The sequence below is a fragment of the Vulcanococcus limneticus LL genome (assembly GCF_943369875.1).
GTDB lineage: Bacteria > Cyanobacteriota > Cyanobacteriia > PCC-6307 > Cyanobiaceae > Vulcanococcus > Vulcanococcus limneticus_A.
The window spans coordinates 111,345-167,815 of the sequence record NZ_CALROT020000008.1; the positions used below are offsets into that span (position 1 = coordinate 111,345).

Sequence of the window (56,471 nt, forward strand, 5' to 3'; positions counted from 1 at the left end):
CGGCGTTGATGCGGGCGATCCAGAGGCGGCGGAAGTCGCGCTTGCGGCGGCGACGGTCGCGGTAGGCGTTGCAGAGGGCCTTCATGACCCGCTGGTTCGCGGTGCGGAACAGGGAGCCGTTGCCGCCCCGGAAGCCGCGCGCCAGGCGCAGGATCTTGTTACGGCGTTTACGGGCGACGTTGCCCCTCTTGACGCGGGCCATGGGTGGATCTCAGGTGTAGGTGGTCGGGCAGGTCAGCGCAGCGGTCAGCTGTAGGGGAGCATGGCGCGCACGTTGTCCGCATCGCGCTCGTCGACCACGGCCATCGTGCCGAGGTGGCGCTTGCGCTTCGGGCTCTTGTGGTCGAGCAGGTGATTGCGGAAGGCGTGCCGGCGCATGAACTTCCCGCTGCCGGTGGCCTTGAACCGCTTAGCGGCTGCTCTGCGGGTCTTGAGCTTCGGCATGTCTACGCGCTCTGGCACAAACAAGGAAGGTACGACGCGGAAGTGCCATCCGCCAACACCCCCTAGCGTCAGGGCCCCCATCGCCGGTCTTGATGTCGATGCGTTCCAGGCAGGCGAGCTCGGCCGGGCGGCTTTGCGGATCCCTGCGGCCGGGGTTGCCGGCAGCACTTGTCCTGGCCCTGGTGACCCTGGCTCCCGGGTGCCGGGCCGAGCAGGCCGTGAACCGGGAGCCGTTGCCCCAGGCGCCGCCGGCTCCGGATGTCCTGACCCACTGGCCGGTGCCGGAACCCCCCGCGGTCACGGCCGAGCGGCCGGTGCTGTGGGTGGCCCTGGCGGCCCATCTCGGTCCGAAGGCGGCCTCCAGTGCAGCCACCACACTACCCCTGGTGCTCACCGCTGCCACAGGCACCATCGATGTGGTGGATGCGGCGGGTCGGCGGGTCTCGGCGCCGCGCCTGGAGCTGCGCTGGCGGGCCGAACCCCTGCCCAGGCCCCTGCGCCTGCGTCGCACGGTGCTCGGCCCCTTCCCCAGCTTTGAGACCGCCGAGCAGGCCGCCCTCAGCTGGCGGCAGCAGGGGGTGGAGCCCCGCATCGCCCATCCGGCTGACTGGGAGGTGTGGGCGCCGGCGGACACCCCTGCGCCCCCCGGTCACACCGCCCGCGCCGAGAGCCAGCAGCTGACGGCGCGGATCGGGCTGGTGCTGGCCTCTCCCGGGGGCCCGAAACCCCTGCAGGGCCCCCTGGAGATCCGGGTGCCGGGGGGCCTGCGCTGGGGCGACGGGGTGTTCCGTGGGCCCTTCCGGCTCCAGAGCAACGCCTATGGCAGCTGGAGCCTGGTGGAGCAGGTGCCCCTGGAGCGCTACCTCCAGGGGGTGGTGCCCCATGAGATCGGCGCCGGTGCCCCGGCGGCGGCCCTGGCGGCCCAGGCCGTGCTGGCCCGCACCTGGGCCCTGCGCAACAGCCACCGCTTCGCGGTGGACGGTTACCACCTCTGCGCCGACACCCAGTGCCAGGTCTACGGCGATCCCCGCCAGGCCGGCCCGGCGGTGCGGGCCGCCATCACCACCACGGCGGGACGGGTGCTGAGCTGGCAGGGCCGGCCGATCCACGCCGTTTACCACGCCACCAATGGCGGGGTGGCGGCGGGTTTCGAGGAGGTGTGGCGCGGCGAGCCGCTGCCCTACCTGCAGGCCTTCGCCGATGGCCCGGCGCCGTTTGTGGCCGCCTATCCGCTGCCCCTGGATCCGGCGCGCGCGCTGCCGGCCCTGCTGCAGCGCGCCGCTCCGGCGGGGTACGGCGCCGACCACCCCCGCTACCGCTGGCAGCGCCGCCTGGATCGTCAGCAGATCCGCCAGGCCCTGGGCCCGGCCGCCAGGACCCTGGGGGAGGTGCGCCAGCTGGCGGTGCTGGAGCGGGGCCCCAGCGGCCGGGTGCTGGCCCTGGCGATCACCGGCAGCGCCGGTCGCCAGGTGCTGCGGCTCGATGGCATCCGCCGCAGCCTGCGGCAGCTGCCCAGCACGCTGTTCAGCGTCAGCCCGGAGGGGCCGGGGGTCTGGCGCTTCAGCGGCGGCGGCTTCGGCCATGGCGCCGGCCTCTCCCAGGCGGGGGCCATCGATCTGGCGGCCCGGGGCTGGAGCCTGGAGCGGATCCTGGCCCGCTACTACCCGGGCACCGCCCTGGTGCCCATCGGGGGCCTTGGGAACGGCCCTTAGAGTCCTGCCACCCTTGGAGGAGCCATGGCTGCCGGCGGCACCGCGACAGAAGCCCGCCGGCCCAAGGCGGCCCTGTTCCTGCTCTGCTGCCTGGCCGCGGGGATCCTGCCCCACCGGCTCGCGGGGCTGGCCAGCCTGGTGCCCTCGATCCTGCTCACCCTGGTGCTGGGCGGCTACGGCCTGCGCACCGTGTTCCTGGCGCCACGGCGGAACCCCGTGCCCGAGCCCGCCTCGGCTGCGGATGCCGCCCTGGCCCTGGGGCTGGCCTCAGCTCCAGGGGCCGATCCGCCGGCCCCGCCGGCGGTGGATCTGGTGGTGGCCGCCCGCGACGAGGAGGCGGTGATCGGCCGGCTGGTGGAGCGGCTGGCCCAGGTGCGCTATCCCGCCGGCCTGCTGCAGATCTGGGTGGTGGATGACGGCAGCGAGGACCGCACCCCCGAGCGCCTGGCCGACCTGCAGCTCCGCTACCCCCAGCTGCAGGTGCTGCGCCGCGGCCGCGAGGCGGGCGGCGGCAAGTCCGGTGCGCTCAATGCGGTGCTGCCCCGGCTGCAGGGCCGCTGGCTGATGGTGCTGGATGCCGATGCCGAGCTCCAGCCGGAGGCGCTCGAGCGGCTGGTGCCCTACGCCGAGGCCGGCGGCTGGGGGGCGGTGCAGCTGCGCAAGGCCGTGGTGAACGCCGAGCGCAACCTGCTCACCCGCGCCCAGGCCATGGAGATGGCCCTCGATGCCCTGATCCAGCAGGGCCGGCTGGCCGCCGGCGGTGTCGTGGAGCTGCGCGGCAACGGCCAGCTGCTGCGCCGCGACCTGGTGCTCGCCTGCGGCGGCTTCAACGAGGCCACCGTCACCGATGACCTTGACCTCAGCTTCCGGCTGCTGCTCGACGGCACCCCCGTCGGCATCGTCTGGGATCCGCCGGTGCAGGAGGAGGCCGTCACCTCCCTGGCGGCCCTGTGGCGCCAGCGCCAGCGCTGGGCTGAAGGCGGCCTGCAGCGCTTCTTCGACTACTGGCCCGGCCTCAGCGGCGATCGGCTCTCCGCCACCCGCAAGCTCGATCTGGCCTGCTTCTTCCTGCTCCAGTACACCCTGCCGATGCTGGCGGTGACCGACCTGATCGGCGCCGCCCTCACCGGCACCGCCCCGGCGATCTGGCCCCTCTCGATCGTGGCCTTCGCGCTCTCCGGTGGCGGCATCCTCCAGGGCTGCCGGCGGCCCAGCGAGGGGCCGGCGCTGCCGTCGATGGGGCCCGTCAATCTCGCCCTGGGCATCGTCTATCTGGGCCACTGGTTCGTGGTGATCCCCTGGACCACCCTGCGCATGGCGCTGCTGCCCAAGCGTCTGGTCTGGGCCAAGACCCTGCACGTGGGCGACCAGGACGCTGAGGGTCCAGCGGCCCCTGAGGCGGAGGAGGGGGATCTGCGTTCGCAGGCCTCCTGAAGCGCCCCGATCGGTGCACCGGGCTGCCCGGCCCGGTGTGATCGCCCCTACTCGGACGCGACGCGCTGACGCCCATCCGGCCCGAAGCTGTGCCACACCCACCAGCCCGGATGGCCCAGGCCGCGCTCGGGGCCGTCGCCGATGCGGATCGTCACGAGCTCCGGCTTGCCGGCATTGAGGCGTAGGCCCTGGCCGATGGGGAAGCGCCGTTCGCCGCTGAACAGCCCGACGTAGAGCGAGGCGCCGCGGAGGTTGCGCACGTCCAGCCAGGTTTCGCTGGAGCTGCGGATTTCCAGGGTCAGGCCCGGCTGGGTCTCCCCACCGGCGGTGGCGCGGCCGGCAGGGCCGGTGGCACGGCTGGCCGCAGCCCCAGCGCCGCTCGTGTGGACGCGCCACTGCTGCAGTCCCACTCCGCCCACCACGCCGATGCCGGCGGCCGCCAGCAGGGCCAGCAGCACCGGCCGCGGCGGCTGGCTCGGCTGGGGCCAGCGCAGGCTGGGCCAGCGCAACGGCGGCCTGCGCCAGGCTGCGCGTTCCGCCGCCTGGGTCGTGCTGGGCTGGTGGCGCCGCCGCCGCCGCCGCCGCTGCCGAGCCAGCCAGGCCGGCAACTGTCGGCAGAGGGCGGCCCGGTTCCGGGTCCCCTGACGCTGGGGCTGGCTGGGGGGTGGCGGGGCGAGTGCCTCGCTGGCTTGGGCGGCTGCGGCCGGCTCGGTGGGCGCCGGTGCCGGCGGGCTGGGCGTTGCGGCCGGGGGAGCTGGTGGAGCAGCGGTAGCCGCGGCGTCCGCCGCCGCCGGGCTGAGGGCGTGGCGCAGCTGCTCCCGCAGGACCTGGTTCCGCTCCGACAGCAGGCGCACGTCCTCCACCAGGGGCTGCAGTTTCTGGTCGAACTTGCGCTCGTAGATCGCCGGAACCTCGTTGATCAGCTCCTCCAGGTCGCTGATCTTGCGGCGGTTGGCGGCCAGTTCCTGCTGCACTCTCTGCAGCTCCAGGTAGTCGTCCGACGGGAGATGGTTCACGGCCGCGTCGTGCTCCTGGGTTGTGGATTATCGCCGAAGTTCCAGCCGCTGAGCGGCCATCCGCCGCGGCGGTTCAGGCGGCGGTCTCGTCGTCGTCCAGGGGCGGCCCATCCAGTTGGATCACCTCGCCGTTGAAGAAGTCCGCCAGCCGCCGGGCTTTCTCGTCCAGCAGGGTGGTGGCCATCGGCGCGGCCGCAGTCGCGGCGCCGGCTGGCGGCGCAGGACTGAACGGAGCCGAGTCTCGGGCTGGCGTTGCGGTGGTGGCCGGGGCCGGCGCGGCGGCTGACGTGGCGCCGGCCGTCGCGGCTGCGCTGCGGACCGGCTCAGGGCTCGGGGCCGGCCTGGGCTGGCTCGGTGGTCCGCCGCTTGGGACTGTCGGCGCCTGGGTTGCCGCCGCCGGGGGCTCCCCATGGGCACCCGCCTCCAGGGCCCTGTCTGTGCCGCCGCCAGCGGGGAGGGGCGGTTCCACCCTCGGCGGCGTGACCGCAGGCAGTGAGGGCGCCACCGCCCGTTCGGCGGGCGCGGTCAGCGGCCCGCCGCCGCCCTCCAGCACCACCTGCCGCGGGCTGCCGAGGGCCCGGGCCACCGCCTTCTCCAGCAGCGGCAGACGGCTCTGCACCATGGCCATCCAGTTGCCGGCCACCTGCACCACCGCCCGCTGCGGGTCCAGCCGGGCCAGCACCGCCTGCTGGGAGAGCAGCATCCGCGTGGAGGGCAGCTCCAGCCCCGCCAGGATCTGCTGCCAGAGCTCGGCCAGGTCGGCCGTGGCGGGGGCGGGGGGCGGCGAAGCGCCGGCGGCGGCCTGGTCGCTGGTCGCCCCGCCAACAGGGTGGGTCCCAGGGTCGGTGCTGCCCAGGCTGCCTTGGCCGTGCGGTCCGCCCCCCTGGATGCTCTGCTCTCCCCCTTGGCCGCCTTCATGCCCCAGGGGGGTGGCGTCGGCCCCAGCCAATGCTCGGCCCGCACTCCCCCTGACCGCGCCGGCTCCGGCCTCAGCTGGCCCGGGCCCACTGGCTGGAGCCCTGGTGCCTGCCGTCCCCGCGGCAGGTCGAGACACACCCGCCGCAGCCCCAGCGCCGGCCGCAAGCGCCGGTGCCGCCTCGGCCAGCAGCCCCAGCAGCAGCACCTCCAGCCACAGCCGCGGCTGGACGCTCTGACGCAGCTGCTGCTCGCTGCCCCGCAGCTGGGCCTGCCACTGCAGCAGCCGCGCCTTGCCGATGCGGCGCGCCAGCTCCGGCAGCTGGGGGCGGAACTGGGGAGAGAAGCCGGTCAGCTCCAGCCGATCGGGGGCGACCCCCGCCAGCACCAGATCCCGCAGCAGGCCCGCCAGGCCCTGTAGCACGGCACCGGGCTCCCGGCCCCGTTCCAGCAGCTCCCGGCTGGCGTCGATCACCCCCAGGGGCTCGGCAGCGGCCAGGCTCCCGGCCAGGGCCAGCAGCTCCTGCTCCGGCACCGCCCCCACCAGCTCCCACACCGCCATCGGTTCGATCGGGGCCGGCAGCAGGCTGAGCTGATCCAGCAGGCTCTCGGCGTCGCGCAGGCCGCCCTGGGCTCGCTGGGCCACCACGTGCAGGGCCTCGGGGGTGATGCCGATCGACTCCTGCTCGGCGATCCAGCGCAGGTGCCGCTCCAGGGCCTCCAGCGGGATGCGGCGGAAGTCGAAGCGCTGGCAGCGGCTGAGGATCGTGGGCAGCACCCGCTGGGGATCGGTGGTGGCCAGCACGAACACCACCCGCGGCGGCGGCTCCTCCAGGGTCTTGAGCAGGGCGTTGAAGGCGGCGGTGGAGAGCATGTGGCACTCGTCCACCACGTAGACCTTCCAGCGGGCCTGCACCGGCGCGAAGCGGGAGCGCTCGATCAGCTCGCGGATGTTGTCCACGCCGGTGTTGGAGGCGGCGTCGATCTCGATCACATCGAGGGCGTTGCCGGCCGCGATCGACACGCACAGCTCGCAGGTGCCGCAGGGTTCGGGCGTGGGCCCCTCGCTGGCGATGCAGTTGAGCGAGCGGGCCAGGATGCGGGCGCTGGAGGTCTTGCCGGTGCCGCGCGGGCCACTGAACAGGTAGGCCGGCGCGATCCGGTTCTGGCGCAGGGCGTTGCCCAGGGTGGCTGCGATCGCCTCCTGGCCCACCAGCTGGTCGAAGCGCTGGGGCCGGTACTTGTGGTGCAGCGGCTGGTAGCCCGAACGCATCGCGGTGCTCATGGCGGCTCTGGGGGCGCTGCCGGCGCGGGGCCGAAGACCCAGGCTACCGGGGGTCGCCGCCCGGATCCGGCCCCAGCAGTCGCTCCAGCCTGGCCTCCAGCTCCTCCACCTCCGAGAGCTGATCGGCCAGCTTCTGGGCCGCCAGCCGCAGGGTCGCGAACTGGTCGGAGCCCAGGCCGGCGCCCGCCCCCGCGCTGCCCTCGCCCCAGCGGGCCTCGGCCCGGGCCAGCTCCTCCTCCAGCTTCTGCTGCAGCTTCAGCCGCAGGCCGTCGAGCTGCTCCAGGCTGCGGGCCGCCAGGGCGCGGCCCTGCTCCAGCTGCTCGCCATCCAGCTTGAGGCCCTGGCGCAGCAGCACCCGCACGCCGGTGAGCAGCGCCGCCGGCACGAACTGGCCGAGGGCCAGGGCCCCCAGGCTGCCGGTGTGCAGCCAGCCCTCCACCTGGGCGCTGCGGTGGCGGCCGGTCTTGCACCAGTGGGCGAAGTGCTCGCAGTTGTTGAACAGCAGGTTGTAGTTCTGCTCCCCCAGTCGGCCCATGGCCCGCCGCAGGGTCACGCCCACCGGCGAGCAGGGCTCGGTGTAGGTCACCACGCTCACCGGCTCGCCGCGGCTGAACTCCTCCACGGGGCTGCGCAGGATCTGGCGGCCCTCCAGGTAGTGGGCCACGGTGCCGTCGCCCAGGTCGATGCCGTGGTGGTTGAACAGGCCGTGCTGCCGCGGCACCTGCAGATGGTCGGCGGCGGTCATCGGCGTGGCCTCAGGCCGATTCCTGCTGCTCGCGCTCCGTCAGGCTCGGATGGGGCAGCACCTTGCCCCGGGTGCGCTCCTCCACCAGGTCCCGGGTGATCGTGAAGGTCTTGACGCTCTGGTCGGAGGGCAGGTCGTACATCACGTCGAGCATCAGCTCCTCGACGATGCCGCGCAGGGCCCGGGCGCCGGTCTTGCGGCGGTGGGCCTCGATGGCGATGGCCTGCACGGCGCCGGGCTCGAAGTCGAGGCGCACGTCGTCCATGCTCAGCAGGGTCTGGAACTGCTTGACCAGGGCGTCGCGGGGCTCGGTGAGGATCGCCTCCAGGGCGTCGGTGTCCAGGGGCTCCAGCACGGCGCTCACCGGCAGGCGGCCGATGAACTCGGGGATCAGGCCGTACTTCACCAGGTCGTCAGGCTCCAGGTGGCGCAGGGCCTGGGCGGCCTGCTGGTCGCGCTGCTGGCGGTGGCGGCCGCGGCCGTCGGCCTGCACGAAGCCGATGGCGTTCCGGCCCATGCGCCGCTGCACCACGTCCTCCAGGCCCACAAAGGCGCCGCCGCAGATGAACAGGATCTGGCTGGTGTCGATCTGGATGCAGTCCTGGTAGGGATGCTTGCGGCCCCCCTGGGGCGGCACGTTGGCCACGGTGCCCTCCAGCATCTTCAGCAGCGCCTGCTGCACTCCCTCACCGGACACGTCGCGGGTGATCGAGGGGTTCTCGCTCTTGCGGGCGATCTTGTCGATCTCGTCGATGTAGATGATGCCGCGCTGGGCCTGCTCCACATCCAGATCCGCCTTCTGCAGCAGGCGCAGCAGGATGTTCTCCACGTCCTCACCCACGTAGCCCGCTTCGGTGAGGGTGGTGGCATCGGCCACGGCGAAGGGCACGTCCAGCAGCTCGGCCAGGGTCTGGGCCAGCAGGGTCTTGCCGCAGCCGGTGGGGCCGATCAGCAGGATGTTGCTCTTGTGCAGGCGCGTGGCGGTCTCCCGGGCCTCGCCCTCGCCGTCCCCCTGCCAGGCCAGGCGCTTGTAGTGGTTGTAGACCGCCACCGACAGCACCTTCTTGGCCTCCTCCTGGCCCACCACCTGGGCATCGAGGAAGGCCTTGATCTCCCGGGGCTTGGGGATCTCGGCCAGGGTGGGCGCGGGCTTCTGGCCCTTCTTGGGCTGGGCCTTGCCCTTCACCTCAGCGCCGGACCGGGCCCCACCGCTGCCCTGACCCTCTACCAGCTCCTCATCGAGGATCTCGTTGCAGAGGTCGATGCACTCATCGCAGATGTAGACCCCCGGCCCGGCGATCAGCTTGCGCACCTGGTCCTGCGACTTGCCGCAGAACGAGCACTTCAGGTGGGCGTCGAACTTGGCCATCGGGCGGAGGGGGCGGCGCGGAGCCGGTGCGGAGGTGGGCGGGGCCCTGAAGGTCAGGATCGGCCCGATCCCACGGTTCGTCAGCAGTCCTTAAGGCCCTCCTCAACAAGGCAGGCCCGGGGGACTGGTCAGGCCGGCGGAGATCCGGCGGCGCCGGCGTCGGTCACGACCCGATCGATCAGGCCGTATTCAACCGCCTCCGCCGGGGAAAGGAAGTAGTCGCGGTCGGTGTCCTCGGCGATCTTCTCCAGCGGCTGGCCGGTGTGCTCGGCCATCAGGCCGTTGAGGGTGTCCTTGAGGAACAGGATCTCCTTGGCCTGGATCTCGATGTCCACCGCCTGGCCCTGGGCGCCGCCGAGGGGCTGGTGGATCATGATCCGTGCGTTGGGCAGGGCCAGGCGCTTGCCCTTGGCGCCGCCCGAGAGCAGGAAGGCTCCCATCGATGCCGCCAGGCCGTAACAGATGGTCACCACGTCGGGGGCCACCTGCTGCATGGTGTCGTAGATCGCCAGGCCCGCCGTCACCGAGCCGCCCGGTGAGTTGATGTAGATCTGGATGTCCTTCTCGGGATCCTCGGCCTCGAGGAACAGCAGCTGGGCCACCAGGGCGTCGGCCACCTGGTCGTCGATGCCGCTGCCCAGAAAGATGATCCGCTCGCGCAGCAGGCGCGAATAGATGTCGAAGGCCCTGTCGCCCCGGCCCGACTGCTCCACCACCGTGGGCAGCACGCCGGGGGAGGCGCTGGGCCGTCCGCCGGCATCCGCCAGGGCGGTGGCGCCGGAGCGGCCCAGGGCGGTCGCGTCCGGTCGCGGGCCCTGCCAGCGGTTCTGGATCGGATGGAGACGGGAGGCGTCGATCACGCGGCCGGCGGGAACAGGGTGGGCGGTCGGCTCAATCTATGGGGATCGCCCGGGGATCGCCCCGGTGGGGAGAGAGGGACTCCCGCCCACCGGGGCCCAGGGGCCGGTGATCCGTCCGGGGCTGGGGCCCTCGGATCAGGCGTCGGTCGAGGCGTCTTCGCCCTCGCTCTTCTCGGTGATGGTGGCGTGCTCATCCAGCCAACCCAGCAGCTTCTCGCGCATCAGGTCCTCCTGCACGGCCTCGCGCAGGCGAGCCAGGTCGATGTTGGCGGTCTCGCTGAAGCCGCGCCGCAGCTCCTTCACCTTCGCCTCGATCTCCTCGGCGGCCAGCTCGATCGTCTCGGCGGTGGCCAGGGCCTTGAGGGCCAGGCTGCGCTTGAGCCGCTGCTCGGCCTCGGGGCGCGAGGTGTCGCGCAGGCTCTGGATCAGCTGGGGCGTGAACAGCTTCTTCACGTCCATGCCCTGCTGGGCCAGCTGACCGGCGGTCTGCTCCAGCAGCGACACGATCTCCTGCTGGATCAGGGTCTCGGGCAGCTCCACCTCCAGCTGCTCCACCAGCGCCTCCAGCAGGGCCTCGTGGCGGTTGGCGGTGTGACGGCGCTCGGCGTCCTCCTTGAGGCGGGCCTCCAGGTCTTCGCGCAGTTCGGCCAGGGTCTGCTTGTCGCTGGCCTCCTGGGCGAAGGCGTCATCCAGGGCGGGCAGTTCGCGGGTCTTCAGCTCGCTGAGGCTGATCACGAAGCTGGCCTTGCGGCCGGCGGCGTCCTGCTGGGGGTAGTCGTCGGGGAACTGGCAGTCCACCGTCTTGGAGTCACCCGGCTTCATGCCGAGGATTCCCTCCACGAAGCCAGGGATCATGCGGCCCTCCTCCAGCTCCACTTCCATCGCCTCGCCGCTGCCGCCGGCAATGGCTTCGCCGCTGTCGACGTAGGTGCCCTCGAAGCCGATCACGGCCACGTCACCCGTCTGGGCGGCCCGGCCCTCCACGGGCACCAGGGTGGCCAGCTGGCGGCGGGACTGCTCGATCAGCTCATCGACGCGGGCCGGATCGAAGCTGACGCTCACGGCCTCGGCCTTGAGGCCCTTGGTGGCCTTGAGGCTGGGGGTGGGCTCCACGTCCAGCTCCAGCACCAGGCTGAGGGCCTCGCCGGGGGCGAAGCGCTCCAGCAGGCCCTCGAAGCCCCCCTCCAGGGAGGGCTGGCCGATCGCGGCCACGTCCACCTGGCCCAGGGCATCGCGGAAGACGCTGTCCACCAGGTCCTCCAGGGCGGTGGCGCGGATGCGCAGCGGGCCGATCTGCTGCAGCAGCACGGCGCGGGGCACCTTGCCCTTGCGGAAGCCCGGCAGCTTGATGCTGCGGCTCAGCTTCTCCACGGCCGCCTCGTGGCTGGCCTGGGTGCGGTTGCCGGGTACCGCCACCTCCAGCGCCACGCGGCTGCCGGGGCGGGGGCTCGCGGTCACGGTCAGATCGGACTTGGCCGGGGCCGACTTGGCAGACGTCGCCGTCTTGGCCGTCTCGGTCTTGGCGGCTTGGCTCGCAGGGGCGGCAGGACTCATGGAGTTCAGGCGGGGGTGTCGACCGGACCGGATCGTCAGGGCAGCCCACGATCCTAGGAAGCGGTCCGCCCACCGCCGGTCGCCGGGTCGTCTCAGCCGGTGTCAACCGCCCATGCGGTCTGCTCCATTCGCGGCAGGGGCGCGTATTGTGGGCAACAACGCATCAGGGTTGCCGCTCGAGACGCCGTTCCTCGATCCGCTCCTGCCCGCCTCGTTTTCCTTCCACCACTTTCGTTTTTCCCCCGAGTTTCATCTGTTTCACGCGCTCGTTTCGCCGCGCCAACCCACGGCTTTTCTGACCGCCACTCGGCCGCCGCCACCCGGCGCCCGGTTCCTGGGTCCCGTCGCTGCCGAAGTCCTGAGGACCTGCAGCCCAGCTCTCCACCACGCCCTGCCGCGTTGGTGCTGACGAACGCAACCCCCCACGCCTTCCCCCGGGTTCCGCCCCTGCTGACCCTCCCCGTCCATTCCCGTCGCCGCCCTTGACCTCCACCCTTCAGGCCAGCTCCACCCCCGGCTCCCTGCCCCAGCGTCCCCTCAACGTCGCCGTGCTCGGCGCCACCGGCGCCGTGGGCCAGGAACTGCTGGCCCTGCTGGCCGAGCGCCAGTTCCCGGTGGCCGAGCTGGTGCTGCTGGCCTCGCCCCGCTCCGCCGGCCAGACCCTGGAATGGAACGGCCGCCAGCTCACGATCCAGCCGGTGAGCGCCGAGGCCTTTGACGGCATTGATCTGGTGCTGGCCTCTGCCGGCGGCTCGGTGTCGAAGCAGTGGGCGCCGGTGGCCGCGGCGGCCGGTGCCGTGGTGATCGACAACTCCAGCGCCTTCCGCCTGGATCCCGCCGTACCGCTGGTGGTGCCTGAGGTGAACCCCGAGGCGGCCTTCGCCCACCAGGGGATCATCGCCAACCCCAACTGCACCACGATCCTGATGACCCTGGCCCTGGCGCCCCTGGCGGCCCGGCGGCCCCTGCGCCGGATCGTGGTCAGCACCTACCAGTCCGCCAGCGGCGCCGGAGCCCGGGCGATGGACGAACTGCGGGATCTCAGCCGCACCGTGCTGGAGGGTGGCGAGCCCCGCAGCGAAGTACTGCCCCACTCCCTGGCCTTCAACCTGTTCCTGCACAACTCGCCGCTGCAGGAGAACGGCTACTGCGAGGAGGAGCTGAAGATGCTCCACGAGACCCGCAAGATCATGGGGCTGCCGGAGCTGCGGGTGTCGGCCACCTGCGTGCGGGTGCCGGTGCTGCGGGCCCACTCCGAGGCCCTCAACATCGAGTTCACGGAGCCCTTCCCCGTGGCGGAGGCCCGCGCCCTGCTGGCGGCGGCCCCCGGCGTGGAGCTGATCGAGGACTTCGGCGCCAACCGCTTCCCCATGCCCACCGATGTGACCGGCCGCGATCCGGTGGCGGTGGGCCGGATCCGCCAGGACCTCAGTGAGCCCAACGCCCTGGAGCTCTGGCTCTGCGGTGACCAGATCCGCAAGGGCGCCGCCCTGAATGCGATCCAGATCGCCGAGCTGCTGCTGGATCCGGCCCGTGCCGCCGGCACGACCGCTGATTCCGTCGCCACAGCCGCCGCCGCCGCGGCACCGATCGGAGCGGCTGCATGAGCACCGCCGCCCCCCTCCGCCCCGGCGCTGCCTCCCCCGCCCCCTTCGGCCGGGTGATCACCGCGATGGTCACCCCCTTCGCCGCCGATGGGTCGCTGGATCTGGAGCTGGCGGCGCGGCTGGCCGCTCACCTGGTGGACCACGGCTCCGACGGCCTGGTGCTCAGCGGCACCACCGGTGAATCCCCCACCCTCAGCTGGGAGGAGGAGCGTCGCCTGTTCGCCGCCGTCAAGGAGGCCGTGGGGGGCCGCGCCAGCCTGATCGCCGGCTGCGGCAGCAACAGCACCGCCGAGGCTGTGGCGGCCACCCGCGAGGCGGCGGCCCTCGGCGCCGATGCCGCCCTGGTGGTGGTGCCCTACTACAACAAGCCTCCCCAGGAGGGCCTTGAGGCCCATTTCCGGGCCGTGGCCGAGGCGGCGCCTGAGCTGCCGTTGATGCTCTACAACATCCCCGGCCGCACCGGCACCAGCCTCAGCGCCGACACCACGGCCCGGCTGATGGATCTGCCCAATGTGGTGAGCTTCAAGGCCGCCAGCGGCACCACCGAGGAGGTGAGCCAGCTGCGGGCCGCCTGCGGCGAGCGCCTGGCGATCTACAGCGGCGACGACGCCCTCACCCTGCCCATGCTCGCCGTCGGTGCGGTGGGCGTGGTGAGCGTGGCCAGTCACCTGGCCGGCGATCGGATCCAGCGCCTGGTGCAGGCCTTCCTGGCCGGCGACCACGCCACCGCCCTGGCCCTGCACGAGCAGCTGCTGCCCCTCTGCAAGGCCCTCTTCTGCACCACCAATCCCATCCCCGTCAAGGCCGCGCTGGAGCTCAGCGGCTGGGCGGTGGGTTCCCCAAGGCTTCCCCTTCTTCCCGCCAATGACGACGTGAGAACTCGACTGACTTCTGTGCTGGCCGCCCTGCGTCCCACCTGACGCCAAGGCCCACGGTCCGCGGCCACTGGCATCCACGCCTCAGGCGCCCCCAGCCCCGGACCTCCCGCTTCAGCGCACCACTTCCGTTCACAGCCTCCGTTCACAGCTTCAGCTCCCAACGTCTCCGGTCCACACCTCCCGTTCAACCCGTTCAGTTCATCCCCCTTCATCTGCTGTTTTGCCGGAGTGTTCCGGCACCCCTATCGGAATGACCTCCAGCAACATCCAGCGCCACGGTTCCCGCAACGGCTCCAACGGCTCCTCCTCCAACGGCCATGGCGCCAATCGCCAGCCCGCCCTGCGGGTGATCCCCCTCGGCGGCCTGCACGAGATCGGCAAGAACACCTGCGTGTTCGAGTACGGCGACGACATCATGCTGGTGGACGCCGGCCTGGCCTTCCCCAGTGACGGCATGCATGGCGTCAACGTGGTGATGCCGGACACGAGCTATCTGCGCGAGAACCAGAAGCGCATCCGCGGCATGGTCGTGACCCATGGCCACGAAGATCACATCGGTGGCATCGCCCACCACCTCAAGAACTTCAACATCCCGGTGATCTACGGGCCGCGCCTGGCCCTCTCGATGCTCACCGGCAAGATGGAGGAGGCCGGTGTGACCGACCGCACCATCCTGCAGACCGTCGCCCCGCGCGATGTGGTGAAGGTGGGTCAGCACTTCTCGGTTGAGTTCATCCGCAACACCCACTCGATGGCCGACAGCTTCACGCTGGCCATCACCACGCCGGTGGGCACGGTGATCTTCACCGGCGACTTCAAGTTCGACCACACCCCGGTGGATGGCGAACACTTCGACATGGCCCGTCTTGCCCACCACGGCGAGCAGGGGGTGCTGTGCCTGTTCAGCGATTCCACCAATGCCGAGGTGCCGGGCTTCTGCCCCCCCGAGCGCTCCGTGTTCCCCGTGCTGGATCGCCACATCGCCCAGTCCGAGGGACGGGTGATCATCACCACCTTCGCCAGCTCGATTCACCGGGTGGCGATGATTCTGGAGCTGGCGCTCAAGAACGGCCGCAAGGTGGGCCTGCTGGGCCGCTCCATGCTCAACGTGATCGCCAAGGCCCGCGAGCTCGGCTACATGCGCGCCCCCGATGAGCTGTTCGTGCCGATCAAGCAGATCCGCGATCTGCCCGACCGCGAGACCCTGCTGCTGATGACCGGCAGCCAGGGCGAACCGCTCGCCGCCCTCAGCCGCATCTCCCGCGGTGAGCACCCCCAGGTGCAGGTGAAGCCCACCGACAAGATCATCTTCTCGGCCAGTCCGATCCCCGGCAACACCATCTCGGTGGTCAACACGATCGACCGCCTGATGCAGCTCGGCGCCCAGGTGGTCTATGGCAAGGGTGAGGGCATCCACGTGTCCGGCCACGGCTTCCAGGAAGACCAGAAGTTGATGCTGGCCCTCACCAAGCCCAAGTACTTCGTGCCGGTGCACGGCGAGCACCGCATGCTCGTGGCCCACAGCAAGACCGGCCAGTCGATGGGCATTCCCGCCGACAACATGCTGATCATCGACAACGGTGACGTGGTGGAACTCACCCCGGATTCGATCCGCAAGGGTGAACCCGTCAAGGCCGGCATCGAGCTGCTGGATGCCTCCCGCAACGGCATCGTCGATGCCCGCGTGCTCAAGGAGCGTCAGCAGCTGGCCGAGGATGGCGTGATCACCCTGCTCGCGGTCATCAGCACCGACGGCGTGATGGCGGCGCCGCCCCGGGTCAACCTGCGCGGCGTGGTGACCACCGCCGATCCCCGCAAGATGAGCCTCTGGGCTGAGCGCGAGATCACCTGGGTGCTGGAGAACCGCTGGCAGCAGCTCTCGCGCAACAGCGGCGGCAAGGCCCCCGATGTGGACTGGATGGGCGTGCAGCGCGAGATCGAGCTGGGTCTGCAGCGCCGCCTGCGCCGCGAGCTGCAGGTGGAGCCGCTGATCATCTGCCTGGTGCAGCCGGCCCCCGGTGGCACCCCCGCCTACAAGGGCCGTGCCGACGCCGAGCCCGATAGCCGCCCGGCTCCCCGGGGCCGCCGCGACGGCTATCGCGACGGCAACCGCGATCGCGATCGGGACCGCGGTGACCGGGCTCCCCAGGCGGCTCCCGCCCCCCGCTCGGAAGTGGCCCCCGCAGCGGCCGCTCTGCCCCGGCGCGAACTGGCGGCCGTGGGAGCTGCCCCGGCGCCTGCCGCCGCCGCCGCCCCCCGCAGCGAAGAGCCGGAGATCGCCCCGAACCGCACCCGCCGCCGCCGCTCCACGGCCGCCGGCTGAGGGCTGGTCTGGCCTTGGGGCCCTGCTGCCCGAAGGCAGCGCGCCTCAGGCCAGCTTGACCAGCAGCAGCCCCTTCGCCAGCTCCGCCGCTTCTGCGGGGCTGAACGCGATGTGGGCCTGCTCAGATCCGCCCGCTGCGGGGCCGCTGCCGCCGTTGCTGTCCGCGGGGACGGTCTGCGGCTCGATCAGTTCGGGCTCGAGCAACTCCGCTTCGATAGGTTGCGCGTCGTCTGCTGCGGGAGCGTCAGGCTCGCCCGCGCTCGCTGCCGCGGCCCCGCCCTGGCCAGCGGGCGTTGTCGTGTCCACCACCGTCACCACGGCCTCCTCCGCTTCGGCCGCGGGTTCGTTTCGGGGCGCCAGGCTGAGGGCGGTCTGTGCCGCCGCCCCCTGGGCTTCCGCCGGGGCTGGTGCAGCGGCGGCAGGGACGCTGTCCAGCCCGAAGGGCGCCGCGCTGACGGCCGGGGCGCTGGTGGCGGCCCCCGGATCGGCCAGATCGGTCAGCCAGGGCATGGCAGCGGCGGTCGCCGCCGCGGCTCCTGCGGCCACCGGGGCTCCGCTGGCGAAGTCCGGAACCGTGCCCGGGAAGGGGGCCTCCAGGGCGGCGGGGACCGGTGGCGGCGCTGCGCTCGCCTCCGCGTCCACGTCGGCGCCGCCGCTGGACTCCGGTGCCGCCGCCGCCAGTTGGTTGCTCAGGGCGATGCCCTGCCGCGCCAGCTCGTGATACGTGGGATCGCTGCTCTGCTCCAGCACCTGCTGGTAGAGGGGCAGGGCCTGGCCGGGCTGCTGCAGCCCGTAGAGATGGATGTGGGCCGTGAGCATCCGCAGCCGCAGGGCCAGCTGATCCGGCGTGCCCTCCGGCAGCTGGCCAGCCAGCTGCTGCGCCCGCTCCAGGGCCACCGCAAACTGTCCCTGGCTGTAGGCGCGCTCGACGGCGATGTACGCCTCCTGCAGTTGGGGATCCATCGATTCGGGCTCGCGAAGGGGGACTGGCGGGGGATGGGTTAGGGGGTGCTGGGGCCGCTCGGGCCTGGCGGGGGCGCCTTGCTGAGCCGGATCGCCCCGGCACCCCAGACCAGGCGGCGCCCACGTCCTAGGTCATGGATCCCCGCTCCGCAATGGGGCTGCAGGCGCTGCACCAGCTGCTCCAGGCTGCCGGCCCCCAGCTCGATCTGGGCCCGCTCGGCCAGCCAGTGCCGCAGCAGCTGGCGCCGGCTGGCGGGCCGCAGGGCCGTCAGCCGTTTCAGGTCCAGCCCATCCGGGTCGTCCGGATGGCATAGCTGGGCCAGGGCCAGGGGCAGCAGCTCCTCCAGCGGCTCCTGCTCCTGCTGCAGCCTGGCCGCCAGGGCGCTGATGCGGCGGCTGGCGCCGGGGTGGAGCTGCTCCAGCACCGGCAGCACCTGGTGGCGCACCCGGTTGCGGCTCCACTGCAGTGTGTCGTTGCTGGGGTCGGGCCAGATCGGCAGGTCCCAGTGGGCGCAGAGGGCGGCGGTGTCGTCGCGGCAGAAGCCCAGCAGCGGCCGCACCAGCTCCCGCGGTGAACCCGGCTCCAGGGGGCGCCGCGGCCGCAGGCTGGTCAGCCCGCGGCGGTGGCTGCCGCGGGCCAGATGCAGCACCAGGGTCTCGGCCCGGTCCGAGGCGGTGTGGGCCGTCACCACCCGCGGGCAGTCCAGGCTTGCGGCCAGCCGCGCCAGGCGCCCGTAGCGCCACTGGCGGGCGGCGGCCTCCGTGGCGCCCGCGAGGGGCGCGGCTCCGCCGGTTGCGCCGGCCCGCTCCACCGTGATCGCCAGTCCCTGGGCCGCGGCCCAGGCGGCCAGCTCCTCGGCCTGCCGGCCCGATTCGGCCCGCCAGCCGTGGTCGCCGTGCCAGAGGTGCAGCCGCCAGTGGTGCAGGCGGCGCAGGTCCAGCAGCAGGCGCGTCAGGGCCATCGAGTCCTGTCCGCCGGACACCGCCACCAGCAGCGCGGCCCCCGGCGGCAGCAGGGCCGGATCGCGTCGGAGGTGCCGGTGCAGGCGTTCATGCAGCCCACTCCAGGGCGGCCGCGCCGGAGGCGCCGAGGCCTGGGGTGGGAGAATCGATTCCATCTCCGTGCGTCTGCGATGTCCCGCCTCGACCGCCTGCCCACTCAACTGCAGCAGGCGCTCGCCGCGCGCCGCCTGCTCAAGGTGATCGCCGGCCTCACCAACTTCGATGCCGCCTCCGTGCAGCGCATCAGCCGCGCCGCCGGGGCCGGTGGTGCCGACGTGATCGACGTGGCCTGCGATCCGGCCCTGGTGCAGCTGGCGGCTGAGGCCTCGGGTCTGCCGATCTGTGTGTCGGCCGTGGATCCCGAGCTGTTCCCCGCGGCCGTGGCCGCCGGCGCCGCCCTGGTGGAGATCGGCAACTACGACGCCTTCTATCCCCTCGGCCGCGTCTTCGACGCCGCCGAGGTGCTGGCCATGACCCGCCGCACCCGCGAGCTGCTGCCCGAGGTGGTGCTGAGCGTCACCGTGCCCCACCTGCTGCCCCTGGACGAGCAGGAGCAGCTGGCGGTGGACCTGGTGGCGGCTGGCGCCGACATCATCCAGACCGAGGGCGGCACCAGCGCAAAGCCCTTCAGCGCCGGCACCCTCGGCCTGATCGAGAAGGCGGCGCCCACCCTGGCCGCCGCCCACGCCATCAGCCGTGCCCTGGCCGCCGCCGGCCAGCCCCTGCCCGTGCTCTGCGCCTCCGGCCTCTCCGCCGTGACCCTGCCGCTGGCCATCGCCGCCGGTGCCAGCGGGGTGGGCGTGGGCTCCGCCGTGAACCGCCTCGGCGATGAGCTGGCCATGGTGGCCGTGGTGCGTGGCCTGCGCGAGGCCCTGGGCAGCGCGGCCCCCGTGGCGGCCTGATACCCATCTCCGGCAGCCTGCCCCGGCCGCCGGATCCCCCGTCGTCCCGGCTGATCGCCAGGTCCCTTCGCGGATTGCGTCAGCCTGTGGTGGCCCCCTGAACCCATGACTACGTTGCGGAGGTTGACCCCGTCGCACGTGTCATGGGTTCTTTGCTGTGGTTGCTGCAGTGGCCGATCCGGGCCGCCGTGCTGCTGCTCGTCGCCTGGCTGCCCCTGGGGGTGGAGGTGGAGAGCTTCCCGATCGCCCTGCTGGCGGCCGCGGTGATCGGCCTGCTCGGCACCCTGTTGATCTGGCCGCTGAAGCTGCTGTTCGCCCTGCCCTGGGCCATCACCAGCTTCGGGGGGCTGCTGACACCGATCTCCTGGATCTTCAACTGGGTCATCACCGTGATCCTGTTCGGCCTGGCGGCCTGGCTGATCCGCGGCTTCCGGCTCCGCAACGGCCTGGTGAGCGCGATCCTCGGCGCGGTGGTCTACGCCGTGCTGTCCACTGTGATCCTGAGGATTCTGGGTCTGGAGGTCGACTACACCCGGGTCGGCGGTCTGCTCACGGGCAGCGTCGCCGTGGGCTGATCACGGCCGCGCCGGTTCACCGCACACCACGGCCGGGGCCCGCTCCCCCGAGAATGGGCCCCATGGTCCCGTTCCAGCTCCACGCCCCCTACGAGCCCAAGGGCGATCAGCCCACCGCGATCGCCGGCCTGGTGACCGGCGTGGAGGGCGGCCAGCGCTACCAGACCCTGCTGGGGGCCACCGGCACTGGCAAGACCTTCACCATCGCCAACGTGATCGCCCACACCGGGCGCCCCACGCTGGTGCTGGCCCACAACAAGACCCTGGCGGCCCAGCTCTGCAACGAGCTGCGGGAATTCTTCCCCAACAATGCCGTCGAGTATTTCATCTCCTACTACGACTACTACCAGCCCGAGGCCTATGTGCCGGTCTCGGACACCTACATCGCCAAGACGGCCTCGATCAACGAAGAGATCGACATGCTGCGCCACTCGGCGACGCGCTCGCTGTTTGAGCGCAAGGATGTGATCGTGGTGGCTTCGATCAGCTGCATCTACGGTCTGGGCATCCCCAGCGAATACCTCAAGGCTGCCGTCAAGTTCCAGGTGGGCGACACGCTCAACCTGCGCGGCTCCCTGCGGGAGCTGGTGAACAACCAGTATTCCCGCAACGATCTGGAGATCTCCCGCGGCCGTTTCCGGGTGCGCGGCGATGTGCTGGAGATCGGCCCCGCCTACGAAGACCGGCTGGTGCGCATCGAGCTCTTCGGCGATGAGGTGGAGGCGATCCGCTACGTGGATCCCACCACCGGCGAGATTCTGCAGAGCCTTGACACCATCAACATCTACCCGGCCAAGCACTTCGTGACGCCCAAGGAGCGTCTGGAGGAGGCGATCCAGGCGATCCGCAACGAGCTGCGGGAGCGGCTGGATCGCCTCAATGCCGAGGGCCGTCTGCTGGAGGCCCAGCGGCTGGAGCAGCGCACCACCTACGACCTGGAGATGCTGGAGCAGGTGGGCTACTGCAACGGCGTGGAGAACTACGCCCGCCACCTGGCCGGCCGCCCCGCCGGTACGCCGCCCGAGTGCCTGATTGATTATTTCCCCGAGGATTGGCTGCTGGTGGTGGATGAGAGCCACGTCACCTGCTCCCAGTTGCAGGCGATGTACAACGGCGATCAATCGCGCAAACAGGTGCTGATCGAACACGGCTTCCGCCTGCCCAGCGCTGCCGATAACCGGCCCCTCAAGGGCGAGGAGTTCTGGCAGAAGGCCCAGCAGACGATCTTCGTGAGTGCCACGCCGGGCAGCTGGGAGCTGGCCCAGAGCCAGGACCAGGTGGTGGAGCAGGTGATCCGCCCCACCGGCGTGCTCGATCCGATCGTGGAAGTGCGCCCCACCGAGGGCCAGGTGGACGACCTGCTCAGCGAGATCCGCGTGCGGGCCGACAAGCAGGAGCGGGTGCTGGTGACCACCCTCACCAAGCGCATGGCCGAGGACCTCACCGACTACCTGGCTGAGAACGGCGTGCGGGTGCGCTATCTGCACTCGGAGATCCACTCGATCGAGCGGATCGAGATCATCCAGGACCTCCGCAACGGCGAATACGACGTGCTGGTGGGTGTGAACCTGCTGCGGGAGGGCCTGGATCTGCCGGAGGTGTCGCTGGTGGCGATCCTCGATGCCGACAAGGAGGGCTTCCTGCGGGCCGAGCGCTCCCTGATCCAGACCATCGGCCGCGCCGCCCGCCACGTGGAGGGTGTCGCCCTGCTCTATGCCGACAACCTCACAGACTCCATGGCCAAGGCCATCAGTGAAACGGAGCGCCGCCGCGCCATCCAGCACACCTACAACGAGAAGCACGGCATCACGCCCTCCCCCGCCGGCAAGCGGGCGGGCAATTCCATCCTGTCCTTCCTGGAGGTCTCCCGCCGGCTCAATGATGATCAGCTGGAGGAGGCCACCGAGCAGGCTGCACACCATGAGGTTCCCCTCGATGCGCTGCCGGAACTGATCCAGCAGCTCGAAGACAAGATGAAGACGGCCGCCAAGAACCTCGATTTCGAGGAGGCCGCCAACCTGCGCGACAAGATCAAGCTGTTGCGCCAGAAGTTGGTGGGGAAAGTCTGAGCGGGTCTGGCCTTTGCCCTTACCGCCCCGCTCCCTTCAGCACGGTCTTGATGGTCTTGAGCAGGATCAGCAGGTCGAGCCAGAGGCTGGCATTGCGCAGGTAGAAGAGGTCGTAGCTCAGCTTCAGTTCGGAGTCTTCCACGCTGGCTCCATAGGGCATGTTCACTTGGGCCCAGCCGCTCAGCCCGGGCCGCACCCAGTGGCGTAGCCGGTAGTTGGGGATCCGGTTCTCCAGGTCCACCTCCAGCTCAGGCCGCTCGGGTCTGGGGCCGATCAGGCTCATCTCGCCCCGCAGCACATTCAGCAGCTGGGGCAGCTCATCCACGCGGGTGCGCCGCAGCCAGAGCCCCACCGGTGTGATGCGCTGATCGCTCACCTGGGCCCACTGGGCCTGGCCCTCCTCCGCGTCGGGCACCATGGTGCGGATCTTGAGCACCTTGAAGGCCTGACCGAAGAGGCCCGTGCGGCGCTGGCGGTACAGGACGGGGCCGCCATCCTGGAGCTTGACCAGTGCCGCGGCCAGCAGCAGCAGCGGCGTGCTGAGGAGCAGCAACACCAGGCTGATCACTACATCGGCATAGCGCTTGAGTTGCTGCGGCACCGTGCTGCGCTGACCGTCGATGTGGCTGGAGAACAGCAGCCATTGGGTCCCGACCCAGCGGGGGGGAATGCGCTGCAGTTCCCGCTCCGCCAGTTCCACCAGGGTCCGGACCGGTTGGCCGTGGCCCACGGCCTGCTGGCAGAAGATCTGCATGTCTCCCAGGGTGGCCACGCCGGCACTGAGGGCGACGGCCTCGGCCAGCAGGCGGCCGGGGAACCCTTGCCCGGGGTCCATGGTCACGATCTGTGGCAGAGGGCCTGGGGTGGCTGTCAGGGTCCAGTCCCTGGCCAGCTGGTCCCGCTCCTCCTCCAGCGCCACGATCTGCCAGCGCAGGCTGCTGCCGAGATGCAGGTGACGGCGTAGCCACAGCCGCACGGCGCCACTCCACAGGGCCGCGAGGCCAAAGAGAGGGATCAGGCTGCCCCGGTGCAACAGGGTGACCTCCGGGGGCACCCGCAGGATCCAGCCCAGCAGGGCTCCCGCCGCGATGCTGGCGGCACTGGTGCTGCCGAGACGGACCAGGACCTGGGGCCAACGGATTGCTCGCAGCTTGAGCAGGGTGTACGAGCCGAACAGCCAGCCGAGGGTCCAGTAGATCAGCACCAGAGCCAGCAGCAGGCCCAGCTGGCTGCCCAGTTGCTGGCTGAGCGGCAGTGCCAGGCCCTCCCGCTCCAGGCCAATCCGCCAGGCCACCACGGCGACGGCGAGCCCCGCCAGCCCGACCCCATCGAGCGCCGCCGCCAGGACCAGCGGCAATCGGTGGCGGGCCCAGGGCATGCTCAAACGGCTCCGGATTCCAGGGGCGATGCCGTGCCCTCGGCCCGGTGCATTGCACTACCGCCCAGCCCGAAGGCGGCATGCACCGCCTGCAGGGCCCGAATGCCATCGGCCTCCGGCACCACGCAACTGGTGCGGATCTCGCTGGTGGCGATCATCTCGATGTTGATGCCGGCCTCCGCCAGGGAGCGGAACAGGCGGGCGGCGGTGCCGGGCGTGCAGGGCATGCCGGCCCCCACGGCGCTCACCCGGGCGATGGCCTGCCCCTCCTCGAAGCGGGCGCCGGGCCAGCTGGCCAGCAGCGGCTGCAGGGCGGCGTGGGCCCGGGCCAGGTCGTCGCGGCGCAGGGTGAAGCCCAGGTCGCGGCTGCGCTGCTCGCCGCTGCCATGGCTGCGCTCCGACTGGATGATGGCATCGAGGCTGAGGCCGGCATCGGCCAGGGCCCGGCAGACCGCGGCGGCCGTGCCGGGGCGGTCGGGGATGTGGCGCACGGTCACCTGGGCCTGGTCGCGGTCCAGGGCGACGCCGCGCACCGGCGGAGACCCGACCCCGCAGGGGGCCGGATCGTGGTGCAGCTGCTGGCCGCTCAGTTCGAAGGCGCTGGCGGCGGCCTGCAGGGCCTTGGCCCCCTGGTGGCCGGCCACCAGACAGCTCACCTTCACCTCGCTGGTGGCGATCAGGCGCAGGTTGATGCCGCCCCTGGCCAGGGTGTCGAACAGGCGGGCGGCCACACCGGGGCGGCCCATGATGCCGGCTCCGGAAATGCTGAGCTTGGCCATGCCGGCTTCGGCGCTCAGGGTGGCTCTTTCGGCGCCCATGGCGTCCAGCACCTGACGGCAGACGGCCTCGGCCTGCGCCAGCTGGGCTTCGGCCACCGTGAAGGCGATGTCGTTGGTGGCGCTGCCGCCCTCGCCCTCGTGGGTGGCCTGCACGATCAGGTCCACGTTGAGGCCGGCGGCCGAGAGGGCCTCGAACAGCTGGGCGGCGACGCCGGGCCGATCGGGCACATGGGCCAGGGCCAGTACGGCCTGGTCCTGCTCCAGCTCGGCGCCGTCCACGGGCTTGCCCAGCTCCAGGCCCTCGCTGCCGCTACGGCGACTGGTGCCGTCGCTGGTGAGCAGGGTTCCGGGCTGGTCGCTCCAGCTGGAGCGCACCACCAGCGGCACGCCGTAGTTGCGGGCGATCTCCACGGCCCGCGGGTGCAGCACGGCGGCGCCGAGGCTGGCCAGCTCCAGCATCTCGTCGCAGGTCACGGTGTCCATCAGCTGGGCATCGGCCACCTTGCGCGGGTCGGTGGTGAGCACCCCCGGCACATCGGTGTAGATCTCGCAGGCATCGGCGCCGAGGGCGGCGGCCAGGGCCACGGCGGACGTGTCGGAGCCGCCGCGGCCCAGGGTGGTGATCTCGGGAGTGCCGGACAGGCCGCTGCTGGTGCCCTGGAAGCCGGCCACCACCACCACCTGGCCGTCGTCGAGCAGGCGGCGCAGGCGCTCGGTGCGCACCTCCAGGATGCGGGCGCGGCCGTGGGCCGATTCGGTCACGATGCCCACCTGGGGCCCGGTCATCGACACCGCCGGCACGCCGATGGCGTTGAGGGCCATGGCCAGCAGGGCGATCGACACCTGCTCGCCGGTGGCCAGCAGCATGTCCATCTCCCGCTGCGGGGGGTCGCTGCTGAGGGCCCGGGCCAGGCCGGTGAGCTCGTCGGTGGTGTGGCCCATGGCCGACACCACGATCACCAGGTCGTTGCCGGCGTTGCGGCTGGCGGCGATGCGACGGGCCACGGCCTGGATCCGCTCCACATCGGCCACCGAGGTGCCCCCGAACTTCTGAACCAGCAGGGCCATGCCCGGTGTCGACGCGGCGTTAAGAGCTGATTATCTGTTGCGTGGGGTTGGCTGTTGCGTCCGAGCCGTCGGGCTCGGGCACCGGAGCCTGCCTACCCTGCGGCGAACCGATTGGCTGGCGACGGCGATGGGCGAGGCGGTGGCGACGAGCACATCCGTGCAGGTGCCGGTGTCCGTGGGTGAGCTGATCGACAAGCTCACGATCCTGGCCATCAAGGACGCGCGCATTGCCGACGACGCCAAGCGGGCCAACGTGCGCCGCGAGCTGGAGGCCCTGGAGGCCGTGGCTGCGGCGGCGGGCCTGCGTCAGCTGAAGGGGCTGGCGGAGCTGGAGGAGGCGCTGCGCGCGGTGAACGGCGAGCTCTGGACCATCGAAGACCGCATCCGCGACTGCGAGCGCCAGGGCGACTTCGGCCCCGGCTTCGTGGAGCTGGCCCGCGCCGTGTACGTGACCAACGACCGCCGCGCCGACCTCAAGCGCCAGATCAACGCCCTGAGCGGCTCGGAGCTGGTGGAGGAGAAGAGCTACGCGGCCTACTGAAGGCCCTGGCCCCCCAGCAGGAAGCCATCGCGGAAGGCATCGCCGGGCTCGCTGCCGCGCTTGAGGGCCGCCTCCACCTCCAGCAGCTGGCCCAGCAGCGCCAGGAAGCGGCCGGGGCTGCGGCCGCGGATCTGTTTGCGCATCACATAGATGCGCTTGGGGTTGCCGATGCCGGCGGCCTTGGCGATGGCGGCCACGTCCTGCTCGCCCTGGCGATCCAGCAGGCTCACCCACAGCCAGCCCCGGATCTGGCCGGTGAGGGTGGCCACGATGCGCAGGGCCGGTTCGTTGGCCGCCAGCAGGGTCTCCACCAGGCCGATGGCCTCGGCGGGCCGGCCCGCCAGCAGCGCATCGCCCACCTGCAGGGCGTTGGTGGCGTGGCTGCCCACCAGCGCCGCCACCGCCGCCGCTGTGATGGCCGGCCCCCTGGGCGTTTCCCCCGGCGCGGCCGTCGCTCCCACGTAGAGGGCCAGCTTCTCCAGTTCGCTGGCCAGGCGGGCGCTGTCGGAGCCGATCGCCTCGGCCAGGGCCTCGGCGGCGGCGGGCTCCAGGGCCAGCCCCAGCTCCCGGGCGGTGCGGGCCACCAATTCCACCTGGCCGGCCCCATCCCAGACAGCGGGCAGGCTGAAGCTGCGCTCCGTGGCCCCGCCGGCCTTCACGAGCTTCTGCAGGGCCTTGGTGGTGCGCAGCCGGGCGTCGGGTTTGCTGGGGCTCACCAGCAGCAGGTGGCAGCCCTCGGGCACCAGCTCCAGGCTGGCCTCCAGCCGCTCCGCCAGCTCGGCCGGGCACTGGTGGCAGAAGGGACTGCGCTGCAGCAGCACCACCCGATCGCCTCCGCCGAAGGGGGCGGTGCGGGCCTCCTCCAAGGCCTGGGCGGCCTGGGCCGCGTCGGTGCCATCGAGGCGGGTGAGGTTGATGCTCTGCCAGGCCGGATCGGTGACCTGCTCGATCAGGGCCTCCACGGCCCGGTTGCGGGCCGCCTCGTCGTCGCCCCAGTAGAGGTGGATCGGCATCGGGGCTCGTCAGCTCGGCTTGTCAGGTCAGATCGACTTGTCAGGTCAGCGCGTCAGGGGGCGTTCTAGGGCGCGCATCAGCGGGGTTCCCCGGTCCCGTCCTGGCGGCGACGCAGGGCTGACAGCACCGGCAGGTGCTCGGTGGCGGCCAGTCCAGTGTGGGCCAGGGCGGGGTTGTCGCTCACCAGCACCGCGGCGTTGGCCTGAATGGCCGTGGCCAGTTCGATGGCGGCGGTGTCATCGAGGCCCGGATCCTGCAGTCGCAGCCGCACGGCGGCCGCCACGATCCCGGCATCCGGGGCCAGCACCGTCCAGGTTTCGGGGTCACTGAACACCTGGCCATAGCGCTGGGCCAGCGGCTCCTGCCCCCGGGCCAGCGGCCCCTCCAGCACCCGCGCCAGGCTGAGGCTGCTGAGAACGCCGCGCCAGTAGCCCTGGGCGATGCCCTGCAGCAGCGGGCCCAGGTAGGCCCCGGTGCCCGGGGCGTCGCAGAGAAAGGCCACCAGGGCGCTGCCGTCGATCGCCACGCTGGCGCCGTGGCTGAGCAGGTGGGGGGCAAAGGCCTGATGCCGCTGCAGCGGCTGTACGAAGGCGGCCGGCTCCGGCGCCGGGCGCGCGGGACGTTGCTGGTGCAGCTCCCAGCAGCGGCGACCGCTGCCCTGCAGGCTGAGGAGGTTCTGAGGTTGGGGCTGCCGGTTGGCGGGACGCTGGCCGGGTTGCGCTCGGCTGGATGGACCTGCGCCTGCTGCGTGCGCGCTGTTCGGGTGCGAGTCGCCCTGGTGCTGCTGTGGGAGTGCCGGATCCCGCTCGGCCCGTTTTTCCGTGGCCTGGTCGACCGGCACCAAGGCCGCCAGTGGCTGGCCGTGGCGACTGATCACGGTGGCCTGGCCGGCGGCGGCCCGGCTGATCAGCTCGGGCAGGCGCCGCCGGGCGGCCTCGACGCCGAGCTGGTCGAGGCCGGTGGGCTGGTTGAGCTCAGCCAGGGAGCGACCGGGGTCCTGGTCCATGAACGGCTCCATGGTGGTGGGCAGGCGCCAGGGGGGGTGTCTGTGAGTGTCGTCCAATCTGTACAGCCTGTACAGAGTCTTGAAGACGCGCCGCGCCCCTTGCCCCGCCCCCTCACGCCGCCCGTCTCGCTGGCCGGTTCACCTCCCCTGCCGCCCCAGCCGCCCTGGGTCCCACGATGGGTCCTGAAGCCTCCGGCTCCGGCCGCCGCCTGCCCCTTGCCCGAGCCCACCCCCAGCACCGCCGCCGGCCACCCGCCCTCCCCCCTGGATCACCCGATCTTCACTGCCAGCATTCAGCTGATCCGGGCGGCCCTGGAGCCCAGTGGTGCCCTGCAGGGGCTCAGCCCCGTGCAGCAGGACGTGCTGGAGCGCCTGGTCCACAGCAGCGGCGACCTGACCATCGCCCCCGACCTGCGCTTCTCCACCGGGGCCTGTGAGCGGGGGCTGGCGGCCCTGGCCGCCGGCGCCGTGATCCTCACCGACACGGCCATGGCTGCGGCGGCGGTGGCCCCCATGGCCCGGCGCACCTTCGGCAACCCCGTGCGCAGCGTGCTCGCGTGGGCGCCCGCGGCCCCTCCCCCCGGCGGTACCCGGGCCGCGGCCGGCATGGCCCGGGCCCTGGCGGAGCACCCCGGCGCTGTGGTGCTGATCGGCAGTGCCCCCACGGCCCTGGAGGTGCTGCTGCAGCGGGTGGATCCCGCCGGGGCCGGCGCCAACGGCGTTCCCCTGGCCCCTCCTGCCCTCGTGATCGGCATGCCCGTGGGCTTTGTGGGGGTGGCCGAGAGCAAGGCCCACCTGGCGGCCAGCGCCCTGCCCCAGATCCGTCTGGAGGGCAGCCGCGGCGGGGCCGGCCTGGTGGGGGCGGCCGCCAATGCCCTGCTGCGGCGCGCCTGGCTGGATCGAGAGGGCGCCTAGGCCGGCTGGCGGGCCCGACCACGGCCACGGCGACCGGTGTCCCGTGCCCCGGACTCCAGCCCCACGGCCACGTGGCTGTTGGCCTCGATGCGGCCCAGCACCTGGCGGGCCCGGGCCACCACCGCCGGCGGCACCCCGGCCAGCCGGGCCGCCTCGATGCCGTAGCTGCGGCTGGCGCCGCCGCTCACCACCTGGTGCAGGAACACCAGTTCGTCGCCGGTTTCCTCCACCAGCACCTGCACGTTGGCCACGTTGGGCAGCAGCTCGGCCAGCTCATTGAGCTCGTGGTAGTGGGTGGCGAACACCGAGCGGGCCCGGATGCCGCCCTCGCCGGCCCCGGCCAGGTGTTCGGCCACGGCCCAGGCGATCGACAGGCCGTCGAAGGTGGCGGTGCCGCGGCCGATCTCATCGAGCAGCACCAGCGAGCGCTCGGTGGCGTGGTGGAGGATGTTGGCGGTCTCCGCCATCTCCACCATGAAGGTGGACTGGCCCGCCGCCAGATCATCGCCGGCCCCGACCCGGGTGAAGATGCGATCGGCGATGCCGAGGCGGGCCGAGCGGGCCGGAATCCAGCTGCCGATCTGGGCCATCAGCTGCAGCAGGCCCGTCTGGCGCAGGTAGCAGCTCTTGCCGCTGGCGTTGGGGCCCGTGAGCACCAGCAGATCGGGGTGGCCAGCGGCGACCCCAGGCGCACCCAGGGCGATGTCGTTCGGGGTGAAGGGTTCCTCCACCAGCAGCTGCTCCACCACCGGGTGCCGGCCGGCCTGGATCTCCAGCAGGCGGGCCTCGGGGCCGGCGGGATCGGTGAGGTCGGGCCGGCAGTAGCCGCCGGTGGCGGCCACCTCCGCCAGGGAGACGAGAGCATCCAGCTCCGCCACCAGCCGGGCGGCGGCGCGGATCGGGCCGGCCTGCTCGCCCACCTGGGCCCGCAGCACCCCGAACAGCTCGTATTCCCGCTGGGCGGCCCGGGCCCGCAGCTGCAGGATGCGACCCTCGCGCCCCTTCAGGTCGGGGGTCACGAAGCGCTCCTCGTTGGCCAGGGTCTGGCGGCGGATCCAGTGCCCGGGCACGGCGGCGGCCTTGGCCCGGCTCACCGAGAGGAAGTAGCCGAAGGTGCGGTGGTACTGGAGCCGCAGGGTGCTGATGCCGCTGGCCCGGCGCTCGGCGGCCTCCTGTTCCGCCAGCCAGGCCTCCTGGTCGTCGAGCTGGTTGCGCAGGCCATCCAGCTGGGCATCGACGCCGTCGTGGATCAGGCCGCCCTCGCTGAGGGAGAGGGGCGGACTGTCGAGCAGGGTGTGGCGCAGCAGGGCCGCCAGCGCGGCCAGCTCCGGCCAGGGGCGCGCCAGGGCCGCCAGGGGCGGGCTGGTGGCCCCGGCCAGCAGCCCCGCCAGCTGGGGCAGCCGCTCCAGGCCATCGGCCAGGGCCACCAGGTCCCGGGCGGAGGCGGTGCCGGCCCCGGCCCGGCCCGCCAGGCGCTCCAGGTCGCCCATGGGCCGCAGCAGCCGGCGCAGGGCCAGCCGCAACGAGCGGCCCTCCACCAGCTCCCCCACCCCGTCCTGGCGGGCGCGGATGGCCGGCAGGTCCACCAGCGGCGCCTCGATCCAGCGGCGCAGGCAGCGGCCGCCCATGGCGGTCATGGTGCGATCCAGGGCCCAGAGCAGTGAGCCGTGGACGCCGCCGCCCATCTGGGTGCGGGTCAGTTCCAGGTTGCGACGGGTCTGGGCGTCCAGCACCAGCTGGTCGCCGGCGTGCCAGGTGGTGGGCAGCTCCAGGGGGATGGCGCTGCCGGGCTGGGTGTCGTCCAGGTAGCGCAGCAGGCCGCCGGCGGCCCGCAGGGCCAGGGGCGCCTCGCCCAGCCCGAGGCCATCGAGGCTGGCCAGGCGGAAGCGCTGCAGCAGGGCGGCGCGGGCCTCGGGGGCGGCGAAGGGTGTGCGGGGCAGGGCCGTGAGCCGCAGGGTGTCGGGGCACCAGGCGGGGATGGCCTGCGGGCCGCCATCGGCCGCGGCGCCCTCGGGGGCGGGCCACACCACCTCGGCCGCCTCCAGCTGCACCAGGAGCTGCTGCAGCTGGTCGCTCCCCCGCCGTTCGGTCACGCGGAATTCGCCCGTGCTCACGTCCGCCACCGCCAGGCCCCAGCGGGCGGCGGCGCTGCCCTCGCCCTCCAGCACCACGGCGCAGAGCCAGTTGTTGCGGCGGGCGGCGAGCATCCCCTCCTCCAGCACGGTGCCGGGGGTGAGCACCCGGGTGATGTCGCGCTTGAGCAGGGCGCCCTTGGCCGGGCTCCGGGCCGCGGCCTCCTCCAGCTGGTCGCACAGGGCCACGCTCAGGCCGCGGCGCACCAGCTCGGCGCAGTAGCGCTCGGCAGCGTGGTGGGGGATGCCCGCCATCGGCACCCGACCCAGCGCCTTGCCGGCCTCCTTGCCGGTGAGGGTGAGCTCCAGCAGGCGCGAGAGGCGGATGGCGTCCTCGAAGAAGCACTCGAAGAAGTCGCCCAGCCGGTAGAGCAGTACCCGCTCGGGGTGGGCGCGCTTGAGCTCCACGTAGTGGCGCAACATCGGCGTGAGCTGCTCGGGCTCCACCAGGCCGTGGTGGTGCCAGCGGGGCAGGTCGCTGGGCTCGGGTTCGGCCTGGGGTCTGTCGGAATCGCTGGTCTGCTCGGGTTGGCCCTGGGCGGCGGTCGCCTCAGGCGCTGGGCCCTCGCTGGCGACCGGGCTGTGGCCGGGGGCCGCGGCGCCCGCGTCCACGCCGGGGCCGGTGCGGCGGCGGCGCGGCCTGGCCCGGGCGTCCGCCTCCAGATCGCCGTCGTCGAGGTCGCCGGGGTCAGGCGAGGCGTCCGGCCCGCCTGAGGCTCCCGATGGTCCGGCGGGCCCGCCTCCGGATCGGGCGCCACCGCTGCGGTTCGGCGCCGCCGACTCCCCGAAGGCCCCGCCGAACAGATCGCCCTGCAGGCCCAGCTTCGGCACGAGCGAGAGCTGCTGCTCGGCTTCCGCGGCCACGGGCGCTCAGGGGTAGGGGGAATCGATCGTAGGGGCGGCGGCTGGCAGACCCCCGCCGGCAGGCCCCTCCCACAACTTGTGAAGGAACCCTCCGCCGGCCCCGGGGCGGGCCGATCCGGCGTGTGAGAATCCCGAAACTGACCGGCTGGCGCCGCCGCCGATCCCCCTGCCACCGATCCATGCAGATCCTCAACACCCTCACCGTTCTGGCCCTGGTGGTGCTGTCGTTCGCGCTGATCGTGGCGGTGCCCGTGCTCTACGCCTCCAGCGAGGACTCCGGCCGTTCCAACCGCCTGATCCTGCTGGGCAGCCTGGCCTGGGTGGCCCTGGTGCTGCTCAACTGGGGCATGAGCTTCTTCGTGGTCTGAGGCCCCGGGCGGGCTGCCGGGGCCCCGGGCCGGGAGTTACTCCGGGTCGCTTCCGTAGGCTGAAGCTCCTGGAGTAGCACCCCCGTGACGGTTTTCGAAGGACGCTTCACCGAGGCCAGCGGCCTGCGCGTCGCGGTGGTTGTGGCCCGGTTCAACGACCTGGTGACGGACAAGCTGCTGAGCGGCTGCCTCGACTGCCTGTCCCGCCACGGCATCGACATCAGCCCCAGCAGCAGCCAGCTGGACGTGGCCTGGGTGCCCGGCAGCTTCGAGATTCCCCTGGTGGCCCAGCGCCTGGCCGCCAGCGGCCGCTACCAGGTGGTGATCACCCTGGGGGCCGTGATCCGCGGCGATACCCCCCACTTCGATGTGGTGGTGGCCGAGGTGAGCAAGGGCGTGGCCGGCGTGGCCCGCGACACCGGCGTGCCGGTGATCTTCGGCGTGCTCACCACCGACACCCTGCAGCAGGCCCTGGAGCGGGCCGGCATCAAGAGCAACCTGGGCTGGAACTACGGCCTGCAGGCGATTGAGATGGGGAGCCTGATGGCGGCGATGCCGGCCTGACCAGCAGCTGTTGGCCACCGCTGTCCTGGAATCCCAGTTGGTGGTAGAAACCGGCGCTGTTGGTCGTCATCAAATACACGCGCTCCACCCCGTGGAGGCGAGGGCTGTCGAGCAGGGCCGTCACCAGCTGGCGGCCGAGCCCCTGCCCCTGCAGATCCTCGGGAATCACCACATCCCAGAGCACGGCGCGGAACACGCCGTCACTGCTGGCCCGCCCGAAGCCCACCAGCCGCTTGCCGTTCCACAGGCTCACCACGGCAGCGCTCCCGGCCAGCATCTGACGCAGCTGAGCCAAGGAGCGGCCGTGGGCCCAGAAGGTGTGCTGATCCAGCAGCCGCTGCAGCTTCCACAGCCCGCGGGCCGGCCGCAGGCCTGGACCCAACCCCAGCCAGCGCAGGCCTGGGGCACCGGGGGCATGGATCAGGAGGCGGAGATGAGGCATCCAATCATGATTTCAGATAGGGGCGTCGATTTCGCCCTCACGCAATCCTCATCAACGGCAGAGCTACATCGCCCGATGTAAAAGCTTATCAAGTCTCGGGTGGCCTCTCCTGGTGAGCATGGTCATGAGGCTTCCTGAGCGCGGCTGTGCAGGGCCTTCTCTGGCTTGTTTATTGTGCTTCAGTATTGAATCTAGTCTAGGGCCGAGTTTATGTTCTGTCTTGGCTCATGGATCCTTGCTTTTCGAAGAGGCGTTGCGGCCAGGTTCGGTTGCTTTCGTTGAGCATGTTATTCTTAAAAGATCTCTTCGCCAGTAGATGTATCCCATGCACGCAAAGCCCTCGTCGGCTGATGCCCTGGCCTCTGTTAAGGATTTTGCAGCGCACAAGCTTGCCAATGCCAGTCGCAGTGCCGAGCCTTTTCCGTGGCTCGAGCTTGATAAGTTTTTGCCAGTTAGTCTTATGAATGCGGTCAATCAGTATTTTCCTGGCGAGGCTCAGATGGTGGCCATGCCTGAGCGCAGGTCTGTTAATGCTTATGCTCGCAGATATCGTCGCCTGCTGCAATTGAATAAAGCCTCCCTGGTCCGCCTCAGTCCTGCGGCGCGCAGTTTCTGGGAAACTTTTGACCGTCTGATTCAGGCTCTTGTGCCTGACTTGATGAATGCGCTCATGCCTCCACCGCAAGGCCAGCGCTACATGGAATTGCCGGTCAGCGATTTGGGAGCTCGTATTGACCTTTGGGCTGATCGCGGTGGCTATCAAATTTCTCCCCATACTGATGCTCCTCACAAGCTTGCGACTTTCCTGTTGTATTGCTCTCCAGAGGCTTCTTTGCAGAATGAGGGCACTTCCATCTTTGTGCCCAAAGATGGTGTCATGAGATGCTGGGCTGGAAGTCAGTGGCCGTTTGAGCTGTTTTCGGAATCCCACACCACTCCCTATGGCTGCAATCGACTGTTTGGCTTTAGAAAGACAGATGCCTCTTTCCATGGCAAGAGCTCGGTAGCTGAAACAGTTGTAGAGCGACGAACAGTTTCTATTACCATTCAGTCGAATGAGGATATTGCTATTCAGGCGTAGGCGACCATGTTGCGCTTATATTTAAGCGACATCTAAATTCTTCTGTATGGCTCGACGAAGCCATGAAACCATTACGAACTGAAGAAGCCACGCTGGCAGAACACGCAGGGGCAGCCTGGTGGTCAGGTTGACCATGACCGAGCTCCAGGGAAGCAGGCCCTCCTGGCCGCAGCGCCAGAAGAAGGCCGCCTCCCGGCGGCAATACATCCAACCCCGACGACGGGCCAGGTGGCTGGCGCCGGTTCGGCACAGCACTAGCGGATCGGCGATGTTCTGCAGGTGGTAACCGGCTTTGAGCAGGCGCAGCCAGAGGTCATAGTCCTCAAAACCAGGGCAGTGCCGGTAGTTACCAACGGTCATCACGGCCGAGCGGCGCAGGAGAACCGCAGGGTGATTCAGGGGGTTGCGCCAACGGCACTGGCGCCGAATGGCTTCCGTGCTGAGCGGCACCTGGCGGATTGCATCTGGCTGGCGAGGATCTGAGTGGAATTCAGCGATCGCTGAGCTGATCGCTGCCAGCTGCGGGTTCGCCAGCGCGAACGACACCTGCCTGGTGCAGCGCTCAGGCAGGGAGATGTCGTCAGCGTCCGCACGGATCACGAGTTCGGTGGCACAGGCCTTCAGGCCTCGGGCCAGTACGGGGCCGACGCCTTCACCGCCTGGTCCGCAGAGGATCTCTGTGTTGAGAGGTGCTTCGTTCAAAACAGCGCGCAATCTGTGCGGCGGCGTGCCGTCGCAACTGATCACCACCTGGGCGGGGGGCAACGGCTGATGGCATAAGCTTCGCAGCGCCTCTGCAACAATGGCAGGCTGCTCCCATGGGGCAAGTGGCATCAATACGCTGTAGGCACTCGTCATGCTCAGGGATCACGCCTGCAACTTCAAAGGGCAGGTGACTGCAGTGTAGATAGAATGCAGGTTGGCAGCCCGCTGTGGTTCAAAGAGAAGCCAGGCTGGCAGCTTCAATAGCATCTTTATGACCTCTTTAATCTTGATGGAAATTGGAATGTAAGGCCGCCTCAGTAGGAGCCGAAGATTGCGTAGGGCTGTAAAGTGGCGGTATGGCGTGTAGAGTTGCATGCCCAGCAGGTCGCAAAGCGCATTGGGGTGAGGTTCGCCAAAGTGCTGGCTAAGAATGCAGTCATGCACTTGATGGAGCGAAAATCCTTTGGTCGCTGCGCGAAAGCACCAGTCATGATCGATGTAGTCGATCTGCATCGCCTCATCAAAGCGTCCTAGAAGTGGCCAATTGCTGGCACAGAATGTTGTACCTGAGGTGATCAACAGGGTTGTTTTGGTGCTGTTGCTGTCGGCGCTTCGCTGGCGAGGCGAGTGCCAGCATCGGCGGTCGGCATCCCAGATGCAGGGGCCGATCAGCAGGCGACGAGCTTGGTCCCACTCGGTAGAGTGCAATTGGCGTTGCAGCCCCTGCAGATGCTCGGGCTGCATGCGGCTGTCCTGATCGAGAAGGGTGACATAGTCCGCGCCGCGAGCGATAGCGGCAGCAATTCCACAATTCAGACCACCTGCCAGCCCGCCGCGATTGCGGTTCTCAATCACGTAGGCCTCGCTCGGCCAACAAGGCTGATGCTGCGTGATACCAAGCTCATCAGCTCGATTATCAACAAGAACCAGCTGATAACCTGTGGAGTGGAGAAGGTTAAGATACTCCCTTAGATCTGACGGCAGATCGCCAAACAGTGGTATTATGAGAGCGTGACAGGATTCCTCTTCGCTCACTTTGAGTCACCTTGAAGTGGGGGCAGCGGCGACTGGCATACCACTTCAAGCCACTGCTGGGTGCGGATCTTGGTCTGGAGTCGCTGCTGGTTGACGGCTTCGGTTGGCAGTCGGCACAAACGCTGCAGCGTGTCCTGCAGATCCTGGAAATCTTGAAAACAATGGCCACAACCAGTCTGCTGTAGCACCTCCGCAGGCCCCCCGACGGCATAAACGATCGGAACACAACCTGCCAGTGCCGCTTCCACGGGGGCGATGCCGAAATGTTCATGGAGCTCCGGTTCATGCTGAGCCGATTGTCCTAGCCCTGCAGCGTGAACAAAGAAAGCAGAGTCGTGGAGGAGTGTGTTGAGATCATCTCGAGAGACGTTAGGGAGAAGTGCAACGCGGGAGCTGTGCGCGCTCGTGTTGATGCACTCCTTTAGTTGCTGGTAGTAGTTCAGGTCTTCGGCATTGGATTCATCCAGAGATCCTGCCAGACAAAGCTGCCAGGCAGATGGAAGGCTGGAGGCAATTTGCAGGAAAGCCTCAAGAATCAGGTCCTGGTTCTTGGCATGACCACGGCGGGTCAGGCGGCCAACGGCAAGGATACGCTGCGAAACTGAGGATCGATCACAAGAATCCGGATCAGGCGTGGCTGCCGAACGGAGATGGGCGACAGGGTAGAAAACCTGAGCATCTGTACATGAGTGCTGTCCCCACCACCGCTGCATCCAGCTCTGAGTATAATGCGAGTTCGGTAGAAATGTGTAGGTCTTCTGCCAGTGACGGCGAAGGCTACGATGGGGGAAGCTCACGATGTACCAGCTATTGACGGCTACAGATGCAAGCGAAGAGTGAGAGGTGCTGTTGACGAATAGCCAGAATCGCTTCGTTAGCTTGGTGGTAACTCTGGGTACGACGAGTTTGAGAAGGCCATTTGTACTGATGTTGAAGTAGGAGGCCAGTGCTTCAAGATCAAAATCGGATTCAGACAGCAGGTAGACATGGCAGTCTGGATGCTCGTCCTTGAGTCGTCGTGCCAGCTGTAGAGCATGGACCTCCCCACCGCCGTAGGTGTTCCAGAATAGGTTGTAGACGGCGATAGAGCGTCGGTAGGGTACAAGCGAGTCACCGTGATGGAGCTTGTCCAGTAGAGTCTGATCTAGGGCAGTGATTGTTGAGGTGAGTGCAGGATCAACACCCGAGGCCTTGCCTTGCTGCGCAAGCTGGTTAAGCCGTTCAGGTAGCTGCTTCTTGGCGGCAGTGAGCTGCTTTTTGGAACGCTGATGTACAAGCCTGTAGAGCAGACGTGAGCGCGCAGTTAGGTATGACCAGGCGGGGCTAAACTCGCCAAGCGTGCTAGAGTGGTGGTGCTGCAAGACAGCACGTGGCCAGTACAGAATAGGGCCGCGGCGATTCCGCAGAAGCCAGCGAGAAAGTTCAGAATCTTCGTAATAGGCAAAGAACTCATTAATGAAGAGATCCCGATCCAGCAGAGCTGTGCGACGGATTAGAACAGAACATCCACAGAAACGGCGGAGACGATACCGGCTGGGCCGATCAAACTTGGGACTGTCGCGGACCGCAAAAGCTACGTCATAGGGGTTATCGGCCCAACGACCGGTTGTGCTGCCAGCGTTGTTGATCAACCAATAGGCAGGTGCCTGAAAGGGCTGCAGGCTTAGGCTGAGAGTGGAATCAGTTGAGAGTTGTGCACGCGGAACACGTTGTGCCTTTCCAGCTGGAAACAGGCTCACCAATGTTGGTGCTCCTGCATCACATTCCGGAGCATCGTCGAGGTCTCTTGAGCTGAGACGCAGGCAGAGTTTGTCGGTGAACGCTGGTAGCTCCAAAACGAGCCATCCAGCCGCATTGGTGCAGATTTGGTCAGGGTAGCGAAGTTCGCCCTCCCGCACAAACAGTTTCGGGTAGGGCAGAGCATCGACAAAAACTTTGAGATCGAGGCAGAGAGGCCGATCGAAATGAAGAGTGAAGCAAGAAAAGGGAGAATCGAATAGGATCTTCGGTGAAACAGCACTATGCCCTGGGTAGCGACTTAAGGCGTTCACCATCTCCAAGAGCCAGTTGGGTCCCGGTTCTGCATCGGCATTCAGCAGTGCGAGAAACTCCCCGCTGGCGTGTTGGTAGGCAAGGTTGACGCCTGCCGCATAGCCCGTATTGGTGGCGCAAGGCAGCAGAGTGATGGGGAACGAGGTAGGGGCTCGTTGCCAGTCATCCAACAAGCGGAGGGTCTGATCTGTGGATGCATTGTCCACGCAGATCAACTCAAAGTGCCGATAGGTCTGCGTCGACAGGGCGGCTTGAATGCGTGGTAGAAAGCACTCGCTGTTATAGGTCACCAATAAGATGGAGACTAATGGCTGCCGTTGCAGATCGGGCGATTCAGCCTGGCCTGTCAAGATCTGCCTGACTTTAGATCGACTGGTGAGAACTAATCTCTTCGCTGACTTCAGCAGCCATCGAGCCGGTCTTTTGGCTTTTGCCACAAACAAAGAGGCCATCAGCTCGCCTTGGAATGGAGTGGCACAGGATCTTGCTTCAAGACCCATACATGAGGGTGTATGGTAGCATGCTGCCAATAACAGGTTGCGGTGGCTGGTTTGGCACGTCGACGTTATTTAGTAGCAGTCAGGCAGCCATGAGATGGCCCCAGCTGTTGCGTAGGGAAACGTGCTCCTCGGGTCGCTCCGTTTTGGGCGAGTCGGCAGCACCAGGTGAGCCAGAGCTCCCTGTTTTGCAACTGGAAAGGGTGGGGTTGTCGATCCCTGTCTACAGCACGGAAACCCGTCAATTGAAGCGTGTGCTGATCCGTTCGGTCACTGGCGGTGCACTCAGCCGTGATCAGCAGGGCGCTGTGGTTGAAGCATTGCGGGATGTCACTTGCAATATCTACCACGGCGAGCGTGTTGGCTTGATTGGTCACAATGGAGCCGGCAAGACCACCTTTTTGCGACTGGTCTCTGGCATTTATACGCCTACAAGTGGGCGTTTTCAATGCCGCTGCAAGGTTTCGCCGATGCTGCAAAAGAGCTTTATTACCAGTCCGGATCTGAGCGGTTATCTGGCTGTTAAGGCGCACTATTTGCTCACCCATGGCAGCCTTGCGGGCTTTGATGCTTTTCTGGAGGACATCCTAGAGTTCTCTGGACTTGGTGACTATCTGCATCTGCCCATGAAGGGCTACAGTGAAGGCATGCGGTCTAGGTTGATGTTTGCGCTGATCACTGGATCAGCGCATGAGTGCCTCGCACTCGATGAGGGCTTTGGTACAGGTGATACCCGTTTTTACAAGCGTGCGCGTCTACGGATGCAGTCGTTTGTTGAATCGACCGGTACTCTGATTCTCGCCAGTCACTCGGAAGGTCTGCTGCGAAAGTTCTGTACGCGTGGGCTGGTTTTTGATCAGGGAAAGATTGTTTATGACGCACCACTTGAGGACGCTCTTGCTTACTATGATGAAGCCTGTTCTTGATGCGTTCACGGCAGGCTGGGAGCTGCGGCATGCCTGGTGGTTTACGGCCACGGCTCGTACGCGCGCCCGCTTTGCCAGAACCATGCTGGGAAGCTTCTGGCTCGGCCTCTCGAATGTGCTCTCGATCGCCGTCCTTGCAGTGGTCTATGGAACGGTCTTTCGGGTTCAGAACTTCAACCACTATGTGGTCTACCTTGGCACAGGCCTCGTCAGCTGGGGTTTGATTGCCGCATCAATCAGTAGTGCCCCGCAGCTGTTGGAGGGGAATGCTCGCCAGATTCTCAACAGCAATCTCCACCCGGTATTCTATACCCTTGAGGAATGGAGCTTTCAAGTTCAGACGTTTGCACAGTCCTTTGTGATTGTGATTTTGGCCTTGATGCTGTTCAAGCCAGTGTTGCTTTTGCATTTAGCCGGCGTCGGCTTGCTGCCCCTTCTGAACTTGCTTCTCTTCTGTTATTGGCTTCCCCTCTTGGTCTGCCTGGTGGGCGCTCGCTATAAGGATCTCTATCAGTTAATTCCGATCCTGCTTCAATTGGTATTCCTTCTCTCTCCAATCCTCTACGAGAAGCAGGCCCTTGGCAGTCTGGAATGGATTACTCGGTTCAATCCGCTTTATGTGGTTATCCATCAATTACGCCATGCGTTGATTGACGGTGAGTTGCTTGTCAAGCCTGTCTTGGTTTTGTTGATTGTGAATGTTGTTGGGATTGTGATGTCTCTCACTGCATTGGAACAATCAAGGCGTGAGCTCCCCTTCTTCTTTTAGACCCATCATGAGTGGTCCGCTCCTACCCGCGGGCGCCAGAGTCGTCTCCATAGTCTTCGACCAGCTTGGCTCAGCCGATAGAGCCTGGATGAGCGCATCCCCTGCAAGGTCTGTTCCAGGTCTTGCGCCTTGATCTGGGTGGTGTGAAGGGCGTTCTCTGTCTGCTGCAGGCGACGCTCCAGGCACTCCCGTTGATGGGCGATGTGATGACCGTAGACAGGCGTGCGCTGACCGGGAAGGAGGTGGGACAGACCCTGGGGAAGGGCTGCAGAGAAGGCCGTCGCGAGAGCACGGCCTTGATGCTGACGGACCTCCGTGCCGATGTCTTGCCAGAGAGCGTTAAAGAATTGTGTCGTGGCTGCATCCAGGCCGAGCTGATGAGTGCTTCCTGCATTGCAGTGCAGCAGGCCTCGGTCAAGGCATGCACTGATCTGGCTGGAGAGGGAGGTTGAATTCTGCGGAAACGTTTGCTGGAGAAAGTCTTCCAGTAAGACGCTGCAACTATTGCGGTGTTCCAGATCTGTGCTGACAAGATCAGCGTGAAGCAAGGTATAGTGCGGCAGAGAAGAGCTACAGTTATAGAGATGGTAGTTGTAGAGGAGCCAGATCAGTAGGCTTTTGGCGGGAGCAAATCCATTGCGCAGATAGAGTGACTGGGCCACTTCAACAGGATGCCGGAGGATTGCGATGGCTGGTATGTCTGTGAGCAGGATATGGGCCACAGCGTCGCGAGTGAGGCAAAGTCGAGGATCCTTATCGATCCATTGCTGAGTGCTTAAATGATAGTCTAAGCGTGACCGTAGGCTGCTAAGATGTGCAAGAGTATCCTTTTCTTCCCAGTCAGGCCGTAGCAGGTAGGGCTGATGCCAAGATGCTCCCGCGATTGAGAGAAGGTGCTCATTGAGGAGCATCAATGATTCTGACTCGGCATGTCCGTGCTTGTTATCGGCCGATCTGGGGATGTCCGGCCCAAGACGAGAGCTATCCTTATCGCCCAGGATGGCACGCCTGAGTATTGTGGCCAGTAAGGAGGTGCCAGATCGATGGCAACCCAAGACAAAGACAGACACGGGAGCTTAGTGCTATTATGGAGAAGCTCTAGGAGATACGCTCATTAAGCTGAGCACGACATTCTGCAGTTAAGCATGGCCACCTGAGCATCATACCTTTTACTTCTTCGGCAACATCCGGATACTCACTGCAGCGCACCTTAATTGCATCTGCCATTAAGGTGATCGCCTTAGAGGCGCTAAAGTCCTCAGTAAACCACTCAGGCTGGAATAGTGGTTTGGCGTGAATAATCTCTTTGGCCTTGACCGCCGACTGCTTAATCTTTGCATCTCTGATCTGACGCTGAAAACGCTTCATGATGTCCGGCCATAGTTGCAAGTCAACACTCTGGCTGCGGGCTAGAATATCTGCAGAGGCATCTAGTGTTTCTTCGTGTTCTGCACTATAGCCAACAAGCTTGGATGAATTATGGCGCAGGCTTGCAAAGGGATGGATGAGAGGAGGTAGGTTGTAGTAATGTTCGAGGCTGAGCACAGAAGCGTGAAAATAGTCTGCCATAAAGAGAATCTTCACGCGTCCAAGTTGAACCCGAGCCACATGGAGCAGCGTGTTCGGGTCAAACTCTGCAGACAGGTGGGCTGCACGCTCGATGCTCGATGCGTCAGAAATGGAGTATTCGGGTGTCAAGCACATGGATGCCAGTCGACGGCTCATGCCGTTGTTCTCATGCATCAAATCTGAAGCGAGGAGATGGCGAATACTCTCCGGCGAATCAAGTGACTCCGAATGCTTGATGATATTCTTCCCACTGTCGTTAAAGCCAGGCAGGCGGGTTGAATGAAAGCGCAAGAGACCACTACGAACGCGTGCGAGTGGCTCTCGCACACTCATCCATAAATCCCAATCAGCGGGGAAAAATGCTTCAACTCCCGCATAAATATGACCAGCTATTACTGAGCCCACCTGCACCTTCTGCTTGACGTCATACAGCGTCTCTATCGGCTTGACTTTACGACTCAACAAGCCAAAACGGTTGTGCTGATCCCCGATCTTGATATAATGCTGCCTAAGGTTTACTTTCAAGAGAGAATGCAGCGAGGTGCCGGCAGTTCTCCAGTTGTGAATAAAAAGAATATTTGACCCGCCGAAGTAGGCACTGGTTGCTGGATTGGCGAGCAGGGCAAGTGAAGATACTGTTGGCGTCATGTGAACAGCTCCTGCTGGCGATACAATGTAGCATAGCGTCTGTCCGCAAGCATGAGCTCTTCATGCGTGCCATGTTCCATCAAGTGTCCTTCATGCATCAATAGAATGATGTCACTGTTCCGAACTGTTGATAGGCGATGAGTAATAAAAAACACGGTACGTTCTTGCGCCCAGTTCTGTAGGTTGGCACAGAGTTTCTTCTCTGTCTGAAGATCCAATGCGCTGGTCGCTTCATCCATGACCAAAAGGCTTGGGTTGGCCAGCACTGTGCGAGCAATGGCAATGCGCTGCCGCTGGCCGCCTGAGAGATTTGAACCCCTCTCGGCAATTCGAGTGGCATAGCCTTTCGGAAGGCCCATGATGAAGTCATGAGCACAGGCAGTCTTCGCGGCTTCAATGATGGATTCACTGCTAGCCTGCGGGTCGTTAAGTGCAATGTTCTCGGATATTGATCCTTCAAAAAGCAGAGAGTCTTGAGGCACGATGCCAATCTGACGGCGCAGGCTCTCAAGGCTTACTTTGGCAATATCAAAATCATCAATAAAGATTCTGCCCGACTTGGGTTCGTATAGACGCGGCAACAACTTCATCAAAGTACTTTTGCCACTGCCGCTCTCTCCAACGATCCCCACAAAGCTACCTGGCTGGATCTCAACACTGACATCGTTGACCTGCAGAGGCCCTGTGGACTCAAAGCCAAAACTGATATTGGCGAAGCGCACATGGCCATGGATCGGAGGCAAGGAAATGTGGGAAGCGAATTCTTCCGATGATTCATACTCGGAATTTTGGTCGATGATATCACTGAGGCGTTCAGCTGAAAGTTGAACTCCCTGAACCCCCTGATAAAGCCCACTCAGCTGTGTTATCGGACCAACAACATTGCCAGAGATGATTCGGAAGGCAATGAGCATGCCCAATGTCAAGTCGCCCTTGAGTACCAGCCACATGCCGACCCAAAGCACCAGCAGACTGCTCAGCTGATTGAGGAAATTACCGATCTCCGTTGAGGTGGCACCCAATGCTGTGCTCTTGAATCCCTCTTCGACAAATTTTCGGTAGAGATCCTGCCAGCGCCAACGTGATGTGCGCTCAATGTGCTGAGCTTTGACGGTCTGAATGCCGCCAACGACTTCAATCAGGTGAGATTGTGTCGATGCTTGCGCAATGGCTCTTTTACGAATTTGTCCTTTATAGACAGGAGAGATGAATAAAATTAGTAGTAAGTAGATCGGAAGCGTGCTCAGTGAGACGGCTGTGAGCAGCGGTGAATAAAGCATCATGACCACCAGATAAAGGGCCGCGAATATCAGGTTGAGGGCCGAGATGAGGGCTGTGCCTGTGAGGAATGAGCGGATATTGTTCAGTTCACCGAGTCGCTGTGACAGCTCGCCTACAGGGCGTTTTTCAAAATAGGAGAGGGGTAGGGACAAGAGCCGATCAATAACGGCTGTTCCCAAAGTCATATCCATCCGATCCGTTGTGTCCACAAAGATATAGGTGCGCAGCACGGTAAGAATCCCCTTGAACAGGGCCATCACCACCATGGCCACACCCAGAACGTTCAGGGTGCTGAGATTGCCTTGTACCAGAACTTTGTCAATCAGTTGTTGCGTCAGCAGCGGAATGCCCAGGTTGCAGAGCTGCGCCAGCAATGACGCCACAAAGACCATGGTCAGTGCCCACTTGTACTTTGACAACAGTGGGGTAAACCAGTGCCAGCCAAACCTGCTGGTTGGTGTTTCGGCCGTACGTTTTGGAATGGCTGCCCGGAGAGTGTCTCCAGCTTTAGTCTCGGAGCGGATCTCTTGAAGCGTCAGGGAGCGTATGCCTTGACGAGGCGATCCAAAAACATGCTTTCCCTTGTTGTAGCCGTAGTAGAGGGCGAATCCCGAGTTCAGCTCGATAAAGGCTGGAGTCTCGATGCTGCCGACGTACTCCGTCTTGAACTCGGCAATGCTGGCGTTGAATCCCATGAGCTCGCTGAGTACAGCCAGGAACTCAAGGGATGTGCGTTTGCCTCGTCGGCTCTGTTCGGAGAGTACCTTCTCGACCTGATCCCGCCGAAAGGGCACATTCTGCTGCAGGCAAAGCATCTCGAGCAGAGCGCTTGCTTCTGGCAACTCGCCCCGTGCCTTCACCAAGGGATAGAGATCAGGGGGTTGTTGCTCGTCTGCCTCCAGAATGCCGAGGCTTTCCAGGGTGGGTAGCCCGCGCTGGCTGTTCGGGCGAGGACCTCTCTGTGGCAGCTCTTGAGCCAGGGCGGCTTGTGATGGGGCAGACGTGTTCCCAAGTGCTGCCGTCGCCTCCGGCAGACCGATCAAGCGGTAAGGGAGCCGATAGCCTGGCGTGGGCGGGAGTGGGATTCCGTAGTCAATGCGTGAGCCAACGGGTAGGCCCGCGACGTGGGCTGAGCTCAAGAGCCACCGGAGCGCCTGTGGATTCTCAGCTCTTGTTGCTTGCCATTCCACACCAGGCTCTGTGGTAACGATCCGAGCCTGCTCTGGGTTGTTCAGGATTGAATCAAGCCATGGCTGGTTCCAGGAAGTTGACTGACTGCTGGCTTTGAGTGCAGTTGTGTAGATCTCCTGAAGACCAGCAATGCCGTTAAAGTAGTGCGCAAACTCTGCGCTCTCCCGATAGGCTTCGAGAAACAAGTCTGACGGAACTGTGAGAATCTTTGTCTTTTCAGAGGCGATGGTGAGCTCACAGCCCGATGCCCGTAAGAGTGAGGACCATCCCAGAAGTTGCCCGGACCCCTTGAGCGCAATGGTTCGCCATTCGTCCCCATCTCCTGCCGGGACGAGCATTCTCACCCTGCCTTTCAGAACAATGGCCACCCACTCTGGAAGTTCATTGGAGCGGAGAACTGTCTCGCCAACTTCGAAACTGTGCTGCTGAACACTAGCAGCCACAGCTTCACGCAGCCTTCCTGTCAGGAACGAAAAGGGAGGGCTGCCAAACAGCACGCGCTCGGCAACCTTGGATGCATTGGGAGTGGTGGTCATTCAGGGATCGTGGTAGAAGTCGCTTCAGTTAGAACAGTGCTGATGTATTCGTAGGCCTCAAGGCTCCAGTCCTTGTAGCGTTCGTTGAGAAGGTAGCCGCTCACGCTCTCATCAAAAACAGCAGGTTCAATCTCCCATAGCTTGATGATGGCAATACTCTCACCGAGTTTACAGGGCGTTGTGAGATCGCCAGCCTTCATTGTGCGGATCACCGCTGGCAGGCCATAGGGGAGTTTATGCAGTCGCTGCTTAGGCAGACTGCCACCCTTCATGCTCTCCGAGCCAAGGCCATGCTTTTTGCAGATGTCCGCAAATGTTGCCTCTCCGTCCTTGATGCGGTAGTAGAGCTCATGGGCCGTGCGTTTGTCTGAGACCTTCAGGAGGCTACAGGTCACCCATGCCAGTTCTTCTCGCCGTTGTAGAAACTGACTCTGCAGACCAGATTGCCACTGTTGTCTGCTCCATTCCACTACCGCCTCCTGCCAATGAGTGGTTGATTCCTTCTGTTCATCGCTGCCATGCTTCTGGCTGCTCTCTTCATCATCTCCGGATGCGAATGTTGCATTTAGGTGGCTGTGATTCAGCTCCTCGGCAATCTCTTTGCGAATCCATGCCTTCACAATCAAACGACTGAAACCAGAGTTCAGCAGAAAAGGCCATGCAGAGCCAAGCTCCTGGATCAGGCGCGCCCGACGATCGCCGCAACCCAACCAGGCACTCGGCTGTGGATCCACAGTTCAGGACGTAACAGTGGACGACTCTATCAACAATGGCCAAAAAAAAGCACCTGCGCTAGGCAGGTGCTTGGAGTGGTTGAACGCCAGCCTAGGGCTGGTGCGTGGGGATCAGTCGCCGAACTCGAGACGGCGGTTGCCAGCGCCCGAGAGGAAGTCGACGCTGGCGTCGACCTCGATCAGCAGGTCGTCGGTGATTTGGTTCTTGACGTTACCGGCCACGAACAGGTAACGACCGCCATCAGCATTGAAGATGACAGCGCGGTAGTCGCCAAGGGCGCTGCTCAGCAGGGTGGCCCGCTCCTCAAGGGTGGAACCAATGGCCCCACTGAAGGTCACGACACCGACGGCGTTCGTGCTGAAGGCACCCACATCCGAGTTGGCTTGGACAAACACAGCGCCACCGCCAGCGTAGCTGGAAAGGGCGATGAAGGCACTTTGGTTGGCGCTTACGGTGACGTTGTCAACGTTGTCAATGTTTGACTCGCTGGCAGCGTCGTAGCGGAAGAAGTTGGATTGTGCGCCAGCAAAGAGCGTGTCTGCTCCCGCACCACCGAACAGAACGGCATTGTTGCCAGTCTGATCTTCAATCGTGATGTCATCGACGCCGTCACCACCGGCTGCCAACACATCGGCACCTGCGGAACCGGACAGAACGGTGATGGTGTCATTACCGGCATCGCCAAAGATCTCTTCGGCGCTGATTGCAAAGTTGACGTCAATTACGTCAGCCCCGGCCCCACCGTTGATGCGGGAGCCGCCACTCATGTTTTCAACGAAGATGGTGTCGCTGTTGCCACCACCTTGTACTGTAGAACCGTAGAGTCCGCTGACAGCGAAGGTGTCAACACCAGCACCCATGGCAATGCTGGAGCTATAGGCGGCTGAAGCCTCGAAGGAGTCGGCGCCACCACCCATGGCAACCTCGGAGTATTGGATGTAGCCGCTTGCACGGCCGACAGAACCGCCCCCGAGAACCGAGAAGGTGTCAGCTCCAGCGCCGAACTCAAACGTAGAGCTCTGTGCTGCACTGATTTCTACATTGTCGGAACCAGCGCCGAGGGTGATCTGGCTGTCGAGAAGGTAGGAAGCCGAAACGAAATCGTTTCCGTTGCCCAAGGAAACGACAGCGGTGTAGATGGCGCTGGCTTGAACCTCATCGCCGCCGGCACCGCCGAAAACCGTTGCTTGGGCGCTGAGGGTGTCAACGACAACGGAGTCAGCACCACCCGCCATGGAGTAGCTGCCTCCATCAGCCTGAAAACCCGTTCCGAAGACACGGTCGTCACCAGCCTGGGCAAGTACCGAAATTGCCGAGCCGTTGAGCAGAACAAACGAGTCGTTTTCAGTGGTGCCGGTCAGGGTCTGACCGGAGCCAATGGCTGTGAAAAATGCCATGATTGGATTGATCTGTGGGAAAGCCCTGCCAACATTAGCTCAAGCCACCACAACTGATCAACCCTGTGTGGTCCTTGCTGTTGCCGTCGTGCGAGTAGCCCGTCTCGACCAGTCCAAGCAAGCCAGCTGATGCATTGCGGTGACTGGTGTCTCAGTTGTCTAGCCCCCTGGTCTCCGGCCCTGCGCAGTCGCCAGCACCTGTGCAGGACGAGCCTCTGATGCTTTCCAATTGTTCGCAAACGCAGACCTCGGCCCCGGGCTCGGCCTCCGTTTCGGACTTCGTACCCGCTTCCAGGGTTTTGATCCAAGCCATCAGCCTTGAGGGTGTTCAGCTTGAACTTGGCCATAGCCTGTGGTCGCCAAGCCATGGCCAGTCCGGTGGTCACTCTGGTAACTGGCCTATCATTTTGGATTGCTCCGGGGCCGGCTTGTCTGACGGGCTTTATGTCGATAAGCCTAGGGATATCAATGAAAAAGCTCACTCTCTGAATGCCTACGGCGCCTGTGTCATCGCGCTGTGCCTTGAGCATTCACTTGCGCTGACCTTACTCTTGAGCATGGATGTCTACCGTAGATGTAGGCGGCGCGCGCCCAGCAAAGTTAACAGTGAGGCCCTCGGCTCCCTTCGCGCCATGACAGGCCTGGCCTTGGTCGCCGTCTGGAACATGTCCTGAAATCGGGCTGTTTCTGAAGGTTTTCCTGCAGGCGCCAGTTGCTTTTATCCCATGGGCGCGGTTGACAAACTGGCTTGCCTGTGCAGCTGGCGTAAGCATGGGACCTTGGCTTAGCGGCTCTCAGGCTGATGCTTGGGTCTCCACCGACTATGCTACTGTAACCAATGACTAAAATGACTTAATGGCCGTGCCGACCTTCGAGGATGCAGTCAAGATGCAACTCGCTGGCAATCTTGATTCGGCCGAAAAAACCTACCGGCAGCTGATTGCCGGTTCCAACGCGCCGCCGCCAGCCTTTCAAAATCTTGGCGCCATGTTGAGAGCTGCTGGCAAGTTAGATGAGGCCTTGTCAGTCTATAATAACGGTTTAAAGCTATTTCCCGCTAATCCTGCCATCCTGGCCAATCGGGCTAATATTATTCGCGCCAAATCTCCTGCGATGGCATTTCGCGATCTAGAAGCGAGCCTCGCGTCTGGCCCAGATAATATCAATGCATGGTACACAGCTTTTTCTATTCTCCGTGATCATCGCCTTTACCACAAGGCCTATGCGCTCATTCTTAAGGCTCTCCGCAGGTTAGGTGCTGAGCCAAGGTTATTACTGGGTCTCCACGTCTCCTTGGTTGACTTGGGCCACCTTTCCTCTTCCACAGATATCCACGGCGCTTTTTTCAAATCTCTGTCATCACTGGTTGAGGCATCCCTGCATGGTAAGCCCATCAAGGATGCTTTAGAGATCCGACTGTCTTTTGCCTTTGCTTTTGTGGAGGCTGGCCTTTCTGAGCATGGCCTGATGCATTATCACAGTGCGATGGCTCTGATTGCTGACCGTGCCGCTGTCCCTGTTGCTGAGCGCAGCAAAATCGATGATATTGTCAATTCAAGCTCATGGAATATTGCTTGTGCCCTGCTGAAGCAAGCATCTTTTCAGCAGGGTTGGAAGCTATTCGATTATGGGCTACGAGTCCCCGTTGACGGGTCTCAAAAGTGGCAGCGCTCCTTGCAGAAACCCTTTACGGGCTCGTCATTGCCGTTGTGGCGTGGCGAGTCATTGGAGGGTCGTCGCTTGCTTCTGCTTGAAGAACAGGGTGTTGGGGATTCGATGATGTTCTTATCCCTGCTGCCGCCTCTTTTTGATGAGGCTCTGCGTGTCGACGTCATTGTTGAGGATCGTCTTCAGCCAATCTATTCACGTGCCTATGAGCCATGGGGCGACAAGGTAACGGTATTTCAGCATTCCGATGCTTTGCTCGGCAAGGTGATCTCCAGCCGCTATGACTATCAGTGTCCTATCGGATCTATCTGCCAGTATCGATATACATCTCTTGAGAGCTATGCCCCGCGCGTGCCCATCCTCACGGCGAGGAAGGATGAGGTCTCGCGTCTTCGCAAGGGCTACCTTGCTGAACATAGCGGATCCAAAAAGCTTGTAGGCATCAGCTGGGTTGGAGGACTGAAGGAAGAGCGTATACTTAAAAAATGCCCACCGCTTGAGGTCTTCACTTCAATTCTGCAACAAGCCAATCCAGATATTGCCTTCGTTTCTTTACAGTACGGAACAGTTGCGCCTCAAATCGCTGCATGGCGCGAACGCGGGATCTCCGTCATCCATGATAACGGAATTGACCCGTTAGTGGATATGGAGGCATGGTTGGATCAAGTCGCAGCTTGTGATGCAGTGCTCAGCGTTGCAAACACCACAATTCATGGAGCCGGCGGACTCAATCTCCCTACCCTATGCCTTCTGAGCATCTTCTCTGACTGGCGATGGTTGGATGATCCAGCAGCCACCCACTCTTATTGGTATCCCAGTGTGGGTATTCTTAGGGAAACAAGGCTACATGGCTGGTCATCCGTGGCTGCCGATGCGGTGAAGTGGTTGAACGGTGGGATCTGATTCACCCCTCACTCTTGCACTCTATCCTTCCATACCGTTGACCCATGGCTCGATCTGATTTGTTTCAGCAGCTCATAAGCCTCTACAACTGTGGTAAGCACGACGATGTTGTCGCACGCGCTGAAAGCATGCTGGCTGCCGATCAGCGCTCCTTCGCCAGTAATCCAGAGGCCGCCTTCATTGTTGCTGCATCATACTATCAATTGAGCCGGTATAAGGAGGCTCGCTCCCTCCTCGATCCTCAGCGACCGCTCAAAACCAAGAATCTCCAGGTGCTTTCGCTTTATGGGGTGGTTTGTCGGAGGCTTGGCGACCTTCGCTCCTCAAGGGCTGCTCTATCGGTTGCCTTGAAGCTCAGTCCTGATGATCTTTCAATTCGCAATAACTATGCGAATCTGCTTATCGACGAGGGCCGTATTGAAGAGGCCCGCACCTTATTGAATGATATTCTACTCTCCAGTCCGGACTATGTTGATGCCAAGGCAAACTTAGCCCGTATCTCTGAGTCGCCTCTCGTCACGGGCTTGGAAGCTGTCCCTTCAGATCAAGGGCATGGCGTACCTCCTCTGCAAGCTGACTGGCCTGAGCTTGATCCTCTTCAGGCTGCCTTTGCAGAGGATGAGATTAATGATCCTTCTCGCAAGCGCCCACTCGAGAAGGTCCTCATTCGTGCCGTTAGGCGCCTGATTGCGCATTTGCCGCAGCCAGAAGAGCCCGCGCTTACGGATGAGCACCTTCAACTGGCGGTTCTGGCCATCCAGTCCAATGATCCTGAGGTTGCACTTGACTACTGCAATCAAATCCTCCTTGGCAAGCCAGCGATCCTTTCTTCTGTGTACCGCACAGCGGCTGACGCCTATCTTCAGCTTCAGCAATTCCATCAGGCCGAGATTGCTCTGCTTCACTCACTGTGCACTGGTGAAGCCGATTCTTCTGTCTATGTCAATCTCATAAGCTTTGCTCTGATGAGAAAGGACCATCGCCTGGCCCGCCACTATCTTGCATTGCTAGATGAGCTTGACCCGCATTGCACTAATCTGCGCGAGCTAAGGGCTGCTGTCGAGTCCCTTGAAGCTAAGCCGTTGGTCAATCTGTTTCCTTTGCATTGGTATCAGCCCAGTGGAGACATGTCGCCTGTGAATGGTCGTTAGTCTTCTGCCTTGGCTGTTCCCGCTATTCCTTCTGGCTCCGTTGCTCTATTCTTGGAGTATCTGGTTCTGGTTTGCGGTCCATGCTGCCGCCTGCCTAACGTCTCCTTCTCTTGAGCTGTAGCCAGCCACCCTCCGAGGCGCCATGATGATTCCCGCGGGTCTGTGTGATGAGGGTGTCCTTCTGTCAGCCACTGGCGCACGCCATCGGCGCGAGGCTGAGTTGGCGGCTTCTAGAATTCGTCCGCATTTACGTGGACGCCCTCTCTGGCTCGTCACCGACGCACCTGCTGATATAGCCGTAGATTGCTTTGACCGGATCATTCAACATCCGGATGTACATGGCAGCTATCGAGACAAGATCCCTCCCCTTCTGAATCTTCCGTTTCGGCGCACTGTGTTTCTCGACACGGATGTTGAGCTCTTGCAGCCGATTGATGATGTGTTCTCCCTGCTTATGGAGGTTGACTTGGTGGGCTGCCACGCGCCCGTACGCTGGAGTCAATGGCGGGATCCACAGGTTCCTGATGGACTCACCGAGTTGAACAGTGGTGTTCTAGGTCTTCGCCGTGGCCGGCGTTGCCGTCATTTTGTGCGTCGCTGGTTGAGAACCTACGACGAAGCGGCCGTTCCTTTTGATCAGGCCTCCCTCCGCTCCGCCCTTTGGTGGGGCATTCGTCGTGGCCTGCGCACCTGGGTCTTGCCGCCTGAATACAACCTGAGAACAACCAAGCCGTGGGTTGCAGGGCCTGGTCTCGCCGTCAAGGTGCTGCACGGTCGGATTCCAGACAGCATGCGTGAGCCTTTGCGCCGTTATCTGAATGACGACATCACCACATTCCGTTCCAGCAGCGCCTTCCCCACACGGCAGAATGCCGCAGTGGCCCTTCCCTCACCGTCCCAACCACCCTCGCATCGTCTCTTCATCCTTGGAGCGGGACGCAGCGGCACCAGCCTGGTGGCTGGCCTGTTTCGCCACCATGATCTGTTCATGGGCGACGCTTTGCATCGTCCCCGTGAGGCCAACCCGCTTGGTTTCTTTGAAGACCGTGAGATCAATGCCATCAACGAGGCCCTGCTTCAACCTCATGTGCCTGATGTGTTCGCTGATGGGCAGCGTTGGTTGGCGACGCTGGCGGATGATCGCGCTGTTCGGTCATCCCCAGGTCTCGACCGCCGTATCCGCAATCTCTATGCCCGTGGGGCCTTCTGCTTCAAGGATCCCCGCTTCTGCTATACCCTGGCTGCATGGCGGGATCTCCTGACTTCTGATGAACAGCAGGTAGCCCGCTACATCTGTGTTTTCCGGGATCCTTCAGCGGTTCTCGCCAGTACGTCTGCTGAACTCACCACCGCCCCCTACCTGCGTGGCTTGCAGGTTTCTGCAGTAGAGCTTGAGGCCAACTGGCTGGCTCTGTATCGGTCCGTGCTGAATCAGCACGTCTCCCATGGCCGATGGCTGTTTGTTCCGCATGAGTCTCTGTTTGGTGCCGATCGTCGTGGTCTGGATCGTCTCGAGGCCTTCACTGGCCTTGAGTTGGATCGCTCATTCGTGCAGCCCCATTTGCATCGTCAGCGTGGCGGTGAGCCTGTTTCTGCCGCCTGTCGCGAGCTTTATGACCACTTGTTGCAGCTCAGCCGAACCAATCCATGATTGTCCGTTCCAAAGTCTTCGGTATCGGCCTCAACAAAACCGGTACCACCACTCTGGGGGTGTGCCTGCAGCATCTGGGTTGTCGGCACGCGAGCTTCGACCTGCGCCTGCTTGAGCAGGTCTCCGCCGGCGACTTGGCTGGCCTGCACAGGGTCGTCGATCTCCATGATTCCTTTGAGGACTGGCCGTATCCCTTGCTCTTTGAGCATCTGGATGCTGCCTACCCCGGCAGTCGCTTCATTCTGACCCGCAGGCGCTCTCCAGAGGTCTGGCTGAGCAGCCTCGAAGCGCATGCCTTGCGCACCGACCCAGCAGAGGGTTCGCGGGCTCGCACGCTGGCCTACGGCTGTCCCTATCCCCAGCTTGCCCGCGTGCAGTACCTGGCGCGTTATGAGGCTCATCTTGTTCGCGTTCGGCACCATTTCCGTGACCGGCCCAGCCAACTCCTGGAGGTCTGCTGGGAGGAGCAGGCCGACTGGACGCCTCTCTGCGGTTTTCTGGGTGTGGAGACCCCGCGGGTCCCTTTCCCGCACGCCAATGCAGCCACTCTGCCGAAGCCGGAGCGCCTGCTGCAGAATCAGGAGGCGATTCGCCGCTTGAGTGCCGATGCGGGTGGTGATGACCCTCCTGTGCCGTGATGAGGCAGACATCATCGCCAGCACGCTGGCGTTTCACCTCGATCGTGGCGTCGACGAGATTCTGGTGACTGATAACGCCTCCGTGGACGGCACCACCGCCCTCCTGGAGGAGGCCGCCCGGTGCGGCCGGGTGCGTCTCCTTCATCAGCCCGAGCACAGCCATGATCAGGGCACCTGGGTGACGGCCATGGCACGGCTAGCGGCCCTTGAGCATGGCGCCGACTGGGTGATCCATGGCGATGCCGATGAATTCTGGTGGCCCTGCAGCGGCGATATCCGCCGCCAACTGTCCGCCGTCCCATCCGATGTGCAGGCTTTGTCGGTCCCGCGTCGCAACTTCGTGCCCCCTTCAGCGGACGCGACTCAGTCTGGCCATGCGCCTTTTCACCAGCGGCAATGGCTCCGTGAATGCCACTCCCGCAATGCCCTTGGCCAGCCGCTGCCGCCCAAGGTGTGCCATCGTGCCCATCCGGAGGTGGTGATCACCGATGGAAACCACGAGGCGTTGCTGCGCGGGATGCCGCTAGCGACCGCCCCTGCCGATGGCCTGGAGATTCTGCACTTCCCTGTGCGCAGCTACCCCCAGCTCGAACGGAAGGTGCGTCAGGGGGCTGAGGCTTTGGCTCGTAACACTCGAGTTGGTCCCGAGGTGGGGAACACCTGGCGCAGGCTGTATTCGCAACTCCAGAACGGCACCCTGGGGCACTACTACGACAGCCTGGGACCACCTGACGCCGCCAGCCTTCAGCTGCAGCTTGAGGCTGGTCACCTCACCTGCGACCGTCGCCTGCAGAAGGCCCTTGCTCCCCATGGTTGATGTCCGCGTCGCTGTGATTACCCCATACCACGGGGAACCCCTGGACTGGTTGGAGCAGTGCCACCAGAGTGTCTTGCGGCAAAGCTTTCCCTGCTTGCACGTCCTGGTGGCCGATGGGCGTCCTCTCCCCGAGCTCGACCATTGGCAGGTTGAGCACGTGCGATTGCCCCGCAGCCATGCGGACATCGGCTCGACACCACGGCTGGTTGGCTGTTATCACGCCATAGGCCTCGGCGTGGAGGCTGTGACCTTCCTTGACGCCGATAACTGGTATCAACCCGACCATGTGCGGCAGTTGATGGAGGAACGAGCCCGCAGTGGCGCTGCTTTCGTGTCCAGTTCACGGCTGCTCTGCCGGCTGGATGGCACTGTGATGGGGGCCTGTCCGCTCACCGATCCCGCAGGCTTCATTGATACCAACTGCATGTTGTTCGGTCGGGAAGCTTTCCCGCTCCTGCATCACTGGGTGCTGATGCCCACCTACGCCCATCTGATCGGTGATCGGGTCATGCTGCACCATGTGAAGTCTTCCGGCGTGCCTCGGGCTCACTGCCCTGTTCACAGTGTCTGCTATCGCTGCGGCAAGGAAGGCCTCTACCGGCAGATGGGTGAACGGCCGCCCGTTGGTGTTGGCGGCCGGCCGGACTATGAAGCAGCGTTCCGCCGCTGGGAGGAGGATGGTAACTTACCGTTAGGTTAGTATCTTCACAATGTTGCCACTGATTGCTGTTGCTTCGCAGTGGTAGAACATTTCTAGTGCATCTCTCCTGAGCCGGTTGGCTCATGTTGCTCTATTGTCCTGAGCCTGTAACCAGGTAGGCCATCCATTCCTGTTTTGGGTGCCTGATATGACCTGCCTTGTCAAGGCTCAACAGACCATGCTCCCGGTCGCTGCGAATCTCCAGGCATGAACTGAGATTGGGATCTTATACACATGGAGGCTGAAGAGAGAGTTGTCGGGGCCCGCCGTTTGATGTGAGCTCTCTATTGAGCATGTGGAGACAAGTTCTCGGTCCCTTCAGAAGTGCCTATGAATCAGAACGACGACGATAGACCATTAATGGCGCAATCCTTGTGAAACTTCCGTAAAAGCACATTGTGCCGTACGTCACCTGTAGCTTCTGCTGTAGATGCTCTGTGTGCGTGGCTCCTCCTCTGACCGCGATGAACTGAGGCTCCAAGCCAATGATTTCATCTAGTAGCATATCACCGCTCCCCTTGTGCTTTGCCTCGAGGTGCTGATGGACAGCCAAATAGAATACAGTATCGAATCCCCGCTTCTGAAAGTACATTCGGTCTGGAGAGGTCATCTCGCAGCAAGGTTGCTCTGCTTGGGCCTAGCTGCTGTTGTGCAATGTTAATACATAGGCTGTCCTGGTCTACTCCTGTGACGTGTGAGGCTCCAGCCTGCAGAGCTTCAAATGAGACAAGTCCAGTATGACAGCCCAAGTCTAGAATGCGATTTCCGTGGCATATGGCACGCATTGGATGGAAGTCGAGAGATCGCTCCCAGTTGCTAAGTGCAATGCACGCCTGTCCTTGATTCCTTTGCATGTGTCGACTCATTCCTCAAATCATGGCAATCATAGCTGATTGCCAATACAGCGATTCACTCAGGATCAATCCCTCTGGATAGGTCCAAGCTTCGTGCTGTCCTTGCTGAAATGGCATTTCTGCCCCCCCCCCGGTGGTGAGTGCGTGTGGGGATAGCAGGAGATAACTATTCAAAAAGCTGGTTGCCCTCAATCTCGCGTATAAAGTCTAACTTAGCCAGTTTGGCTCTAACCTGGCATTCAAGATTTGTTCGATCTTCCTTGGTCATTGATGCCGCGTTCTCGCGTGGCAACTCTTTGTAGGATATAATCTCCTGCCCGCCAATGCCCATGGTGCGAAAAGCGTCCTCAGAGCGGTTGATTTCGGCAAATCCATAGGCATGGACTTCGGCGAACGAGCGATGATAGCCGATAAACTTCTTATGAACAATCGGAAACAGGGCGCTGTCAAACTCCGCCCTGTGATAGCCCGATACCTGAATCTCCAGATATGACCCTATATCCTGTGTCGGTTGTCCAGCAAATCTCCTGTTGGTCTGGCAGCGTATGTACCGTGATACAAGGTGGGGGATCGGGTCGCGCAAGCAGGCGGAGACTATAATCCTGCCTTTGTGGCTCGTGAGCCCCCTGAAGGCCCTGGCCAATGAATCAGCTGGAAGTTCAAGTTGATGGTCGCGGTCGCACCCGTCAATTGCTAGGTCAGTATTTGAAAGCCTTTCACTGGCAATGAAGAGGGGCAAGGGCTCTGAAAGGTCACTATTGCGTAACTGCAGCAGTAATTCCAGGCACTTCGATAGGAGTTGAGAATTTAGCTCCCTTTTGCTTGATGTTGTGGAATAGTGTACTGAAGCATTTATGCAGACCTCGAGAGCCGCATGGAAGTGGTTGTCATGCCAATCTTCAAAAGGTATGGCCTTTAGAGCCTGTATTGCTTTGGCGCTTGC

Annotated in this window: 49 protein-coding genes (1 of these 49 only partly in view); 23 read left to right on the forward strand and 26 right to left on the reverse strand. The window is 65.0% G+C overall.

What is annotated here, in order from left to right; all coding sequences use genetic code 11:
- Both rplT and rpmI read right to left on the reverse strand, forming a co-directional pair.
- Positions 1 to 202, reverse strand: the 5' portion of a protein-coding gene (gene rplT, locus ACLV7J_RS10525; protein WP_255117758.1) for a 50S ribosomal protein L20. 146 nt of this gene lie to the left of the window's left edge; the window shows 202 of its 348 coding nt (coding positions 1-202); the start codon lies at positions 200 to 202; its stop codon lies beyond the left edge, outside the window.
- Positions 203 to 246: 44 nt separating this feature from the next.
- Positions 247 to 444 carry a 50S ribosomal protein L35 gene (gene rpmI, locus ACLV7J_RS10530; RefSeq protein WP_094590976.1) on the reverse strand — a complete coding sequence of 66 codons (198 nt, stop codon included), beginning with the start codon at positions 442 to 444 and terminating at the stop codon, positions 247 to 249.
- Positions 445 to 542: 98 nt separating this feature from the next.
- On the opposite strand from rpmI, the gene ACLV7J_RS10535 reads away from it, so the two are divergent.
- Both ACLV7J_RS10535 and ACLV7J_RS10540 read left to right on the forward strand, forming a co-directional pair.
- Positions 543 to 2,156 carry a SpoIID/LytB domain-containing protein gene (locus tag ACLV7J_RS10535; RefSeq protein ID WP_411869112.1) on the forward strand — a complete coding sequence of 538 codons (1,614 nt, stop codon included), beginning with the start codon at positions 543 to 545 and terminating at the stop codon, positions 2,154 to 2,156.
- A gap of 24 nt (positions 2,157 to 2,180) precedes the next feature.
- Complete coding sequence (locus tag ACLV7J_RS10540) at positions 2,181 to 3,590, forward strand: glycosyltransferase (RefSeq protein ID WP_411869044.1); 1,410 nt, start codon at positions 2,181 to 2,183, stop codon at positions 3,588 to 3,590.
- Positions 3,591 to 3,637: 47 nt separating this feature from the next.
- Here the strand turns inward: ACLV7J_RS10540 and ACLV7J_RS10545 are convergent, their stop codons facing one another.
- The 6 genes from ACLV7J_RS10545 to tig form a co-directional block, all read right to left on the reverse strand.
- The gene (locus ACLV7J_RS10545) at positions 3,638 to 4,606 is read right to left on the reverse strand and encodes a hypothetical protein (RefSeq protein ID WP_411869045.1); all 969 of its coding nucleotides are present in this window, start codon (positions 4,604 to 4,606) and stop codon (positions 3,638 to 3,640) included.
- A gap of 73 nt (positions 4,607 to 4,679) precedes the next feature.
- On the reverse strand, positions 4,680 to 6,794 hold the full coding sequence (locus tag ACLV7J_RS10550) for a DNA polymerase III subunit gamma/tau (protein WP_411869113.1): 2,115 nt from the start codon (positions 6,792 to 6,794) through the stop codon (positions 4,680 to 4,682).
- 55 nt (positions 6,795 to 6,849) lie between these two features.
- The gene (locus ACLV7J_RS10555; RefSeq protein ID WP_411869046.1) at positions 6,850 to 7,551 is read right to left on the reverse strand and encodes a lecithin retinol acyltransferase family protein; all 702 of its coding nucleotides are present in this window, start codon (positions 7,549 to 7,551) and stop codon (positions 6,850 to 6,852) included.
- 10 nt (positions 7,552 to 7,561) lie between these two features.
- Positions 7,562 to 8,920: an ATP-dependent protease ATP-binding subunit ClpX gene (gene clpX / locus ACLV7J_RS10560; RefSeq protein WP_411869047.1), complete on the reverse strand. Its 1,359-nt coding sequence runs from the start codon at positions 8,918 to 8,920 to the stop codon at positions 7,562 to 7,564.
- Between the two features lie 128 nt (positions 8,921 to 9,048).
- A complete protein-coding gene (clpP, locus tag ACLV7J_RS10565) occupies positions 9,049 to 9,711 on the reverse strand; it encodes an ATP-dependent Clp endopeptidase proteolytic subunit ClpP (protein WP_411869114.1) in 663 nt (220 codons plus the stop codon).
- Positions 9,712 to 9,915: 204 nt separating this feature from the next.
- A complete protein-coding gene (gene tig / locus ACLV7J_RS10570) occupies positions 9,916 to 11,334 on the reverse strand; it encodes a trigger factor (protein ID WP_411869048.1) in 1,419 nt (472 codons plus the stop codon).
- Positions 11,335 to 11,816: 482 nt separating this feature from the next.
- On the opposite strand from tig, the gene ACLV7J_RS10575 reads away from it, so the two are divergent.
- The 3 genes from ACLV7J_RS10575 to ACLV7J_RS10585 all read left to right on the forward strand — a co-directional run bounded on the left by ACLV7J_RS10575 (position 11,817) and on the right by ACLV7J_RS10585 (position 16,142).
- Complete coding sequence (locus ACLV7J_RS10575) at positions 11,817 to 12,941, forward strand: aspartate-semialdehyde dehydrogenase (RefSeq protein ID WP_411869049.1); 1,125 nt, start codon at positions 11,817 to 11,819, stop codon at positions 12,939 to 12,941.
- Positions 12,938 to 13,861, forward strand: a complete 924-nt coding sequence (gene dapA / locus ACLV7J_RS10580; RefSeq protein ID WP_411869050.1) for a 4-hydroxy-tetrahydrodipicolinate synthase — start codon at positions 12,938 to 12,940, stop codon at positions 13,859 to 13,861. Before ACLV7J_RS10575 ends, dapA begins: the two co-directional genes overlap by 4 nt.
- 208 nt (positions 13,862 to 14,069) lie before the next feature.
- Complete coding sequence (locus ACLV7J_RS10585; protein WP_411869051.1) at positions 14,070 to 16,142, forward strand: ribonuclease J; 2,073 nt, start codon at positions 14,070 to 14,072, stop codon at positions 16,140 to 16,142.
- A gap of 45 nt (positions 16,143 to 16,187) precedes the next feature.
- Here ACLV7J_RS10585 and ACLV7J_RS10590 read toward each other — a convergent pair whose 3' ends face one another.
- On the reverse strand, positions 16,188 to 17,105 hold the full coding sequence (locus tag ACLV7J_RS10590; RefSeq protein ID WP_411869052.1) for a hypothetical protein: 918 nt from the start codon (positions 17,103 to 17,105) through the stop codon (positions 16,188 to 16,190).
- Positions 17,106 to 17,143: 38 nt separating this feature from the next.
- Positions 17,144 to 18,223, reverse strand: a complete 1,080-nt coding sequence (tilS, locus tag ACLV7J_RS10595; RefSeq protein WP_411869053.1) for a tRNA lysidine(34) synthetase TilS — start codon at positions 18,221 to 18,223, stop codon at positions 17,144 to 17,146.
- 15 nt (positions 18,224 to 18,238) lie between these two features.
- On the opposite strand from tilS, the gene ACLV7J_RS10600 reads away from it, so the two are divergent.
- The 3 genes from ACLV7J_RS10600 to uvrB all read left to right on the forward strand — a co-directional run bounded on the left by ACLV7J_RS10600 (position 18,239) and on the right by uvrB (position 21,653).
- The gene (locus ACLV7J_RS10600) at positions 18,239 to 19,009 is read left to right on the forward strand and encodes a DUF561 domain-containing protein (protein ID WP_411869054.1); all 771 of its coding nucleotides are present in this window, start codon (positions 18,239 to 18,241) and stop codon (positions 19,007 to 19,009) included.
- Between the two features lie 143 nt (positions 19,010 to 19,152).
- On the forward strand, positions 19,153 to 19,584 hold the full coding sequence (locus tag ACLV7J_RS10605) for a phage holin family protein (RefSeq protein WP_411869055.1): 432 nt from the start codon (positions 19,153 to 19,155) through the stop codon (positions 19,582 to 19,584).
- Between the two features lie 62 nt (positions 19,585 to 19,646).
- On the forward strand, positions 19,647 to 21,653 hold the full coding sequence (uvrB, locus tag ACLV7J_RS10610; RefSeq protein WP_411869056.1) for an excinuclease ABC subunit UvrB: 2,007 nt from the start codon (positions 19,647 to 19,649) through the stop codon (positions 21,651 to 21,653).
- Between the two features lie 19 nt (positions 21,654 to 21,672).
- On the opposite strand, the gene ACLV7J_RS10615 is transcribed toward uvrB, so the two are convergent.
- Together ACLV7J_RS10615 and ACLV7J_RS10620 are read right to left on the reverse strand one after the other, a co-directional pair.
- Positions 21,673 to 23,031: a sugar transferase gene (locus ACLV7J_RS10615; protein WP_411869057.1), complete on the reverse strand. Its 1,359-nt coding sequence runs from the start codon at positions 23,029 to 23,031 to the stop codon at positions 21,673 to 21,675.
- 2 nt (positions 23,032 to 23,033) lie between these two features.
- The gene (locus ACLV7J_RS10620; RefSeq protein ID WP_411869058.1) at positions 23,034 to 24,878 is read right to left on the reverse strand and encodes an aspartate kinase; all 1,845 of its coding nucleotides are present in this window, start codon (positions 24,876 to 24,878) and stop codon (positions 23,034 to 23,036) included.
- A gap of 41 nt (positions 24,879 to 24,919) precedes the next feature.
- Between ACLV7J_RS10620 and ACLV7J_RS10625 the strand changes: the two genes are divergently transcribed.
- On the forward strand, positions 24,920 to 25,066 hold the full coding sequence (locus tag ACLV7J_RS10625) for a DUF2256 domain-containing protein (protein WP_411869059.1): 147 nt from the start codon (positions 24,920 to 24,922) through the stop codon (positions 25,064 to 25,066).
- A complete protein-coding gene (locus ACLV7J_RS10630; RefSeq protein ID WP_411869060.1) occupies positions 25,018 to 25,419 on the forward strand; it encodes a hypothetical protein in 402 nt (133 codons plus the stop codon). The genes ACLV7J_RS10625 and ACLV7J_RS10630 overlap by 49 nt, the downstream gene beginning before the upstream one ends.
- On the opposite strand, the gene holA is transcribed toward ACLV7J_RS10630, so the two are convergent.
- A complete protein-coding gene (gene holA, locus ACLV7J_RS10635; protein ID WP_411869061.1) occupies positions 25,413 to 26,432 on the reverse strand; it encodes a DNA polymerase III subunit delta in 1,020 nt (339 codons plus the stop codon). The two genes, ACLV7J_RS10630 and holA, sit on opposite strands and share 7 nt — an antisense overlap.
- A gap of 77 nt (positions 26,433 to 26,509) precedes the next feature.
- A complete protein-coding gene (locus tag ACLV7J_RS10640) occupies positions 26,510 to 27,439 on the reverse strand; it encodes a type II toxin-antitoxin system prevent-host-death family antitoxin (RefSeq protein WP_411869062.1) in 930 nt (309 codons plus the stop codon).
- Between the two features lie 216 nt (positions 27,440 to 27,655).
- Here ACLV7J_RS10640 and ACLV7J_RS10645 point away from each other — a divergent pair, with 216 nt between their 5' ends.
- The gene (locus ACLV7J_RS10645) at positions 27,656 to 28,354 is read left to right on the forward strand and encodes a precorrin-8X methylmutase (protein ID WP_411869063.1); all 699 of its coding nucleotides are present in this window, start codon (positions 27,656 to 27,658) and stop codon (positions 28,352 to 28,354) included.
- On the opposite strand, the gene mutS is transcribed toward ACLV7J_RS10645, so the two are convergent.
- Complete coding sequence (mutS, locus tag ACLV7J_RS10650; protein ID WP_411869064.1) at positions 28,351 to 31,350, reverse strand: DNA mismatch repair protein MutS; 3,000 nt, start codon at positions 31,348 to 31,350, stop codon at positions 28,351 to 28,353. The genes ACLV7J_RS10645 and mutS overlap by 4 nt on opposite strands.
- A 179-nt stretch (positions 31,351 to 31,529) precedes the next feature.
- Here mutS and psbZ point away from each other — a divergent pair, with 179 nt between their 5' ends.
- Together psbZ and ribH are read left to right on the forward strand one after the other, a co-directional pair.
- A complete protein-coding gene (gene psbZ / locus ACLV7J_RS10655) occupies positions 31,530 to 31,718 on the forward strand; it encodes a photosystem II reaction center protein PsbZ (RefSeq protein WP_411869065.1) in 189 nt (62 codons plus the stop codon).
- Between the two features lie 84 nt (positions 31,719 to 31,802).
- Positions 31,803 to 32,282 (forward strand): 6,7-dimethyl-8-ribityllumazine synthase, encoded by a 480-nt coding sequence (gene ribH / locus ACLV7J_RS10660; RefSeq protein ID WP_411869066.1) that lies wholly within the window; start codon positions 31,803 to 31,805, stop codon positions 32,280 to 32,282.
- Here the strand turns inward: ribH and ACLV7J_RS10665 are convergent.
- Positions 32,206 to 32,724 (reverse strand): GNAT family N-acetyltransferase, encoded by a 519-nt coding sequence (locus ACLV7J_RS10665; protein WP_411869067.1) that lies wholly within the window; start codon positions 32,722 to 32,724, stop codon positions 32,206 to 32,208. The two genes, ribH and ACLV7J_RS10665, sit on opposite strands and share 77 nt — an antisense overlap.
- Positions 32,725 to 33,049: 325 nt before the next feature.
- Between ACLV7J_RS10665 and ACLV7J_RS10670 the strand changes: the two genes are divergently transcribed.
- Positions 33,050 to 33,805: a hypothetical protein gene (locus ACLV7J_RS10670; protein WP_411869068.1), complete on the forward strand. Its 756-nt coding sequence runs from the start codon at positions 33,050 to 33,052 to the stop codon at positions 33,803 to 33,805.
- Positions 33,806 to 33,826: 21 nt separating this feature from the next.
- Here ACLV7J_RS10670 and ACLV7J_RS10675 read toward each other — a convergent pair whose 3' ends face one another.
- The 3 genes from ACLV7J_RS10675 to ACLV7J_RS10685 are packed head-to-tail and all read right to left on the reverse strand — an operon-like array spanning position 33,827 to position 38,049.
- Complete coding sequence (locus ACLV7J_RS10675; RefSeq protein ID WP_411869069.1) at positions 33,827 to 34,663, reverse strand: glycosyltransferase; 837 nt, start codon at positions 34,661 to 34,663, stop codon at positions 33,827 to 33,829.
- Between the two features lie 9 nt (positions 34,664 to 34,672).
- Entirely contained in the window at positions 34,673 to 35,545 is an 873-nt protein-coding gene (locus ACLV7J_RS10680; protein ID WP_411869070.1) for a glycosyltransferase, read from the reverse strand.
- Positions 35,542 to 38,049 carry a glycosyltransferase gene (locus tag ACLV7J_RS10685; RefSeq protein ID WP_411869071.1) on the reverse strand — a complete coding sequence of 836 codons (2,508 nt, stop codon included), beginning with the start codon at positions 38,047 to 38,049 and terminating at the stop codon, positions 35,542 to 35,544. The genes ACLV7J_RS10680 and ACLV7J_RS10685 overlap by 4 nt, the downstream gene beginning before the upstream one ends.
- A gap of 191 nt (positions 38,050 to 38,240) precedes the next feature.
- On the opposite strand from ACLV7J_RS10685, the gene ACLV7J_RS10690 reads away from it, so the two are divergent.
- Positions 38,241 to 39,020: an ABC transporter ATP-binding protein gene (locus tag ACLV7J_RS10690; protein ID WP_411869072.1), complete on the forward strand. Its 780-nt coding sequence runs from the start codon at positions 38,241 to 38,243 to the stop codon at positions 39,018 to 39,020.
- Positions 39,004 to 39,789: an ABC transporter permease gene (locus ACLV7J_RS10695; protein WP_411869073.1), complete on the forward strand. Its 786-nt coding sequence runs from the start codon at positions 39,004 to 39,006 to the stop codon at positions 39,787 to 39,789. The genes ACLV7J_RS10690 and ACLV7J_RS10695 overlap by 17 nt, the downstream gene beginning before the upstream one ends.
- Before the next feature lie 5 nt (positions 39,790 to 39,794).
- On the opposite strand, the gene ACLV7J_RS10700 is transcribed toward ACLV7J_RS10695, so the two are convergent.
- From ACLV7J_RS10700 to ACLV7J_RS10720, 5 genes are all read right to left on the reverse strand, one after another.
- Positions 39,795 to 40,859, reverse strand: coding sequence for a sulfotransferase (locus ACLV7J_RS10700; RefSeq protein WP_411869074.1), 1,065 nt, complete (start codon positions 40,857 to 40,859; stop codon positions 39,795 to 39,797).
- 28 nt (positions 40,860 to 40,887) lie between these two features.
- Positions 40,888 to 42,006: a hypothetical protein gene (locus ACLV7J_RS10705; protein WP_411869075.1), complete on the reverse strand. Its 1,119-nt coding sequence runs from the start codon at positions 42,004 to 42,006 to the stop codon at positions 40,888 to 40,890.
- The gene (locus tag ACLV7J_RS10710; protein WP_411869076.1) at positions 42,003 to 45,014 is read right to left on the reverse strand and encodes an ABC transporter transmembrane domain-containing protein; all 3,012 of its coding nucleotides are present in this window, start codon (positions 45,012 to 45,014) and stop codon (positions 42,003 to 42,005) included. The genes ACLV7J_RS10705 and ACLV7J_RS10710 overlap by 4 nt, the downstream gene beginning before the upstream one ends.
- Entirely contained in the window at positions 45,011 to 45,724 is a 714-nt protein-coding gene (locus ACLV7J_RS10715; protein ID WP_411869077.1) for a peptidylprolyl isomerase, read from the reverse strand. Before ACLV7J_RS10715 ends, ACLV7J_RS10710 begins: the two co-directional genes overlap by 4 nt.
- A 135-nt stretch (positions 45,725 to 45,859) precedes the next feature.
- Entirely contained in the window at positions 45,860 to 47,146 is a 1,287-nt protein-coding gene (locus ACLV7J_RS10720; protein ID WP_411869078.1) for a hypothetical protein, read from the reverse strand.
- Between the two features lie 299 nt (positions 47,147 to 47,445).
- On the opposite strand from ACLV7J_RS10720, the gene ACLV7J_RS10725 reads away from it, so the two are divergent.
- The 7 genes from ACLV7J_RS10725 to ACLV7J_RS10755 all read left to right on the forward strand — a co-directional run bounded on the left by ACLV7J_RS10725 (position 47,446) and on the right by ACLV7J_RS10755 (position 54,674).
- Entirely contained in the window at positions 47,446 to 47,820 is a 375-nt protein-coding gene (locus ACLV7J_RS10725) for a hypothetical protein (protein ID WP_411869079.1), read from the forward strand.
- A 187-nt stretch (positions 47,821 to 48,007) separates the two neighbouring features.
- Positions 48,008 to 49,717: a hypothetical protein gene (locus ACLV7J_RS10730; RefSeq protein WP_411869080.1), complete on the forward strand. Its 1,710-nt coding sequence runs from the start codon at positions 48,008 to 48,010 to the stop codon at positions 49,715 to 49,717.
- Between the two features lie 44 nt (positions 49,718 to 49,761).
- Positions 49,762 to 50,868 carry a tetratricopeptide repeat protein gene (locus tag ACLV7J_RS10735; protein WP_411869081.1) on the forward strand — a complete coding sequence of 369 codons (1,107 nt, stop codon included), beginning with the start codon at positions 49,762 to 49,764 and terminating at the stop codon, positions 50,866 to 50,868.
- A 142-nt stretch (positions 50,869 to 51,010) separates the two neighbouring features.
- Entirely contained in the window at positions 51,011 to 52,519 is a 1,509-nt protein-coding gene (locus ACLV7J_RS10740) for a sulfotransferase (protein WP_411869082.1), read from the forward strand.
- The gene (locus ACLV7J_RS10745) at positions 52,516 to 53,157 is read left to right on the forward strand and encodes a sulfotransferase (protein ID WP_411869083.1); all 642 of its coding nucleotides are present in this window, start codon (positions 52,516 to 52,518) and stop codon (positions 53,155 to 53,157) included. Before ACLV7J_RS10740 ends, ACLV7J_RS10745 begins: the two co-directional genes overlap by 4 nt.
- Positions 53,138 to 53,974 (forward strand): glycosyltransferase family 2 protein, encoded by an 837-nt coding sequence (locus ACLV7J_RS10750; protein ID WP_411869115.1) that lies wholly within the window; start codon positions 53,138 to 53,140, stop codon positions 53,972 to 53,974. Before ACLV7J_RS10745 ends, ACLV7J_RS10750 begins: the two co-directional genes overlap by 20 nt.
- Complete coding sequence (locus tag ACLV7J_RS10755; RefSeq protein ID WP_411869084.1) at positions 53,967 to 54,674, forward strand: glycosyltransferase; 708 nt, start codon at positions 53,967 to 53,969, stop codon at positions 54,672 to 54,674. Before ACLV7J_RS10750 ends, ACLV7J_RS10755 begins: the two co-directional genes overlap by 8 nt.
- Positions 54,675 to 55,180: 506 nt before the next feature.
- Here the strand turns inward: ACLV7J_RS10755 and ACLV7J_RS10760 are convergent.
- Entirely contained in the window at positions 55,181 to 55,540 is a 360-nt protein-coding gene (locus tag ACLV7J_RS10760) for a class I SAM-dependent methyltransferase (protein WP_411869085.1), read from the reverse strand.
- Positions 55,541 to 55,694: 154 nt separating this feature from the next.
- Positions 55,695 to 56,267, reverse strand: a complete 573-nt coding sequence (locus ACLV7J_RS10765; RefSeq protein WP_411869086.1) for a hypothetical protein — start codon at positions 56,265 to 56,267, stop codon at positions 55,695 to 55,697.
- Positions 56,268 to 56,471 lie beyond the last annotated feature (204 nt).

Excerpts from the sequence above, each read along its gene's own strand:
- ACLV7J_RS10665 (WP_411869067.1), bottom strand. The coding sequence starts at position 32,724 with ATGCCTCATCTCCGCCTCCTGATCCATGCCCCCGGTGCCCCAGGCCTG.
- uvrB (WP_411869056.1), top strand. The coding sequence starts at position 19,647 with ATGGTCCCGTTCCAGCTCCACGCCCCCTACGAGCCCAAGGGCGATCAG.
- ACLV7J_RS10740 (WP_411869082.1), top strand. The coding sequence starts at position 51,011 with ATGATGATTCCCGCGGGTCTGTGTGATGAGGGTGTCCTTCTGTCAGCC.
- ACLV7J_RS10615 (WP_411869057.1), bottom strand. The coding sequence starts at position 23,031 with ATGCCCTGGGCCCGCCACCGATTGCCGCTGGTCCTGGCGGCGGCGCTC.
- ACLV7J_RS10670 (WP_411869068.1), top strand. The coding sequence starts at position 33,050 with ATGCACGCAAAGCCCTCGTCGGCTGATGCCCTGGCCTCTGTTAAGGAT.
- ACLV7J_RS10745 (WP_411869083.1), top strand. The coding sequence starts at position 52,516 with ATGATTGTCCGTTCCAAAGTCTTCGGTATCGGCCTCAACAAAACCGGT.
- ACLV7J_RS10760 (WP_411869085.1), bottom strand. The coding sequence starts at position 55,540 with ATGAGTCGACACATGCAAAGGAATCAAGGACAGGCGTGCATTGCACTT.
- ACLV7J_RS10705 (WP_411869075.1), bottom strand. The coding sequence starts at position 42,006 with ATGACGCCAACAGTATCTTCACTTGCCCTGCTCGCCAATCCAGCAACC.
- ACLV7J_RS10555 (WP_411869046.1), bottom strand. The coding sequence starts at position 7,551 with ATGACCGCCGCCGACCATCTGCAGGTGCCGCGGCAGCACGGCCTGTTC.
- ACLV7J_RS10720 (WP_411869078.1), bottom strand. The coding sequence starts at position 47,146 with ATGGCATTTTTCACAGCCATTGGCTCCGGTCAGACCCTGACCGGCACC.
- ACLV7J_RS10675 (WP_411869069.1), bottom strand. The coding sequence starts at position 34,663 with ATGACGAGTGCCTACAGCGTATTGATGCCACTTGCCCCATGGGAGCAG.
- ACLV7J_RS10605 (WP_411869055.1), top strand. The coding sequence starts at position 19,153 with ATGGGTTCTTTGCTGTGGTTGCTGCAGTGGCCGATCCGGGCCGCCGTG.
- ACLV7J_RS10550 (WP_411869113.1), bottom strand. The coding sequence starts at position 6,794 with ATGCGTTCGGGCTACCAGCCGCTGCACCACAAGTACCGGCCCCAGCGC.
- ACLV7J_RS10710 (WP_411869076.1), bottom strand. The coding sequence starts at position 45,014 with ATGACCACCACTCCCAATGCATCCAAGGTTGCCGAGCGCGTGCTGTTT.
- ACLV7J_RS10755 (WP_411869084.1), top strand. The coding sequence starts at position 53,967 with ATGGTTGATGTCCGCGTCGCTGTGATTACCCCATACCACGGGGAACCC.
- dapA (WP_411869050.1), top strand. The coding sequence starts at position 12,938 with ATGAGCACCGCCGCCCCCCTCCGCCCCGGCGCTGCCTCCCCCGCCCCC.
- ACLV7J_RS10735 (WP_411869081.1), top strand. The coding sequence starts at position 49,762 with ATGGCTCGATCTGATTTGTTTCAGCAGCTCATAAGCCTCTACAACTGT.
- rpmI (WP_094590976.1), bottom strand. The coding sequence starts at position 444 with ATGCCGAAGCTCAAGACCCGCAGAGCAGCCGCTAAGCGGTTCAAGGCC.
- ACLV7J_RS10540 (WP_411869044.1), top strand. The coding sequence starts at position 2,181 with ATGGCTGCCGGCGGCACCGCGACAGAAGCCCGCCGGCCCAAGGCGGCC.
- ACLV7J_RS10585 (WP_411869051.1), top strand. The coding sequence starts at position 14,070 with ATGACCTCCAGCAACATCCAGCGCCACGGTTCCCGCAACGGCTCCAAC.
- ACLV7J_RS10685 (WP_411869071.1), bottom strand. The coding sequence starts at position 38,049 with ATGGCCTCTTTGTTTGTGGCAAAAGCCAAAAGACCGGCTCGATGGCTG.
- tilS (WP_411869053.1), bottom strand. The coding sequence starts at position 18,223 with ATGGAATCGATTCTCCCACCCCAGGCCTCGGCGCCTCCGGCGCGGCCG.
- ACLV7J_RS10640 (WP_411869062.1), bottom strand. The coding sequence starts at position 27,439 with ATGGACCAGGACCCCGGTCGCTCCCTGGCTGAGCTCAACCAGCCCACC.
- clpX (WP_411869047.1), bottom strand. The coding sequence starts at position 8,920 with ATGGCCAAGTTCGACGCCCACCTGAAGTGCTCGTTCTGCGGCAAGTCG.
- psbZ (WP_411869065.1), top strand. The coding sequence starts at position 31,530 with ATGCAGATCCTCAACACCCTCACCGTTCTGGCCCTGGTGGTGCTGTCG.
- ACLV7J_RS10750 (WP_411869115.1), top strand. The coding sequence starts at position 53,138 with ATGACCCTCCTGTGCCGTGATGAGGCAGACATCATCGCCAGCACGCTG.
- holA (WP_411869061.1), bottom strand. The coding sequence starts at position 26,432 with ATGCCGATCCACCTCTACTGGGGCGACGACGAGGCGGCCCGCAACCGG.
- ACLV7J_RS10535 (WP_411869112.1), top strand. The coding sequence starts at position 543 with ATGCGTTCCAGGCAGGCGAGCTCGGCCGGGCGGCTTTGCGGATCCCTG.
- ACLV7J_RS10600 (WP_411869054.1), top strand. The coding sequence starts at position 18,239 with ATGTCCCGCCTCGACCGCCTGCCCACTCAACTGCAGCAGGCGCTCGCC.
- tig (WP_411869048.1), bottom strand. The coding sequence starts at position 11,334 with ATGAGTCCTGCCGCCCCTGCGAGCCAAGCCGCCAAGACCGAGACGGCC.
- ACLV7J_RS10620 (WP_411869058.1), bottom strand. The coding sequence starts at position 24,878 with ATGGCCCTGCTGGTTCAGAAGTTCGGGGGCACCTCGGTGGCCGATGTG.
- ACLV7J_RS10590 (WP_411869052.1), bottom strand. The coding sequence starts at position 17,105 with ATGGATCCCCAACTGCAGGAGGCGTACATCGCCGTCGAGCGCGCCTAC.
- ACLV7J_RS10695 (WP_411869073.1), top strand. The coding sequence starts at position 39,004 with ATGAAGCCTGTTCTTGATGCGTTCACGGCAGGCTGGGAGCTGCGGCAT.